Origin of the sequence: Salinivibrio sp. EAGSL (assembly GCF_013366455.1) — a bacterium.
GTDB classification, from domain to species: domain Bacteria; phylum Pseudomonadota; class Gammaproteobacteria; order Enterobacterales; family Vibrionaceae; genus Salinivibrio; species Salinivibrio costicola.
Genome location: NZ_JABWMG010000023.1, coordinates 1 through 55,472, shown reverse-complemented (window position 1 = coordinate 55,472; position 55,472 = coordinate 1). Strand labels below are relative to the sequence as shown.

General features: G+C 50.7%; 48 protein-coding genes, 2 tRNA genes and 3 pseudogenes. 30 read left to right on the top strand and 23 right to left on the bottom strand.

What is annotated here, in order from left to right; all coding sequences use genetic code 11:
* Window positions 1-52 precede the first annotated feature (52 nt).
* The 4 genes from galE to HLG76_RS13260 form a co-directional block, all read right to left on the bottom strand.
* Entirely contained in the window at window positions 53-1,066 is a 1,014-nt protein-coding gene (galE, locus tag HLG76_RS13275; protein WP_175993821.1) for a UDP-glucose 4-epimerase GalE, read from the bottom strand.
* Window positions 1,067-1,829: 763 nt separating this feature from the next.
* Window positions 1,830-3,086 (bottom strand): PTS ascorbate transporter subunit IIC, encoded by a 1,257-nt coding sequence (locus HLG76_RS13270; protein WP_077660267.1) that lies wholly within the window; start codon window positions 3,084-3,086, stop codon window positions 1,830-1,832.
* An 11-nt stretch (window positions 3,087-3,097) separates the two neighbouring features.
* The gene (locus HLG76_RS13265; protein ID WP_175993820.1) at window positions 3,098-3,385 is read right to left on the bottom strand and encodes a PTS sugar transporter subunit IIB; all 288 of its coding nucleotides are present in this window, start codon (window positions 3,383-3,385) and stop codon (window positions 3,098-3,100) included.
* A 58-nt stretch (window positions 3,386-3,443) separates the two neighbouring features.
* On the bottom strand, window positions 3,444-3,887 hold the full coding sequence (locus HLG76_RS13260; protein ID WP_077670206.1) for a PTS sugar transporter subunit IIA: 444 nt from the start codon (window positions 3,885-3,887) through the stop codon (window positions 3,444-3,446).
* A 258-nt stretch (window positions 3,888-4,145) separates the two neighbouring features.
* Between HLG76_RS13260 and HLG76_RS13255 the strand changes: the two genes are divergently transcribed.
* On the top strand, window positions 4,146-5,177 hold the full coding sequence (locus HLG76_RS13255; protein WP_077660265.1) for a LacI family DNA-binding transcriptional regulator: 1,032 nt from the start codon (window positions 4,146-4,148) through the stop codon (window positions 5,175-5,177).
* A 213-nt stretch (window positions 5,178-5,390) separates the two neighbouring features.
* On the opposite strand, the gene HLG76_RS13250 is transcribed toward HLG76_RS13255, so the two are convergent.
* A complete protein-coding gene (locus tag HLG76_RS13250; protein ID WP_158011777.1) occupies window positions 5,391-5,552 on the bottom strand; it encodes a hypothetical protein in 162 nt (53 codons plus the stop codon).
* A gap of 26 nt (window positions 5,553-5,578) precedes the next feature.
* Here HLG76_RS13250 and HLG76_RS13245 point away from each other — a divergent pair, with 26 nt between their 5' ends.
* From HLG76_RS13245 to HLG76_RS13200, 10 genes and pseudogenes are all read left to right on the top strand, one after another.
* Window positions 5,579-5,833 (top strand): type II toxin-antitoxin system ParD family antitoxin, encoded by a 255-nt coding sequence (locus HLG76_RS13245; protein ID WP_077651224.1) that lies wholly within the window; start codon window positions 5,579-5,581, stop codon window positions 5,831-5,833.
* Window positions 5,834-5,882: 49 nt separating this feature from the next.
* Window positions 5,883-6,128: a type II toxin-antitoxin system RelE/ParE family toxin gene (locus HLG76_RS15220; RefSeq protein ID WP_217706587.1), complete on the top strand. Its 246-nt coding sequence runs from the start codon at window positions 5,883-5,885 to the stop codon at window positions 6,126-6,128.
* 242 nt (window positions 6,129-6,370) lie between these two features.
* Window positions 6,371-6,595: a hypothetical protein gene (locus HLG76_RS13235; protein ID WP_077677021.1), complete on the top strand. Its 225-nt coding sequence runs from the start codon at window positions 6,371-6,373 to the stop codon at window positions 6,593-6,595.
* A 959-nt stretch (window positions 6,596-7,554) separates the two neighbouring features.
* Window positions 7,555-7,974, top strand: coding sequence for a D-ribose pyranase (gene rbsD, locus HLG76_RS13230; protein WP_077660262.1), 420 nt, complete (start codon window positions 7,555-7,557; stop codon window positions 7,972-7,974).
* A 23-nt stretch (window positions 7,975-7,997) separates the two neighbouring features.
* Window positions 7,998-9,502: pseudogene (gene rbsA / locus HLG76_RS13225) on the top strand (ribose ABC transporter ATP-binding protein RbsA).
* Complete coding sequence (rbsC, locus tag HLG76_RS13220) at window positions 9,499-10,488, top strand: ribose ABC transporter permease (protein WP_021023174.1); 990 nt, start codon at window positions 9,499-9,501, stop codon at window positions 10,486-10,488. Before rbsA ends, rbsC begins: the two are co-directional and overlap by 4 nt.
* Window positions 10,489-10,887: 399 nt before the next feature.
* The gene (rbsB, locus tag HLG76_RS13215; protein ID WP_077576641.1) at window positions 10,888-11,781 is read left to right on the top strand and encodes a ribose ABC transporter substrate-binding protein RbsB; all 894 of its coding nucleotides are present in this window, start codon (window positions 10,888-10,890) and stop codon (window positions 11,779-11,781) included.
* Window positions 11,782-11,867: 86 nt separating this feature from the next.
* A complete protein-coding gene (gene rbsK, locus HLG76_RS13210; protein ID WP_175993819.1) occupies window positions 11,868-12,797 on the top strand; it encodes a ribokinase in 930 nt (309 codons plus the stop codon).
* A 34-nt stretch (window positions 12,798-12,831) separates the two neighbouring features.
* On the top strand, window positions 12,832-13,836 hold the full coding sequence (locus HLG76_RS13205) for a substrate-binding domain-containing protein (protein WP_175993818.1): 1,005 nt from the start codon (window positions 12,832-12,834) through the stop codon (window positions 13,834-13,836).
* A gap of 225 nt (window positions 13,837-14,061) precedes the next feature.
* Window positions 14,062-14,730 carry a TIGR01621 family pseudouridine synthase gene (locus HLG76_RS13200; RefSeq protein ID WP_175993823.1) on the top strand — a complete coding sequence of 223 codons (669 nt, stop codon included), beginning with the start codon at window positions 14,062-14,064 and terminating at the stop codon, window positions 14,728-14,730.
* On the opposite strand, the gene gspS2 is transcribed toward HLG76_RS13200, so the two are convergent.
* The 14 genes from gspS2 to rne all read right to left on the bottom strand — a co-directional run bounded on the left by gspS2 (window position 14,723) and on the right by rne (window position 35,471).
* Window positions 14,723-15,100 carry a type II secretion system pilot lipoprotein GspS-beta gene (gspS2, locus tag HLG76_RS13195; RefSeq protein ID WP_077646590.1) on the bottom strand — a complete coding sequence of 126 codons (378 nt, stop codon included), beginning with the start codon at window positions 15,098-15,100 and terminating at the stop codon, window positions 14,723-14,725. The two genes, HLG76_RS13200 and gspS2, sit on opposite strands and share 8 nt — an antisense overlap.
* Window positions 15,100-15,411: a YciI family protein gene (locus tag HLG76_RS13190; protein ID WP_021023168.1), complete on the bottom strand. Its 312-nt coding sequence runs from the start codon at window positions 15,409-15,411 to the stop codon at window positions 15,100-15,102. The genes gspS2 and HLG76_RS13190 overlap by 1 nt, the downstream gene beginning before the upstream one ends.
* Window positions 15,412-16,064: 653 nt before the next feature.
* Window positions 16,065-17,015: a transposase gene (locus HLG76_RS13185; RefSeq protein ID WP_175993817.1), complete on the bottom strand. Its 951-nt coding sequence runs from the start codon at window positions 17,013-17,015 to the stop codon at window positions 16,065-16,067.
* Window positions 17,016-17,296: 281 nt separating this feature from the next.
* Window positions 17,297-18,064, bottom strand: coding sequence for a tRNA-(ms[2]io[6]A)-hydroxylase (locus HLG76_RS13180; RefSeq protein WP_175993816.1), 768 nt, complete (start codon window positions 18,062-18,064; stop codon window positions 17,297-17,299).
* Between the two features lie 109 nt (window positions 18,065-18,173).
* Entirely contained in the window at window positions 18,174-20,138 is a 1,965-nt protein-coding gene (locus HLG76_RS13175; protein ID WP_175993815.1) for a beta-N-acetylhexosaminidase, read from the bottom strand.
* Complete coding sequence (locus HLG76_RS13170) at window positions 20,138-22,132, bottom strand: glycoside hydrolase family 9 protein (protein WP_175993814.1); 1,995 nt, start codon at window positions 22,130-22,132, stop codon at window positions 20,138-20,140. Before HLG76_RS13170 ends, HLG76_RS13175 begins: the two co-directional genes overlap by 1 nt.
* 20 nt (window positions 22,133-22,152) lie before the next feature.
* The gene (locus tag HLG76_RS13165; RefSeq protein WP_077461206.1) at window positions 22,153-23,148 is read right to left on the bottom strand and encodes an ABC transporter ATP-binding protein; all 996 of its coding nucleotides are present in this window, start codon (window positions 23,146-23,148) and stop codon (window positions 22,153-22,155) included.
* A gap of 27 nt (window positions 23,149-23,175) precedes the next feature.
* Window positions 23,176-24,165 (bottom strand): ABC transporter ATP-binding protein, encoded by a 990-nt coding sequence (locus HLG76_RS13160; RefSeq protein WP_077461207.1) that lies wholly within the window; start codon window positions 24,163-24,165, stop codon window positions 23,176-23,178.
* Entirely contained in the window at window positions 24,162-25,190 is a 1,029-nt protein-coding gene (locus HLG76_RS13155) for an ABC transporter permease (RefSeq protein ID WP_077646596.1), read from the bottom strand. Before HLG76_RS13155 ends, HLG76_RS13160 begins: the two co-directional genes overlap by 4 nt.
* A complete protein-coding gene (locus tag HLG76_RS13150; RefSeq protein WP_025673154.1) occupies window positions 25,187-26,179 on the bottom strand; it encodes an ABC transporter permease in 993 nt (330 codons plus the stop codon). Before HLG76_RS13150 ends, HLG76_RS13155 begins: the two co-directional genes overlap by 4 nt.
* A gap of 83 nt (window positions 26,180-26,262) precedes the next feature.
* Window positions 26,263-27,951 (bottom strand): ABC transporter substrate-binding protein, encoded by a 1,689-nt coding sequence (locus HLG76_RS13145; protein WP_175993813.1) that lies wholly within the window; start codon window positions 27,949-27,951, stop codon window positions 26,263-26,265.
* Window positions 27,952-28,039: 88 nt separating this feature from the next.
* Complete coding sequence (locus HLG76_RS13140; protein ID WP_077660251.1) at window positions 28,040-28,240, bottom strand: hypothetical protein; 201 nt, start codon at window positions 28,238-28,240, stop codon at window positions 28,040-28,042.
* Window positions 28,241-28,790: 550 nt separating this feature from the next.
* Window positions 28,791-32,198: a response regulator gene (locus HLG76_RS13135; RefSeq protein WP_175993812.1), complete on the bottom strand. Its 3,408-nt coding sequence runs from the start codon at window positions 32,196-32,198 to the stop codon at window positions 28,791-28,793.
* A 264-nt stretch (window positions 32,199-32,462) separates the two neighbouring features.
* Complete coding sequence (gene rne, locus HLG76_RS13130) at window positions 32,463-35,471, bottom strand: ribonuclease E (protein ID WP_175993822.1); 3,009 nt, start codon at window positions 35,469-35,471, stop codon at window positions 32,463-32,465.
* Window positions 35,472-36,177: 706 nt separating this feature from the next.
* On the opposite strand from rne, the gene rluC reads away from it, so the two are divergent.
* Both rluC and HLG76_RS13120 read left to right on the top strand, forming a co-directional pair.
* A complete protein-coding gene (gene rluC / locus HLG76_RS13125; protein WP_175993811.1) occupies window positions 36,178-37,128 on the top strand; it encodes a 23S rRNA pseudouridine(955/2504/2580) synthase RluC in 951 nt (316 codons plus the stop codon).
* Window positions 37,129-37,209: 81 nt separating this feature from the next.
* Window positions 37,210-37,941: an HAD-IA family hydrolase gene (locus HLG76_RS13120; RefSeq protein ID WP_175993810.1), complete on the top strand. Its 732-nt coding sequence runs from the start codon at window positions 37,210-37,212 to the stop codon at window positions 37,939-37,941.
* Here HLG76_RS13120 and HLG76_RS13115 read toward each other — a convergent pair.
* Window positions 37,934-38,527 (bottom strand): nucleoside triphosphate pyrophosphatase, encoded by a 594-nt coding sequence (locus HLG76_RS13115; protein ID WP_175993809.1) that lies wholly within the window; start codon window positions 38,525-38,527, stop codon window positions 37,934-37,936. The two genes, HLG76_RS13120 and HLG76_RS13115, sit on opposite strands and share 8 nt — an antisense overlap.
* Window positions 38,528-38,731: 204 nt before the next feature.
* Between HLG76_RS13115 and yceD the strand changes: the two genes are divergently transcribed.
* The 14 genes and pseudogenes from yceD (at window position 38,732) to ptsG (ending at window position 51,289) form a co-directional block, all read left to right on the top strand.
* Window positions 38,732-39,262: a 23S rRNA accumulation protein YceD gene (gene yceD / locus HLG76_RS13110; RefSeq protein WP_021023156.1), complete on the top strand. Its 531-nt coding sequence runs from the start codon at window positions 38,732-38,734 to the stop codon at window positions 39,260-39,262.
* Window positions 39,263-39,267: 5 nt separating this feature from the next.
* Window positions 39,268-39,438, top strand: a complete 171-nt coding sequence (gene rpmF / locus HLG76_RS13105; RefSeq protein WP_021023155.1) for a 50S ribosomal protein L32 — start codon at window positions 39,268-39,270, stop codon at window positions 39,436-39,438.
* A 9-nt stretch (window positions 39,439-39,447) separates the two neighbouring features.
* Window positions 39,448-40,470, top strand: a complete 1,023-nt coding sequence (plsX, locus tag HLG76_RS13100) for a phosphate acyltransferase PlsX (protein ID WP_175993808.1) — start codon at window positions 39,448-39,450, stop codon at window positions 40,468-40,470.
* 8 nt (window positions 40,471-40,478) lie between these two features.
* A pseudogene (locus HLG76_RS13095) lies at window positions 40,479-41,437 on the top strand (beta-ketoacyl-ACP synthase III).
* A 17-nt stretch (window positions 41,438-41,454) separates the two neighbouring features.
* The gene (fabD, locus tag HLG76_RS13090; RefSeq protein ID WP_175993807.1) at window positions 41,455-42,381 is read left to right on the top strand and encodes an ACP S-malonyltransferase; all 927 of its coding nucleotides are present in this window, start codon (window positions 41,455-41,457) and stop codon (window positions 42,379-42,381) included.
* A 71-nt stretch (window positions 42,382-42,452) separates the two neighbouring features.
* On the top strand, window positions 42,453-43,187 hold the full coding sequence (fabG, locus tag HLG76_RS13085) for a 3-oxoacyl-ACP reductase FabG (RefSeq protein WP_021023151.1): 735 nt from the start codon (window positions 42,453-42,455) through the stop codon (window positions 43,185-43,187).
* Window positions 43,188-43,344: 157 nt separating this feature from the next.
* Complete coding sequence (gene acpP, locus HLG76_RS13080; RefSeq protein WP_025673161.1) at window positions 43,345-43,581, top strand: acyl carrier protein; 237 nt, start codon at window positions 43,345-43,347, stop codon at window positions 43,579-43,581.
* Window positions 43,582-43,674: 93 nt separating this feature from the next.
* Window positions 43,675-44,912, top strand: a pseudogene (gene fabF, locus HLG76_RS13075) (beta-ketoacyl-ACP synthase II).
* Between the two features lie 108 nt (window positions 44,913-45,020).
* On the top strand, window positions 45,021-45,830 hold the full coding sequence (pabC, locus tag HLG76_RS13070; RefSeq protein WP_175993806.1) for an aminodeoxychorismate lyase: 810 nt from the start codon (window positions 45,021-45,023) through the stop codon (window positions 45,828-45,830).
* Complete coding sequence (gene mltG / locus HLG76_RS13065; RefSeq protein WP_021023148.1) at window positions 45,824-46,840, top strand: endolytic transglycosylase MltG; 1,017 nt, start codon at window positions 45,824-45,826, stop codon at window positions 46,838-46,840. The genes pabC and mltG overlap by 7 nt, the downstream gene beginning before the upstream one ends.
* On the top strand, window positions 46,837-47,475 hold the full coding sequence (gene tmk / locus HLG76_RS13060) for a dTMP kinase (protein WP_077679228.1): 639 nt from the start codon (window positions 46,837-46,839) through the stop codon (window positions 47,473-47,475). Before mltG ends, tmk begins: the two co-directional genes overlap by 4 nt.
* Window positions 47,472-48,464 (top strand): DNA polymerase III subunit delta', encoded by a 993-nt coding sequence (gene holB, locus HLG76_RS13055; protein ID WP_077461220.1) that lies wholly within the window; start codon window positions 47,472-47,474, stop codon window positions 48,462-48,464. The genes tmk and holB overlap by 4 nt, the downstream gene beginning before the upstream one ends.
* Window position 48,465: 1 nt before the next feature.
* Window positions 48,466-49,245, top strand: coding sequence for a TatD family hydrolase (locus HLG76_RS13050; protein WP_021023145.1), 780 nt, complete (start codon window positions 48,466-48,468; stop codon window positions 49,243-49,245).
* Window positions 49,246-49,858: 613 nt separating this feature from the next.
* Window positions 49,859-51,289: a PTS glucose transporter subunit IIBC gene (gene ptsG, locus HLG76_RS13045; RefSeq protein ID WP_077461222.1), complete on the top strand. Its 1,431-nt coding sequence runs from the start codon at window positions 49,859-49,861 to the stop codon at window positions 51,287-51,289.
* Window positions 51,290-51,361: 72 nt separating this feature from the next.
* Here the strand turns inward: ptsG and HLG76_RS13040 are convergent, their stop codons facing one another.
* The 3 genes from HLG76_RS13040 to HLG76_RS13030 form a co-directional block, all read right to left on the bottom strand.
* Window positions 51,362-52,267 carry a lysine exporter LysO family protein gene (locus tag HLG76_RS13040; protein WP_175993805.1) on the bottom strand — a complete coding sequence of 302 codons (906 nt, stop codon included), beginning with the start codon at window positions 52,265-52,267 and terminating at the stop codon, window positions 51,362-51,364.
* A 181-nt stretch (window positions 52,268-52,448) separates the two neighbouring features.
* Window positions 52,449-53,372, bottom strand: coding sequence for an HDOD domain-containing protein (locus HLG76_RS13035; protein ID WP_077461223.1), 924 nt, complete (start codon window positions 53,370-53,372; stop codon window positions 52,449-52,451).
* 125 nt (window positions 53,373-53,497) lie between these two features.
* Window positions 53,498-54,103 carry an LON peptidase substrate-binding domain-containing protein gene (locus tag HLG76_RS13030; RefSeq protein ID WP_077461224.1) on the bottom strand — a complete coding sequence of 202 codons (606 nt, stop codon included), beginning with the start codon at window positions 54,101-54,103 and terminating at the stop codon, window positions 53,498-53,500.
* Between the two features lie 288 nt (window positions 54,104-54,391).
* Here HLG76_RS13030 and HLG76_RS13025 point away from each other — a divergent pair, with 288 nt between their 5' ends.
* From HLG76_RS13025 to HLG76_RS13015, 3 genes are all read left to right on the top strand, one after another.
* Window positions 54,392-54,979, top strand: coding sequence for a TfoX/Sxy family DNA transformation protein (locus tag HLG76_RS13025; RefSeq protein WP_077461225.1), 588 nt, complete (start codon window positions 54,392-54,394; stop codon window positions 54,977-54,979).
* Between the two features lie 228 nt (window positions 54,980-55,207).
* Window positions 55,208-55,281 (top strand) — tRNA-Cys (locus tag HLG76_RS13020).
* 26 nt (window positions 55,282-55,307) lie between these two features.
* Window positions 55,308-55,384: transfer RNA gene (locus HLG76_RS13015), tRNA-Met, on the top strand.
* Window positions 55,385-55,472 lie beyond the last annotated feature (88 nt).

Here is a 55,472-nt window from a genome sequence, read left to right as displayed (position 1 = left end):
TCTCTAGTCTCTAGTCTCTAGTCTCTAGTCTCTAGTCTCTAGTCTCTAGTCTCTAATCCTCATACCCATTCGGGTTTTTCGACTGCCAGCGCCAGGTGTCTTCGACCATGGTTTGCAGATTGCGTGTGGCGGTCCAGCCTAACGTTGCTTTAGCATAAGCAGGATCGGCGTAGCATTCGGCAATGTCGCCGGCGCGGCGGGGCTTAATCTCGTAAGGGATCGGGCGATCTGCAGCAGCTTCAAATGCATGCACCATTTCTAACACACTGTTGCCTTGGCCGGTGCCGAGGTTAAAAATATGGGTGCCAGGTTGATGAGCCATTTTATCCAGCGCGGCTAAATGCCCATCGGCTAGATCGACCACGTGAATATAATCACGGACGCCGGTGCCGTCGGGGGTGGGGTAATCATTACCAAACACGCCCAGTTTTTCGCGTCGGCCCACCGCTACTTGTGCCACAAAAGGCAGCAAGTTATTGGGTGTGCCTTGTGGATCTTCACCCAGTAATCCCGATTCATGCGCACCGACCGGGTTAAAGTAACGCAGCAGGGTGATGCTCCAATCTGGATTGGCATGGTGAAAATCCTGCAAGCATTCTTCCACCATTAACTTGCTTCGGCCATAGGGATTAGTCGCCGAGGTGGGGAAGTCTTCTTTAATAGGCACCGATGCGGGATCGCCATAAACGGTGGCAGATGAGCTGAAAATGAGCGATTTGACGTTAGCCGCTTGCATTTCACGCACCAGGTTTAGGGTGCCGGAGACATTGTTGTCGTAGTATTTCAGTGGTTTTTCAACTGACTCACCCACGGCTTTTAATCCGGCAAAGTGGATCACACTGTCAATGCTGTATTCAGCAAACACACGCTTTAAGAACGTACTGTCGCGAATATCACCTTGCATAAAAGCTGGGCGTACTTGCGTGACTTGCTCAATGCGATCGAGCACCATTTCTTTGCTATTACATAGGTTATCGATAACGACAGGCGTATGGCCTTGTTTGATCAGTTGAATGCAAGTGTGGCTGCCAATATACCCCGTGCCACCGGTGACGAGTACCTTCATGGTCGAACTGCCTAGTTTGTTATCAAGATTGGTAAATAAGAACGACAGAATACTGAATACGGGGGAAGATGGGAAGAGCCGGGAAAGAGACAAGACGCTTCGCTTCTAGAGGCTAGAAACTCGAATACAGAATACAGAATACGGAATACGGAGCGCTGCGCTTACGGAGTACGGGAAAGAGACGAGACGCTTCGCTTCTAGAAACTAGAGACTAAATAGAGTAGATCGTGCTTGCGTTGGGGCTCTTGCTCTTTCTGTACTCTGTATTCAGTCATCGGTATTCGGGAATGGGAAGACAGAGCGCTTCGCTTACAGAATACGGGGAAGAGCGAAAAGCAGTGCCTAGGTCCTAGGCCCTTTATCTACAGTGCCTGTCACGATCAGTGCCAATTTTAACACTGGCGCCAACTTTGGCTTTGATGTCCGATGGCGCCGTGCAACGGGCGCGCGGCGTAAATCACACCAAGCTGGTGCGATCGAGAAGGCGCTTATGCCGACCTACGCCAATGGTGCCATTGGTGTTTGTCCGACCTTGATTCGAGATCTTGAATACGGGAAAGAGCGGAAAGCAGTTCCTAGGACCTAGGATCCTAGGCCCCAGGAACTTTATTTACAGCACCTGTTACGATCGGTGGCAAATTTAACACCGGCGCCAACTTTGGCTTTAATGTCGGAGGCGCGCGTTTTACATTGAATCAATATTTTCACATCGCACTGGCGCTTGTCCGACCTACGCCTGGTTTTTATTTCGTCTTCTGCTTGTTTATCGCACAATCAGGCCGAGTAGGATGCCGACGACGCCGAAATCTGCATCGCTAAAGGTGGTGTTGGCAAAGCCCAGATCGCCGAGTACCGGGAGCAGGAATACCGGTAGGAAGGTGATCAGTAAGCCTTGCGCAAAGGCGCCTAAAATTGCGCCGCGTCGTCCGCCGGTGGCATTACCGAATACACCTGCTGCCGCGCCGACGAAAAAGTGGGGCACAACACCTGGGATGATCACGGTGAGCCCTAAGATATAAAGCAAGAACATACCCACTAACCCGGCGACAAAGCTGGATAAAAAGCCTACTAACACCGCATTGGGCGCGTAGGGGAAGACCACGGGGCAGTCGAGTGCTGGCTTGGCATTAGGCACCAGTTTGTCGGAGATGCCTTTAAACGCTGGCACAATCTCGGCAATCACCATTCTTACCCCTTGCAAAATCACATACACCCCACCCGCAAAGGTGATGGACTGCATTAATGCAAACATAAACCAGTGTTTACCGTCACTGACCTCGCGCACAAAGTCCCCGCCGGCAAACAGACACGTCACCATAAAAATAATGCCCATGGTAAACGAGATGGCGACTGGAGTATCACGCAAGAACAAGAGGCTTTTGGGCACGTCCATGTCTTCGGTGGAATGGGCTTTGTTGCCAAATTTGCTGCCAATAAAGCCGGCTAGCACGTAAGAAAGGGTAGAGAAGTGACCAATGGCGACTTCATCTGAGCCAGTGACTTGTTGCATGTATCGATGCGCGATGGCAGGGAAAAACACCATTACCGAACCGACAACCACAGAGCCTAATGCCACCAATGGGATTCCTTCCATGCCGCTGGTGGAAAGAATCGCTGCTACCATCATCGACATAAAGAGGGTGTGGTGGCCGGTTAAAAAGATGAATTTCCATGGGGTTAGGCGTGCGATAAGAATGTTCACCAGCATGCCGAAGAACATGATCATCGCCATTTCTTTGCCAAAGGCTTCTTGCGCAATGGACACAATGGCTTCGTTGTTTGGTACGACACCACTGATGCCAAAGGCGTGCTGAAAAATGGTGGCAAAATCACCGAGTGAGCTGACCACCAATGAGGCACCGGCTCCTAGGATCACAAAACCAAGAATGGTTTTTACCGTGCCTTTGATACATTCAGTCACCGGTTTTTTCTGGGCGATTAAGCCAATCAGTGCAATTAAGCCCACTAATACCGCAGGCTCAGAGAGCACGTCTTTCATCAGGAAGTTAAAAAAGGGCATAACGTGACTCCTTATAGGGCACCGAGTGCTTGTAGGGCTTCAGATAAGCGAGATTTCATTGCCTCTTTATCCACCATGTTGTCGAGTGCGACAATGCGCGGTGACACATTCATCGCTTGCAACTGCTGGGCAATGTCGTTGGTTCCAACAAAGATATCAGCATCTGTCCCAGACACTGAGCCCAGATCGATATGATCGACACTGGCCTCGACGCCGAGATCCTTGATGATTTGTTTGATGCTCATTTCCATCATTAGGCTGGTGCCAAGACCATGACCGCATACAACTGTGATTTTCATAATTCAGACCTTCTATTTTTGTGTAGGTATTTGCGTTTTATTGGTATCGGGGTTTGGATTAGTACTCGGCGATGATCGCTAAGATCTCATCCGCGGTGGTTGCGCGGCTGATCTGCGCGATGTGCGCCTCGTTCATAAATAGGTTCGCGAGTTGAGAAATGGCCTCGACATGGCTATTGCTGTCAGTAGCCGCAAGAGTAACCAGCACCTTGACCGGGTCGTTTTCCGCGCTATCAAAATTGACGCCGTTTTGAATCACGGTAATAGCAAGGGCTAAGCGGTTCACGCCATCTTCTGGGCGCGCGTGGGGCATGGCAATGCCTGGACCAATAACATAGTAGGGGCCGATTTCTTGATGCGAGCGATAAATGGCGTCGACATAGCTTGGCTCGATAGCTCCGTTAGTCAAAAGTGCTGCGCAGGCTTTATCGATAGCGTCTTGCCAATCGTTTGCATCGGTATGAATACGGATAACGTCAGGAGTAATGAGTTCACGTAACATGGTACCGTCCGTTTTGTGGGAGTAATGGGTTTGTTGGCGAATTGTTGATAACTTTATCGCTGAAATGCGGGTAATAAATAGACAAGGGTCACAAATGATAGCGCTACCTGATAGCGCTATCATAATGTGTGATAGCGCTATCATTTTTTCTGGTTGGCGGTGAGCCATGCTATAAAGCGGTCATACTAGGCAAGGATTATTGGCTGATGGCTGTGATAGGATACGGTTGAATAAAATGATGAGTAATCAATAAATAAGATGAGTGAACCGCGAAAACGACGTAACACGGGTAAAGTCACGCTCGCTGATGTCGCCAAACGAGCAGGAGTAGGCACTATGACAGTGTCTAGGGTGTTGCGCACGCCGGATGCTGTCTCTGATAAATTGCGCGATAAGGTTCAACGCGCTGTTGAGCAGCTTGGCTATATACCGAATAAAGCCGCAGGCGCCTTGGCCTCGGCGCAAAGCTATGCCATTGCGTTGATTATTCCTTCTCTGCTGGAAAAGGCTTGTGGCTTGTTTTTGCCTAGTTTTCAACAGCGGCTGAATAAAGCTGGCTATCAACTGTTGCTGGGTTACAGTGATTATTCTGTCCAGCAAGAAGAGGATTTGCTTGCCAGCTTTTTAGAAAGTCGCCCGGCAGCCGTGGTGCTGTTTGGCAGTGAACATACCCAGCGCACTCATCAACTGCTCGCGATGGCCAATGCGCCTGTCCTCGAAATTGCTGAATCGCCATCAATGATAGGTTATGCCAGCATGGGTGCAGATCACCACGAGATAGGTAAGGTTGGTACGTCGCACCTTTTAAGCCAAGGATTTAATAATATTGGCTTTATTGGCGCGCGAGGGAATCATGCGACCTTACAGCGCAAACTGCAAGGCTGGCAGGGTGCGATGATTGAGCACTATTTAACTCCAGACCATTTTTTAACCACCCACGAGGCGCCATCGGCACAATTGGGGGCAGAGGGCCTAGCGAAATTGTTGCTTCGCGATGCCACGTTGGACGCGCTAGTCTGTAGCCATGAAGAGGTAGCGATCGGCGCGTTGTTTGAGTGTCACCGACGGGTGTTAAAAGTGCCGACTGATATCGCGATTATCAGTTTGGAGGGCTCATCGATGAGTGAACATGCGTTTCCTAGCCTGACAAGCGCTGAAATTGACTATCAATCCCTCGGCGCCCAGGCAGCGTCGCATATTTTACGAGCCATTGAAGGCCAACCGTTTATAGGCTCTGAAATTATTCCCTTTAAATTGGCACACCGCGCCAGCACCGCAACAAAGGTTTAGTTTTTGTGAGTTTTGTGGGGACAGGCACTTTTGTGGGGACAGGCACTTTAGGCCCGGTGATGTCATTGGCATAGGTGAAATAAGCTCCGGTGCCATGCTAACAATCATGCGTTATGCCAACGGGCGCCTGTCACGATCAGTGCCAATTTTAACACCGGCGCCAACTTTGGCTTTGATGTCCGATGGCGCCGTGCAACGGGCGCGCGGCGTAAATCACACCAAGCTGGTGCGATCGAGAAGGCGCTTATGCCGACCTACGCCAATGGTGCCATTGGTAGTTAACGGGACAGGCATTTTTGGTGCTTGTGTCTCATGACGCGCGTCGATAAGAAGCAGTAATTGATTCGGCACAGTCGGATGGTATGATATTGTCATACCGTGATATCTTAGGATGGCCAGATATGAGCATGCATCGGAAAACCATTACGCTGACTGAACAACAAGACTGTTGGGTGAAAAGCCAGATTGAAAGCGGTCAGTTTGGCAATGACAGTGAGTATATCCGTTACCTCATCCGTCGAGATCAGCAGGCTCAAGAACGTATTGCCGTGCTGAGGCAGGCTCTCGCTGAGGGTGAGTCAAGCGGAAAACCTAAGGCACTCGATGTATCGGCTATCAAGGCAACTGGCCGTCAACGGATGAAGGCGGCTGATTAGTGCTTAAGCTGAGCGTCACGCCGAAGGCCGAATCCGATCTCATTGGAATTTGGGTATATACCTGCGAAAATGGGGTGCTGATCAGGCAGATCAATGTCTGGATCAGCTTGAAGAAGGGATGAAACAGCTGATTAATCATCCATCACTCGGCGCGAACTACGCCTATATTTTTTCTGGGTATCGAAGATTGCAGGTCGAGCATCACGTTGTTTTCTATCAAGTACTTGAATCGGAGGTACTCGTTGTTCGTGTGCTGCACGAGGACATGGACGCACCTGAAAGACGTCTGGATTAGCTAGTTAGTCATTTATTGGGACTTTTGGTGGTGCCATTGGCGTAGGTGACACAAGCCCCGGCACCATGTCAACAATAATGCACCATGCCAACGGGCGCCTGTCACTATTAGTGCCAATTTTAATCATCAATGTCGGAGCGCGCCAGTTATATCGAGGAACGAGGCTTACATCGTGCTGGGGCTTATGCCGACCTAGGCTTGATTTTAACGAAGCGGTTCCCGGTATTTTAAGGAGACAACCCATGGCTAATCATGACACAGAAAAGACGATACCTGAGCGTGAGCAACGGCGGTTTGCCGTATCTGCGAATCGGGACAAAGGCAGTCACCGGATTCGTTATGTGGAGGCAGGCGGTGCCTCGGTGGATAATGAAGAGTGCACATTTTGCCAAGCGGTACCGGGTTTGAGTGATCAGCCGGAGAAGGAAGAGAACCGAGACGCTTCGCTTCTAGAGACGAGAGACTAGATCGAGCCGCCTCGTGCTCGCATTGGGGCTATTGCTTTTTCTGTACTCTGTATTCCGTCATCGGTATTCGGGATCGTGAATATGGAGAAGAACGAGAAGCAGTACCTAGGTCCTAGGATCCTAGGCCCTAGGAACTTTATCTACATTGAGACTTTATGATCCCATTGGCGTAGGTGACACAAGCCCCAGCATAATGTCAACAATAATGCACCATGCCAATGGGCGCCAGTTGCACTGCGCCTGTTACGATCAGTGCCAATTTTAATCATCAATGTCGGAGCGCGCCAGTTATATCGAGGAACGAGGCTTACATCGTGCTGGCGCTTTTCCGACCTACGCCAATGGTGCCATTGATGCTTGTCTAGTCTACGTATGATTTGGAAAAGGGAGTACGGAGAAGAGCGAGAAGCAGTGCCTAGGCCCTTTATCTACAGCACCTGTCACGATCGGTGGTAAATTTAACACCGGCGCCAACTTTGGCTTTAATGTCGGAGGCGCGCGGTTTACATTGAATTAATATTTTCACATCGCACTGGCGCTTGTCCGACCTACGCCTGGTTTTTATTTCGGTGGTGCCATTGGTGCTTGTCCGACCTAGGCTTGATTCGGGATCTTGAAAAAGGAGCGCTTCGCTTACAGGATACGCAGAAGAGCGGGGACAGGCACTATACGTTTTTTCCGTATTCCGTATTCCGTCCCCTAGGCTCTAGTCTTTATCTCTCCCAACCCCCTAGTGTGATCTTCCCCTCTCTTTGCTAGTGACTGCGATATCAATAGTCGATCTGCTTCACATCTGTGTATCTTGCTTATGGTGAATTTTATATCGCCGTTTATTATTTATTTAATATCGAAACGTTTCATGGCGTGTTTTCTGCGAGAAAGCGCGATAAAAGAAGGCGTATCCGCGTTGAGTGGGGTGTAAGCGCTGAATGATCCAATCGAGAGTGAGAAGGTGATGAATGAATAAGCATGGTTTGCTCCATCCAAAGCTCGCACAGCTGGTTACGCAAGTGGGACATACCGATGAGTTTACGGTGTGTGATGCGGGGCTGCCGATACCGAACTCGGTGTCGCGCATTGATTTGGCGCTGACTGATGGCGTGCCGAGCTTTATGCAGACGGTCGAGGCGGTGTTAACGCACGCTTGCATTGAATCTGTGGTGATTGCGGAAGAGCTCGCAGTGGTGAGCCCAGCGCTGCACCAGGCATTGCTTGGGCGATTAGAACAAGAAAATGCTGCACGCCAACAGCCGATAGGGGTGACCACTATCAGCCACGAGGCATTTAAAGCACGTACGGCGCAGAGCCAAGCGGTGGTTCGCACCGGTGAATGTACGCCTTATGCCAATGTGATTTTTCAAGCCGGTGTCACCTTTTAGGTGGGCCTAAGCGAGTAACCACGATGACGCAACCTATCTTACAGCTCAGCCAAGTCGTAAAAACCTTTCCCGGGGTGCGCGCCCTCGATGAGGCAAGCTTGAATGTGTATCCCGGCCAAGTGATGGCGTTATTGGGCGAGAACGGCGCGGGAAAATCCACCTTGATGAAGGTGTTAACCGGGATTTATCACGCCGATAGCGGTGAGGTGAATTACCAAGGCACACCTGTCTCGTTTAAAGGGCCACGCGATTCGCAGCAAGCGGGGATCAGTATTATTCACCAAGAGCTGAATTTGATCCCAGAGCTGACCATTGCCGAAAACATTTTTCTGGGTCGTGAATTTACTAATCGTTTTGGCAAGATTGACTGGGTCAAAATGGTTGAAGAGGCGGATAAGCTGCTGGCGCGGTTAAATGTCAATGCGCGCGGTTCGACGCCTCTGGGGAGCATTAGCCTGGGCGAGCAGCAGATGGTGGAAATTGCTAAAGCACTGTCGTTTGAGTCGCAGGTGATCATTATGGATGAGCCGACCGATGCGCTGACCGACACCGAGACGGCTTCGCTGTTTGCGGTGATCAATGAGTTACGTGCGCAGGGCTGCGGCATTGTGTATATCTCACACCGTTTAAAAGAAATTTTTGAGATTTGCGATCGGATCACCGTGTTACGCGACGGCAAGTTTATTGGCGAATGTGCCGTCAGTGATACCGATGAAGACGGTCTGATTGAAATGATGGTGGGCCGCAAACTCGCGGAGCAATACCCGCGTAGCGATGTAAGCCCTGACGGGATAAGCCTTGAGGTGGAAAATGTCAGCGGCCACGGAGTGGAAGAGGTGAGTTTCCAGCTGCACCGCAGTGAAATTTTAGGCGTGTCGGGTCTGATGGGGGCTGGGCGTACGGAGTTAATGAAAATTATCTATGGCGCCATGCCGCGCGAGGCAGGCACGATTCGGCTTGATGGCAAGATGATTAATCCGGTCAGCCCGCAAGATGCACTGGCTAACGGCATAGCCTATATCTCCGAAGATCGCAAAGGCGAGGGCTTGGTGCTGGGGTTATCGGTGAAAGACAACATGTCACTCAGCGCGCTCGATAAACTGACGCACTGGGGCAAAATTCAGCCGCGCGATGAAGTGATGGCGGTGGATGATTTTATTCGCCTTTTTAATATTAAACGCCGCATCGTGGCCAAATTATTGGCAACTTGTCGGGCGGTAACCAGCAAAAAGTGGCGATCGCCAAAGGGCTGATGACCAAGCCGAAAGTGCTGATTTTGGATGAGCCGACGCGTGGTGTCGATGTAGGCGCCAAAAAAGAAATTTACCAGTTAATTAATCAATTTAAAGCCGAGGGCATGAGCATCATCTTGGTGTCGTCAGAAATGCCCGAAGTGCTTGGCATGAGTGATCGCATCTTAGTGATGCACGAAGGCCGCGTGTGCGGTGAATTTGATGCCAAGGACGCTAACCAAGAAACTCTGCTTGCCTGTGCGGTAGGCAAAGATGCCAATGAGGATGCAGCATGAGCTCAAATGCAGTCAATAAGTCCCAGCCGTCAGAGGATGGACGCAAACCTATGTTCAGCAAAGCCTGGTTAATTGAGCAAAAATCACTGATCGCCTTGTTGGCGCTGATCGTGGTGATGTCATTTTTAAACAGCAACTTTTTCATGGTCGATAACCTGCTCAATATCCTGCGCCAAACCTCGGTGAACGCGATTATCGCGGTGGGGATGACGCTGGTGATTTTAACCGCGGGTATCGATTTGAGCGTCGGCTCGGTGCTGGCATTGTGCGGTGCCTTTGCCGCGAGTCTGATAGCAGTCGAAGTGCCGGTGTTGATCGCAGTGCCCACCGCTTTGTTTGCCGGCGCAGCAATTGGTGCCATGACTGGTGTGGTGGTGGCTAAAGGCAAGGTGCAGGCGTTTATTGCCACCTTGGTCGCAATGACGCTCTATCGTGGCGTGACCATGGTGTATACCGATGGTCGCCCCATTTCCGCGGGCTTTACTGAAACGGCGGACGCCTTTGCATGGTTTGGGACCGGTTATTTATTGGGTATTCCCGTGCCCGTGTGGCTGATGGCCATCGTCTTTATCGGTGCCTGGTACTTGCTTAATCATACCCGCTTTGGCCGTTATATCTACGCACTCGGTGGCAACGAGTCAGCGGCGCGTCTGTCTGGCATCAATGTCGATCGGATTAAAATCGGTGTTTACAGCCTTTGCGGCATGCTTGCCGCGCTGGCGGGGATCATCGTTACTTCACGTCTGTCCTCTGGCCAACCGACTGCTGGCACTGGCTATGAGCTTGACGCGATTGCGGCGGTGGTACTGGGCGGCACCAGCCTCATGGGCGGTAAAGGCAAGATCATGGGCACGCTGATTGGTGCGCTGATTATCGGCTTTTTGAACAACGCCCTTAACCTGCTGGACGTGTCGTCTTACTACCAAATGATTGCCAAAGCCGTGGTGATTTTACTCGCCGTGCTGGTGGATAACAAAAACAAATAGCTTGTTGGTAGCTTGTTGGGACAGGCACTCTAGCTTGTCGGCACGAACTTGTCGGGACAGGCACTTTAAGTTGGCATTCGGGAATGGGAATACGGAGCGCTTCGCTTACGGAATACAGGAAAGAGCCGAGACGCTTCTCTTCTAGAAACTAGAAACTAGAGACTAGAGACTAGATAGAGCAGATTGTGCTTGCATTGGGGCTCTTGCTCTCTCTGTACTCTGTATTCCGTCATCTGTATTCGGGATCCTGAATACAGAGCGCTTCGCTTACGGAGTACGGGGAAGAGCAGAAAGCACTGCCTAGGCCCTAGGAACTTTAAGTTACCGGGACAGGCACTTTTAATTCTCTTTAATGATTAAACAAAAACAATACCCTACAAACACAAAAGGACTGAAAGCATGAAAAAACTGACTACTTTGATTACCACCGCGCTTTTGTCGTCAACGCTTAGCATCAGTGCGCAGGCGGAAGATAGAATGGCGATCGTGGTCTCAACCTTAAACAACCCATTTTTTGTCACCATGAAAGAAGGCGCAGAGCAGAAAGCGCAAGATCTTGGCTATGAGCTATTGGTGCTCGATTCGCAAAACGACGCCAGTAAAGAGCTGTCGAATGTGGAGGATTTAACCATTCGTGGTGTGAAAGCCATCTTGATTAATCCCACTGATTCGGATGCAGTCTCGAATGCAATTCGTATTGCTAATCGCGCTGACATTCCGGTGATTACGCTAGACCGTGGCGCCAGCCGTGGGGAGGTGGTGAGCCATATCGCCTCTGATAACGCGCAAGGCAGTAAAATGGCGGCGGAATTTATCATGGGTAAAGTCGGTGAGCGTGCCAAAGTGATCCAGCTTGAGGGCATTGCCGGTACGTCGGCAGCGCGTGAGCGGGGTGAAGGCTTCATGGATGCGATTGAAGGTACGGATGTAGAGTTACTGGCCAGTCAGCCAGCGGATTTTGACCGCACCAAAGGTCTGAATGTGATGGAGAACTTGCTTGCTGCGTATCCAGAGGTGCAGGCGGTGTTTGCACAAAACGATGAAATGGCGTTTGGCGCGTTGCGTGCGGTGCAGGCATCAGGCAAAGATGTCACTATTGTGGGCTTTGATGGCACTAAAGATGGCATTGCTGCAGTAGAACGTGGCCACTTGGCAGCGACTATCGCTCAGCAGCCGGGTATGATTGGTGAGCTCGGTGTTGAAACGGCGGATAAAGTGCTGAAAGGCGAGTCAGTCGACAGCTATATTCCGGTACCGCTTAAGGTGATCAGTCAAGAAACGATCGCTGAATAAGGGTCGCACGGGAAGATACAATAATAAGCACCGTCTGGCCGAGTGTGTTGGACGGTGCGCGATTGATTGAACGGTAAGGAAGGGTAATGAGTCCATTAGTTGTGCTCGGCAGTGTTAATGCCGATCATGTTTTACGCGTCTCCAGTTTTCCGCGTCCTGGAGAGACATTACACGGTCGAGATTATGCGGTGATTGCGGGTGGCAAAGGCGCAAATCAAGCGGTGGCGGCGGTGCGTTGCGGTGCGGATGTTGCCTTTATTGCCAGTGTGGGTGACGATGCCTTTGGTCAGCAGATTCGTCAGTGTTATGCGCAAGAGGGGATGGATGTCAGTGCGATGAAGGTGCAGGCGAATGCGCCGACCGGGATTGCGATGATTCAAGTCACTGATCAAGGTGAGAACAGTATCGCGTTATCGGCGGAGGCCAATGCGGCGCTGACATCGGAGGCCATTACCGCCGATCTCGATACGATAGCCCAAGCCGATTACTTGTTGATGCAGTTAGAAACGCCGATGTGCGGGATTGAAAAAGCGGCTTTTCATGCCAAAGCGTCAAATACCCAAGTGGTGCTGAATCCGGCCCCTGCGGCTTCTTTGAGCGATGCGCTTTTGGCGGCGGTTGACATTATCACGCCGAATGAAACAGAAGCACAAAGCCTGACTGGCATTGCGGTGACAGATTCCGAGAGTGCGCAAGCTGCATCAAATGTGCTGCACCAAAAAGGGATTGAGACGGTGCTGATCACTATGGGTAAACAGGGCGTGTGGCTGAGTGACAAAGCGCGAAAGGAAGGGAGATTAATCCCGGGTTTTGTTGTCGATGCTATGGATACCACCGCCGCTGGCGATACCTTTAATGGCGCACTCGTCACTGGATTGATAGAGGGACAGACACTTGATCAGGCGATTCGGTTTGCGCATGCCGCGGCCGCTTTATCCGTCACTCAGCGTGGCGCACAAACGTCGATTCCCTCGCGCGTGGATATCGATGCGTTTTTAGCCCATCAAGATGCCTAATCTTCATTTCAACCTTGGTAGCGGAGCGCGATAAATGGCGACCATGAAAGATATAGCCAAACGGGCGGGCGTGTCGACGTCGACGGTCAGTCATGTGATTAACAACACCCGCTATGTCAGTGAGACGATTGCTGAGAAGGTTAACCAAGCTGCGAAAGAGCTCAACTACTATGCTCCCTCGGCATTGGCGCGCAGTTTAAAAGTCAATCGTACTAAAACGTTTGGCATGCTGGTGACAACCTCTACCAACCCGTTTTTTGGTGAAGTGGTAAAAGGCGTCGAGCGCAGTTGTTACCACAATGGCTACAGTTTGATTCTGTGTAACACGGAAGGTGATGCTGAACGCATGCGTGCCTCGATTGATACGCTGCTGCAAAAGCGAGTCGATGGCTTGATTTTGATGTGCTCGACCATGGAAGGGGAGCGGATTGAAGGCTTTGATCGTTATCCGGATATTCCTGTGGTGGTGATGGATTGGGGGCCGATTGATTTTGCCTGCGATAAAATCCAAGACAATTCCTATCAAGGCGGCTATTTAGCGACCCAGCACTTGATTGATTGTGGTCACCGCCAGATTGGCTGCATCAGTGGGCCTCTTGTTAGGTATCAAGCGCAAATGCGTTTTCAAGGCTTTAAAGATGCACTGCGCGATGCTGGACTTGCTGAAAATCCACATTGGATGGTGGAAGCGGACTTTGAGTGTGAAGGCGGCTATCAAGGTTTGCAGGCGATTGCTGAGTGTGGATCCTTACCCACCGCCATTTTTGCAGGCAATGACATGATGGCGATGGGCGCGATCAATGCTGCTAACGCGCTAGGGATTTGCGTACCCGATGAGCTCTCTATTATTGGATATGATGATATTCACTTGGCTAAATTTATCTCGCCCTCCCTGACTACCATTCACCAGCCCAAATATCGTCTCGGTCAAGCAGCGGTCGAAACGCTTCTTAGTAAACTTGATGCCCCTAATAGTGAAAGCCAAACGGTGCAGCTAGAGCCAACGCTGGTGGTGCGCGAGAGCGTGAAGCGGGTTTAGCTACCGGGGACAGGCACTTTTATGATTGCTCTCGGGAGCTACCAGGGACAGGCACTTTTAGCCAGGGAGGCGGCTATCGGGGACAGAGGCTATCGGGGACAGACACTTTACGAGCTACCGGGTACGAGCTACCGGGGACAGGCACTTTTATGATTGCTCTAGCGGGCTGAGGGGGAAGCCGTTATGATGCCTGTCCTCAATGGCCAACCGGTAAATCCCTTCGTTATGTTTTCAATTGTCGACCAAAACCAACACTTTGTGGTGATCAACAAGCACCATGGCGTTAGCGTGCAAAAAGAGACCGATGAAGCGGCACTGTTGCCTGTGGTCGCGGCGTATATTGGGGTTGAGAAGGTCTACCTTGTACATCGTTTAGATAAGATGACGTCGGGCTTGCTGCTGCTGGCAACGTCCTCTCATGCGGCGTCTGTCCTCTCAGGATTGTTCGCGTCACGCGAGATAGAAAAGTTCTATTTGGCATTAAGTGCGAAAAAGCCGCGTAAGAAACAGGGATTGATTGTCGGCGATATGGGTAAAGGTCGGCGAGGCAGTTGGAAGTTGCTTGCCAGCAAAGATAACCCTGCGAGGACGCGTTTTATCTCTATTGCAGGCGGTGAGGGGCGGCGATTTTTTCTCTGTCGGCCTTACACGGGTAAAACCCATCAAATTCGCGTGGCGATGAAAAGTATTGGCTCACCGCTTATCGGTGATGATTACTATGGCGGCGAGCCTGCCGATCGTGGCTACTTACACGCTTATGGGCTGCAATTTACGTGTCGTTTTGCCGATGATCAGCCAGCCAAGCTCTACAGCTATGTGCTGCCCCCGAGCCAAGGCGAGTTGTGGCCAGCCTTACCGGTAGAGTGGGAGCAGCCTTGGTGCTTAATTAGCTAGCACAGCTGGGTGCATTGATAGCGTTATTGAGGATTTGTCGGCCGCGGGTATCGCGAACCAAAATGGTATAGCTGATACCACTGTCTAACATACTTCGTATGTCGCTATCTTGGCAATAACGACGTTTTAAGCCGGAAAAGAGCTCTCCTGGTGCTTTTTTGGCATTCTTCTCCAGAAGCGTCAGCTCGATGACGGCATCTTGCGCACGTGCTCGAACCAGTGAGTAGCCTTCAATATCCATCGGCAGTAGCTGTGCAATCATGTCTGCTCGTTGGATTGCGGCTTCTGCGGCTTGGTCATGCTGGGGGCTGCTACATGCACTGAGTACTAGCCCCAGGCAGGCCATCATCAGTATTTTTACATATCGCATTAGGCTGGATCCTGCGGAAGCACTTTTTTGAACGGTTTTACGGTCACTTCAGCATAAACGCCGGCGGCTACATAAGGGTCTTTGTCGGCCCATGCCTTTGCGGCTGATAGTGACTCAAACCAGGCAATAACGGTCGAGCCCGTAAACCCAGCTTCGCCTGGCTCCTCACTATCAACAGCAGGGTTTGGCCCGGCAATCATCAAGCGGTTTTCTTTTTCCAGTTGGTGTAAGCGTTCAAGGTGTGCGTCACGCGCTTGCTTGCGTAGCGGTAGGCTGTTCTCGACGTCTTGCGAATAAATGAGATACCACATCGTTGTTGTCCTTGATAGATGTTTATAGCCACTAGGATACAGAGTCCAGATTTCTGAGTACAGCGTATTAGAAAACATTGGCGGGACAACATTGGTGGGACAGGGACAACATTGGTGGGACAGGCGCTTTTGATTAGCTGTCTTTTGTTGGGACAGACGCATTACGTCTGACACTTTATGTCTTGTCTGCGATTGTTCCATCTAGCGTGCTATATGGGACAATTATCAGCATTGCTAATGTGCCTGTCCCAACAAGATCACCAACAAGATCCCCTTTTCGCTTTATCCGCTTTATCCGGGACCGCTTTATCCGGGACAGTCACCACTAGTAACCAGCAAGCCGTTGTTAAGATGCCTGTCCTAGTAAAATCTCTGTCCTAGTAAAATCTCTAATGAAATATTACCTCTTTAAAATCCGAACATGCCTTTACCTTCCTGTAACTGGAGGGTTTATCCTGGGGAAATAACGATGAGGAGGTAATATGGGATGTTGTAATCAGTCCCCAGAAGGTGGGTCCAAAGGGCTAAAGCCGCTCTTAAAAGCGGTAGGTATTTTGTTCGTGTTTATAATGGTGCTGGCTTATTGGGTAGGGTAGATCTTCGGGCTAGTATGACGATTCCTTTACGCATTGATGCGTGTTTTAGTGCTTGCCTCAACGATTTGGGATCATGACGCCTGTCATGCGTTTTAGGCCCAGTGTCGGTAATACGGCTTGGATACTCGACAGTGAGCCTACAACATTTCCGCACTCTAAATGAGCGCATGTGGTCAGCCAGGTTTCACTCGACATATTCAGTCGTGTGAGTAGGGGAGGCCGCTGATTTGAGCCCCTTTCTTGTCCCTTGTGGCAAGTCCATTCAACAAGTGCTAAATAGTCCATTAGCCGGAACGGAATGCCGTCGGGCATAGATTTCCTCGGATTTCCTGCAAAGGCGAATAAGCCTGCTGGTGTTGCTTTATTTTGCTTGAGTGATTCAACGCGCTTTTTAATCGATGTGTAATTGGCTTGTTTAGGCTGTTTGGTGATACCTGCTCGCACTGGGTTCAAATCGACATAGGCCATCGCCGCAGCGAGTGCTTTTTCATCTAATAAGGCTTGGCTTTTAAAGCGTCCCTCCCAAAAATGCCCTGAACATTGATCCTCTCGGTTCGCTTGCGTCGAAATATATTGATTAAGCAGCTTCATAAACCAGCTGACAGACATCAAACGCTCGCGCCAGCTCTCAATGATCCGACAGCACGCTTTGTACTCCGATTTGGAGAGAGATTCTCCCTGACGAAAACGTTGGATGAGTACCGGAGCCTGGTGAAAGGCTAGCCAGCGGTCAATTACGTCGATATTTGTCAGGGATTGGGCGGCTTTTGCATTGATATGTAGGACAACGTGATAATGATTGCTCATAATGGCGTAAGCGCAGATATCGATGCAAAAAGCTTTGGCTAGTGTAAGTAAACGCGTTTCTATCCATGCGCGACGATGCTCATAGCTTTTTTGCGATTGAGCGTCATAGCCACACAGGAAAGAGCGGCGCACGCAGCGTGAGACGCAATGATAATAGGGTGTGGCTGATAGGTTCACTAAAGATGCGCGAGCTTTGGTCATCGTCAGTCCCTTTTGGTAGATGGGTGTATGTAAAAGGTACTGTATAAATGAACAGTCATCATCTTTTCTGGCCTGATTTTTCGTGACAGTACAAGAAATACTGTAACTGTGAGATTGGTTAGTTACTAAAGGCGTCTGTCCCGATTAGTAAACAGCGGGGACAGGCGCAAACTACTAGGACCGCAAACTACCAGGACAGTCACCAAGAGGTGTTTGTATCCGGCGAAAACTAAAAGTGCCTGTCCCCATAAGAAGAAAGTGCCTGTCCCTATAAGAAGAAGCTAGGCAGGGGCGCCGCTGTGAAAGCGGAATTGGCTGTCGGGCGCTTGGATCAACTCTGCTTCGCGCTCGCCGATGGTTTGGATACGGTCGCGAATGTCTTCGCCGGCGATGGTTTCTGCGAGCGTCAGGTAATCTTGATAATGGCGTGCTTCCGAGCGCAGTAGCGAGATGTAGAACTTTTGTAGTTCATCATCGAGGTGTGGGGCGACTTTGGCAAAGCGCTCGCAGGAACGTGCTTCAATGTAGGCGCCAATAATCAGTTTATCGACCAAGGTTGCCGGCTCGTGAGTGCGTGCCGCGCGCATTAATCCTTTGGCGTAGCGACCTGCTTCTAACGGTTGATAAGGAATACCGCGTGCGTCCATGATTTCAATCACTTGCTCAAAATGATGAAACTCTTCTTTGATTAACCGGACCATTTTATCAATCAAGGTTTGGCCGTGGGCAAAGCCGGCTTTAGGGGTTAAAGGCGCGCTGAGGCCGTTTTTGCGCGCGTGGAAGATCCCATCGCGAATGCGGCGATAAACAAAGTCTTCATAGGGTTTGGCCCATGCCAGCAGTTGCTCGCCACTCGCCGCGTCGACTGCATATTTACGGATCAGCCACATCGCGGTTTGGCTGGCTTTTAATTCGCAGTTTGCGTGATCGCGCAAAAGAATCGATTGATTGTCAGGCTGAATGGCCGCGTCAATCCAACTGTCGGGGGTTTGACAGTGCAGAAAACCATGAATAGGGGTGAGTAGGGTATTAATTTCTTGGCGTAGCATGCCGAAAACACTCTCAGACTGACAACAATGGCTGGGCATTATAAACAGATGGGATGCGAGCGCAAAGAGCTGGCAGCGCAGGAGGCACTGCCAGGTGGGCGAATTCGGCCTACTTGTTCGATGCCCAAGGGGAACGGTATTGAATACCGAACTTGTCTAAACGCGGTAACTGCGCTTTGAGTCTGGCCAGATAATCGAGCCAGTCACGGCGCTCACTGTGGCTCCAGGCCGCTTCTGCAATGGCGGTAAGCCTTGGAAACACCATATAATCGAGCCTGTCCTGATTAGTGATCAGTTCACTCCAGAGTGCACATTGTACGCCTAGCATATGCTCACGAGCTGGGTCATCACTGGCGAGGCTTGCTAGCGGCTCATATTGGTAGGCTTTTTCTAATGGTGTGACGCCCGCCCAGTCGAGCCCGGGCTCGGTGGCAGCATAATCTTGCACCATATCGAGATAGGTCGCTTGACCCGGGGTTAAAATCACATCAAACCCATGCTGCGCACAATGCAATGCGGCGTCTTCGCTTTGCCATGAATAGATCACGGTGTTTTTGCTGACTTTATCGCCGTGCTGCACTTCTTCCCAGCCAACCATGCGTTTGCCCAAGGCGCGAAGCTTTTGCTCAGCATAGGTCAGTATCTGTCCCTGTAGCGAAGCGGTCGTTTCTCCGTTCATGCGTCTGTCCCGATAAATTGGGCTATCCGTCCATACCCCGTCAGGGACTTCATCGGCGCCAATATGGACCCATGAGGCGGGGAAAAGCTCGGCGACTTCACTTAATACCGTATCTAAAAACCGGTAGGTGCCATCAAGGACTGGCGATAATACGTTATCGGTGTAGTGCTGCACGCTGCGATAAGTCGAGCGGTCGTCGTCATCGTGTAGCCAATCAGGCAGCGCTTTGATGGCTGCGCGACAGTGGCCGGGAATATCAATTTCAGGAATGACGGTAATACCACGGGCTGCGGCGTATTCAATCACGTCACGTACTTCTTCTTGGCGATAATAGCCTTCGTGACGTTCTGCAATGTGACTGAACTGCGGAGCAAGGCGGGTATTGGGGCCGCGTTGACTCCCATAGCGCGTCAATTCAGGCAGGGCTTTAATCTCCAGTCGCCAGCCTTCATCGTCGGTTAAATGCCAGTGAAAGGTATTGAACTTAAAATAGGCCAATTGGTTAATCAGTCGCTTTACCGTGTCGACTGAATGAAAATGGCGTGCACAATCGAGCATCATTCCTCGGTAAGCAAAGCGTGGTGCATCGCTGATTTTGATTGCTGGTATTCTAAGCTGTGTGTCTTGCTCTTGGCAAAGTTGCAACAGCGACGCGCAGCCGTGAATAAACCCGCGCTCAGCACAGGCTTGGATAACCACGCCTTGGTCGGTGACGGTGAGCTGATAGGCCTCATCACGGTGTGTAATATCTCGAAGTGCAGAGTCGGGTAGCGGCCGTAAAAGAATGGCATGATCGCCAGTGACCGCATCTTGATGACGTGGGTCGAGTGCAATATCAGCTTGCGGGTACATGCGAACCCATTCGTTACTTAACCACTGCGCGGCGGGAAGGGCCTGTGGATCCACTGCGATTAACGGTGTTGTGGGTGAAAGCGTAAAGTATCCTGGCTGGTGGCGCACCGATTTAGGTACCGGAATAATGGCGTGCTCGGCGGGATGAACATCTGGAATCGATGAGCGTGTGGTGTGAGTATGCGCCAAGTTAATGGGGGTGAGCATCACTGAATATTGCTCGCCATTGGCATAGAGCAGCGCATCTTTAAAGCCCGCACAAAGGAACCGTAATGGTGGCGTGTGGGCATCAAACTCGATGTATAAGCTTTGATTGGCATCGAGAGTTTGATGCGCCGGTGTAATGACGCAATAGCTGCCAACTTGCTCGATGCTGCCTTGTGACAGGGTATTGGGGTTGATGAAGCGATCAAACAGTACCGCAATAGACAGCTGATTTAAGAGACAGTCGGTGAGATTATGCAAGGTTAACCCCATTCGGCTGCGCGGTGGAGTGTCATTGGGATACTCGTTGATCACACTAAGATCGAGGCGGTAAGTCATCACGTGTTCTCCTTGTTCGAGTGGCCGTTGCCAGTCAGCGTTTGCGCACTGATGGCGAGCATAAACCAGCTTGTATGTGGCAACCACTGCTCGCCCCATCGCCAGTTTTGCGCCATATCATCGCAATATGGCGCGGGGTTGAATGCAATCTGTGTTTCATCCTCCATCCCTGCGGTAATGCCATTGCAGATCCCCCCTTTGGCATTAAAAAAGCCCAAGTGCGGTAGGTAATCTGGGTTGTTGAGGCCATGTCCATCGAGCATACAGATGTCAAATGGGTTTAAACCGAGGATCCAATTAAGCGCCCGTTGGCTAAAGGTGTGGAGAGCAGCATTTAGCGCATCGTCTTGAATATGGCGCGTGGCATGACACGCAAAGGTCGCCAGTGACCCCAAGCGTGCATTCTCGCCTTGCCACCAATAGCCGGTTTCATTGTGGTGAGGAATAAAGTGACGCACCTGTTTAACGCCATCGACGGGTTTGACGTACTGACGCGGATACGCGAATGGATTATCGGCGGTTTGTGTTAGGCTCAGCTCAAACTGGCAGGCGCGTTCCAGTGCTGTTTGCGCGATAGCCTGGTGACTGGGTTCGGTTTCTACATCGAGGTAGCGAACTAACGCCAACCCGGGCAGACCTGCATCAGCGGCATGGTAAAACGGACGACTCCCATCGGCATTGGCCGACCAATAATATTGGCAAGTTTCATCACTGCGTTGCCGTGCGACCAGCTTTTGCATCCAACCTCGTGCCTCGCTCAAAAAGGGACAGTCACCGTTCGCACTAATGTGTCTGTCCCCAGAACCTAAAGGTGCCTGTCCCGTTAAATAAGCGTGACTGTCCCCTGTAGATTGCCCAGTAGATTGCCGAGTGGCGTGATGTAACTCGCATGCGGCGAGAAGGGCGCAGGTTTCGTCAATAATGTTGGGCTCACCGTCATCAAGGTAGTGATGGTTATGTTCAACCAAATGCCAGTAGCCACGAATGGCAGCGTCTAAATAGCGTGCTTGTTGGTCAGGCTCTGAGCAAAGTGAGGCTCTGCTTGCGGCGGCAAGGGCTGCAATCGCCATGCCGCCGCCTTGACGAAAGCCGGCTTGGTAAGCTTCACTCATCATCCCATCTTGCGTTGCGTAAGCGCAAAGGGTGCGGCGCTCCGGATCTTTCGACCATTGATCAAACACCGTCATGTAAAAAAAGCCACTGGGGTGTTGCATACGGAGAAGAAAATCGGCGCCGTGTTTCGCTTCATCAGCTAAGCGTGTACGCATAAATGCAGGCAGCGTTTCCGAGCTAAACTGGTTGGCAAGATCGGCCAGCCCCCAAGCCAACAGCGGGATTTGTTGCGGATTAAAGTAATTTGCATAGGAAAGGTGGCTCAGGTATTTGCTCACATCGCCAGAGGCATCGTACCAACCGCCGGACACATCCACACGTTCATCAGAGCCAAATACCTTGGCGCGCTGATCCGCGTGTTCATAGATACCGCTACACCGCTGCGATTTAAAGTAATGCAGCAGGTCGGAAAACGTGGTGTGAAACAGGCAATCATCTCGGATCTCAAACGGATGCGAATATACCGGTGTGTCTGTTAACAGCACGAGTTGATAGCGTCCGCGATGCGCAAAGGCAGAAAAATCGATGGTATAAGCCGTACCTATCTGCCAGTTGTTTAACTGTGTGCCTTGCTGTAATTCAAACTGCGCGACCACTTTATCGAGTGATACTGTGTCTGTCCCACGAACAAAAGTGCCTGTCCCGGTAAAATTGTTTGCACTTTCTGCGGCCTCGTTAAAGTGTCTGTCCCCAGAAGAAAAGTGCCTGTCCCCGGAAGAGGAGGCAGCTTTATCGGCAGTGCTAAATGTGCCTGTCCCCTTAAGAGGAGGCAGGGCAATCAGTACCACGGGTGTGCCGGTGAGGGATTCGCTGTCACTGACGATCACCGCGTATTTGTCACCGTGTAACGAGTAGCCGATGTGATTGGTCAGCACTTGCATGATGGTATCCTTATTGGTCGCTATTGCTCGTACAAATAGCAGCGCACATAGTGGTTGTCGGCGAGCTTGGTCACGCCGGGTAGCTGTTCGGTGCATTTAGCGGTGGCATGTGGGCAGCGGCCGGAAAAAGGGCAGCCGACGGAATCTGGTGTCCACAGTGGGATCTCACCCTTGTTGCCCTTTAGTTCCTCGTGAATGGATTTGCTGGGGTCGGGCACCGCTGAGACCAACAGCTGGGTGTAAGGATGCTGAGGGCGATGAATAATCTCTTCAGTGTCCCCCCATTCGACCATATGGCCGACGTACATCACTGCCAAGTCTTCGGCAATGTAACGCGCGGTGGCGATATCATGGGTGATGTAGAGCAGCGACATTTGCTTCTCCACTTTCATCTCTTCCATGAGGTTAAGCACGCCGGCACGAATCGATACATCCAGCATCGAGGTGGGTTCGTCGGCGAGTACTACTTCGGCGCCCACGGCGATGTTACGCGCTAGGTTTATCCTCTGACGCTGGCCGCCCGACAGCTGGTGGGGGAATTTCTCCGCCGTTTCTTTGGCCGGAGTGAGGCCCACTTGCTCGAGCAGCTCGAACACCCGTTCTTTCAATTGGGCTTTGTCGCGCTTGGCGACTTTTTTGTGGATCAATAACGGACGCGCAATATGGTGAAACACATTATGGGTGGGGTTGAGCGAGCCAAAGGGATCTTGCCAGACCATTTGCAGGCCTTCGCGATAGCGCATCAGCTCATCACGTTTTTTAATGGTGGTGATATCGCGTCCCCGGTATTCAATGCAGCCGTCGGTCGGGGCGTACATTTTTGCGATCATTTTCGCGGTGGTTGATTTGCCCGAGCCTGATTCACCCACCACGGCAAGCCCACGGCCTTTGTACATTTTGAACGAGACATCATTGATCGCTCGCATCATGGGTTGTTTAAGGGCATGGCTGTTAATAGGGAAATCTTTCACCACGTTTTTACCTTCAACCAGCAGTTCTCCAAGACCTGTACTCATCACTGACTTCCTCACATTGGCACGATATTAGACTTTTTGTTGGGCGATCGGCTCGCCGTCGTATAGGTGGCAGTTGGAATAACGGCCTGGTTCGATTTGGCGCAGCACGGTTTGGGTGGTTCGACACTGTTCATGCACTTGCGCGCAACGTGCTTGAAAGCGGCAGCCGGTCGGGATTTCGAGTAAGTTGAGCGGATTACCTGGGATACCCACCAGTTGGCGCTTGGGCCCGGTGAGTGAGGGGAATGAGCTGCCCAGCCCTTCGGTGTAGGGGTGATAGGGATTGGTAAGTACTTGTTTGGACGGCGCGACTTCAATCAGCTCACCGGAATACATGATCCCTATCCGGTCGGAAAACTCGACCATGAGCGATAAGTCATGGGTGATAAACAGAATCGAAAAGCCAAACTCTTCTTTTAACGCGTAGATTTTTTGTAAGATCTCGCGCTGCACCACCACATCTAATGCGGTGGTGGGCTCATCCATGATGATCATTTTCGGGTTGAGGGCCAGTGCAATGGCAATCACCAAGCGCTGACGCATCCCGCCCGAAAACTGGTGCGGATAATCGGTCAGCCGGCTGGGGTGAATATCGACAATTTCCAGCAAGCCTTGCGCCCGATTGACCGCTTGTTTACGGGTCATATTGGTGTGACGCATTAATACATCGCAAAATTGATCTTCAAGCGTCAGCACGGGATTGAGGGCATTCATGGCGCTTTGAAACACCATCGACATCTCGCGCCAACGAAAATCACGCATGCGGGCATCGCTATAGTTGAGGATATTCTCGCCGTTAAATAGCACTTCGCCGCCGGTGATAAATGCGGGTGGCTTATGCAGACGCATCAGCGAAAAGGCAACGGTGGATTTACCGCATCCCGATTCGCCAGCCAGGCCAAATACTTCACCGGGGGCAATGTCAAAACTGACGTGATCGCAGGCTCGTACATCACCGGCATCGGTAATGTAGTCCACGCACAGATCACGGATTGAGATAAGTGGGGTGCGACTCATGATTTATCTCCACTGATCAGCATGTGTTCGGCAACGGGATTCTCGTCTCGGGCTTTCTTCTCTTGCTGGTTAAGTTTTTTCCAGCGCTTCATCCCTTTTTGCGCACGTAATTGTGGGTTGGCTATTTCATCCACTGCGAAGTTAAGCAACGCAAGGCCTGTCACCAGTAAGGTCAGCGCAATACAAGGTGCGAGCAGCTCCCACCACGCGCCAATCAGCATGGACGAAGAGGTTTGTACGTTGTAGAGCATGATCCCCCAGCTGATGGTGTTGGGATCGCCAAGGCCTAAGAAGGAAATAATTGACTCCATGGCAATGGCATACATCACTGAGCCAATAAAGCTGGCGCCGACAATGGGCACGAGGTTAGGCAAGATCTCGACAAAGGTGATGCGAAAGCGCGACTCGCCCAGCACTTCAGCGGCTTTCACGAACTCTTTTTCGCGCAGGGCAAGAGTTTGTGAGCGAACCACCCGTGCCCCCCACGCCCAGGAGGTACAGCCAATAATAATGGCGATCGTCAGTGGTCCGGCTTCGCCGATAAACGCGGCGAGCACGAACAAGAGTGGGTATTGCGGGATCACCAACATGATGTTCATCGCGGCGGTAAGCACATCGTCAACCCAACCGCCTAAATAGCCGGCGGTAATGCCAATTAAGGTGGCGAGCACACACACGGTGATCCCGGCGCCAAAGCCGACTGCCAGTGAAACGCGTGCACCATGGAGTAACTGGGACCAGACATCGCGGCCCATACGGGTAGTGCCGAGGGCATGTTCCGCGTCTTTTGACATTAACAAGGTACGAGGATGGTCTGCTAAGTGGGTGGCGATCCAGCCATCTGGGTTGGCTTGTGCGGCTTTAACCACAAAGCTTGGGTATTCATGCGGGTTACCGGTGCGTTTATCCGGTGCATGCTGGCTTAGCAGTGGGGCGAATATCGCCATTAAGATAAATAAGCCGACAATGATGGAGCCCGCGCGCGCGATTTTGTTGCGCACAATAAGCGTGAGGAGATCTTTCATGATTCTTTTCCTCCGGTTCGCAGGCGTGGGTCAAGCACCACGTACAGCATGTCAGCAATTAAGTTAAACGAGAGCATAAATAAGGTCATAATCAGCAGCTGGCCTTGCAGGACTTGGTAATCTCGCGCGTTAATCGCATTCAAAAGCACCGAGCCAAGACCGGGATAGTTAAAAATAATTTCCACAATCAGCTGGCCACCGATGGCGATACCCAGCGACATCGACAGCGCAGTGACACTGGGCAAGAGCGCGTTACGGGCCGCGTAGTTAAAGACCACGCGGTTTTCGCTTAACCCTTTGCCGCGCGCCATGGTGATGTAGTCTTCCGCCAGCAGATTAATCATGTTGTTGCGCATGTTGACCAAAAAGCCGCCCACTTGAATGATGGAAGCACAAAAAAGCGGGAGTACGGCGTGATAGGCCACATCTTTAATAAAGGTCCAACTGGTCCAGTCGGGCGTGACGCCTGGCGTGTAGGCGTATCCGGTCGGAAACCATTTCAACCCAATCGCGAAAATAAACAGCGCGAGCATCGCAATGACCACTTGCGGTACCGCTTGGATAATCAGCATGCCTGGGGTGATCATGGCATCGTATTTCCCGCCGCGTTTCCAGGCGGCAAAAATGCCCAAAATCGAGCCCAGAGAAAAAGAGAGCAGCACGGCACTGCCGGCGAGAAAGAGCGACCAGCCAAACGCTTTGCCCAGCAACTCGTTAACTGATAATGGATAAAATTGGATGGAGGTCCCTAAATCCCAGCTCAGCACGTTTTTCATGTAAGTGAAATACTGCATATAGAGGGGGCCATCGACAAAGCCCAGCAGTTGTTTCATTGCCTCAATCCGCTCTGGGGTGACTTGCACCGAGGCGTTGGCAAACATCATGGTGACAGGATCACCGGGCATGGCTCGAGGAATAATAAAATTGAGTGTTGCTGCCACTAAAAGGGCAATCATGTAAAAAGTTAGCCGTCGGAAAAAATAACCCATAACCCACACCTTACACAGCGAAGTGGTGATGTTCGTGGCGTGAACACCGTGGAAAAGCGGGCGCACAATGCGCCCGATAGTGGTTACTGAACGGGTTTAAGGTCCAGCACGTGGAGAAGACGTTCGGGAATGCCGGCCCAGATAGAGGGGCGACCTTTCGGATTGTCTTCGTTCCACCAACCGGTAAAGCGGGTTGTGTTGTATTGATACATTTGCGCGCCAGAAAGAACCGGAATGGTGACTTGATCCTTGGCGATAATCGCTTGAATTTGGTGAGCAATTTCCAGCTGCTCATCTTTATCCGCGGTTTTGTAGAAGCTGTCTAACAACTTGTCGAGCTCGGCATTTTGGTAGTAATGCATCGCGAACCGCGGCATACCATCCCCTTCCTGTAGGTTGGAGTTATACGCGCTATTCCAATAGGTATAGGGGTCAGCACCGTGGAAGTAGTTGGTGTAGGCCACATCGTAATCGGCTTCGAGCATGGCTTGGTTATACACCGAGAAATCCGGGGTACGTGCTTTTGTTTTGATACCGGCATCGGCAAGTTGCTCAACCGCCAGTTGTACGGTGTTATTAAAGTCAGTCCAGCCATTGGGCGACTGAATTTCTAACTCAAACGATTTGCCCGATGGTGTTTCAACAAAGCCATCGCCGTCTTGGTCTTTAAAGCCAGCTTCAGCGAGCAGGGCTTTGGCGCCGTCTAGATCGTAAGTATTGTATTGACGATATTTCTCATGCACTGCGTCGTCTGACCAGGCTTCAAAGGCATACCCAAGGCCGGATGCAAAGTCATTCACTGTGCCACCGCCATAAAAAGCGATATCAATGATGGTTTGACGATCAATCGCCATCGAGAAAGCACGGCGAAAATCGACATTGGTCAGCGCTTCGCGCTTGGCAGGATCGGGGTCATTAAAGTTGACCATAAAGGCCTGAGTGCCGGCAGCCGGATACCAATAGTGATGGTTTGGATTGGCCGCGGCATAGGTGCGATCAATGTCAGGAATAAACGAGGATGTCCAGTCCATTTCGCTGTTGATCACCTTACTCAAAAACTGGTCGTTATTGGCAATCTGTGGCACACGCAGGCAATCGACGTCGAGATTATCATTATCCCAATAATGCGGGTTGCGGCACTGAATATAGAGTTGCGAGGTAAAGGTATCGACAGTGGTGAAGGGGCCTGACCCGACAGGATTCTCGTTGGTATATGAGGCGGGGTTGTCGATGTTTTTCCACACATGCTCAGGCACCACGGGGACTTTGACAATCTCATAAGGGACGTTCGAATTAGCTTCAGTGAGCTCAAAGCGGATGGTGTAATCATCGACTTTCTTCACATCGTCGATCCACTGGTTAATCCCCGATTGGTCGAGTTCTGGGTTCGCTTTGACCAAATCAAACGAATACACCACATCATCGGCGGTGTAGGCTTCACCGTCTGACCACTTCACCCCTTTACGCAGGGTAAAGGTGACACTTTTTAAATCGTCTGCCATGTCGAAACCCGTCGCAATACGATAAACGGGCTCGTTGCCTTGTAGTTCATTAAAGACGACCAAAGGTTCATAGACAAAGTCGGTCGTCGTGTGAAGATAGGTCGATCCTAAATAGGGGTTAAAGTTACGGACGAAGGTATTGAATTCTTTGGGATGAATGGTGAGCTCACTGCGCTCAGCAGCACTTGCGCCAGCACTCATGCTTAACGCACCAATTATTGCAGAGGCAAGTAGGGTCTTGCTGGCAATTCTACTGTTACTCGAAAACATAGCCATTCCTTACTGTTGCTTTCAGTTCACGTGATGGATAGTGGTGAGCTCTTTAATGGACCGCCTGTGAGCTCAATGTTACCGGTTGCTAACGTTCCGCTGTGGTTGTCGTCATGGTGTTATTGCAAGAGGTCGGCCAGCAACTCCCTTCAATAAGCCCCAGTTGCCCCTTTGCTGCAACGGTCGAAATCGTTAAAACCGTAAAAACACCTTTAATCGCCGTTATTTTCGTTAAAATGAAGGGCTTGAGAAGACGATTGTCCATGCAGTTAATCTCAAAATCGTTCATTTCATCCTCAATAAGCTAAACTTTAAATTATTAATTATCAATTGTTTACAGTGTTATTATTGATAGATCGACCCATGTCACACACCTTCCCTCTCTTATTTCTCGTCGAAAAATTTATCTTTATTTTTGTTGTGATAAAGCGCGCACTTTCACTTTTAATCTTGGTTTATATGGCTTTTAGCCATGCTGAATAGGCAGATTCATAATGTTGTTTTGTGTCGATTATTAATTTAATAGGAGGGTGATAGTGAGTAATGATAGTGAGGACAGGCACTTTGTTCTGACACTTCGTTCTGATCGATAATAGTGAGGACAGGCACTGCGATGATAGTGAGTGATAGTGAGGACAGGCACTGTATTGGTGATAGGGAGTGAGAGAGATATCGGGGACAGACACTTCGTTCTGATAGTGAGGACAGGCACCTTATGACTAAGGTGCCTGTCCTCGAAAGGAGCTAAAACGGCATGGACTTAACGTGTCTGTCCTCCTAAAGGGAAACATGCCTGTCCCCGGAAGGGGAGGCACTTTATTGCGGTGCTGGGTGTGTTGTTAATCGTCTAACAGTAGTTGGCGCAGTTGTTGGTAGTAAGATTCTAGCTGAGTGCGGGTGGTGCTGCGTTTGTCGCAATGATCGAGGATAAAGCGAATGGAATTCAGCACAGTGCGCCACCTTGGCGTTTTGGGAAGGGTTTCTAGCAAGAGGTACTTGTCTAAAGTGCGCGTTTGTAAGCTGCTACGATCAAGGTATACGCGCCATAAGCCGCTTTGTTCGGCAAAGTCGAACTTGGTTTTGCCGGTGGCTTCTTCCCAGTAATCTAACCCTGCAATCATGGCTTCGACAATGAGCTGCCTACGGGTGTTGATTTTACTTTCTTGTTGATGTTCAGCTTTTTCTGCCAGCGCCTCAAACTCACCGCCCATGGCTTTTAATGCGTCCAGTTGGCGAATGTCGCCGCCTAATGCATACCCAGAGAGGGCTTCAATCGCACTTTCAAGGCTTTGTATACGGGTTTGAGAAACGGGGGCATCGTTGTTGATCACGTAGAGGCTGTCGATATCAGATTCTGCAGGAAAGCGTAACAACATGCCATCAAGGTGCTCAGGCGTTCCGTCAATAAAGGCGGTAAGTGGCCCTTGATAGCGTTCGCACTGTTGGGCGTGGTCGGGGGCGGTAACGAGTGCGTGGCCGTGCATGCGTTTTACGTCTTCTTTATCGCGCTTAAACAAGCGTGCTGCCGCTTCGTTGACGAACCTAACTTGGCCATCACGACTCATGCCGAGCATGGCTTCGGGCGCAAGAGACAGCTGTGAGATCAGCCAAGATTGTGTTTCGAGCAGGCTGGCTTGTTGTTGTGCGCTTTGCTCTAGTGCCTGTTCAAGGCGTTGATTTTCTTGGCGTCGCTGCTCAGCTTGACTTGCGGTTAGGTGGGTGGCAATCCGTGCGGCCAGCTCTCGTTTATCAAAGGGTTTACTGAGGTAATCATTCGCACCCACGCTAAAGCCATAGACCCTGTCATCCGGCTGGTTGAGTGCAGTGAGCATAATGATGGGAAGTGCGGCATGATCGAAGTGTGTCCTGAGTTGCTCGCAGACGTCAAAGCCACTCATTCCCGGCATCAGTACATCCAAAAGTACCAGATCTGGCGGTGTAGCGATTACGTTATCTATCGCAGTGCGGCCATCGCTGGCGGTTGAAACACGGTAGCCTTCCATGTGAAGAAAGCTGGTTAGGATTTGTTGATTGGTCGGCTCATCATCGACAACCATAATATGCAGCGCGTCTACGGCTGGAGCGGGGACGCTGGCTTCAGCTGGCTCGGGGAAGTGTTGATCCGCGTCTAAGGGGTGGATATGCTCGGACATCGAGATATGCTGATCAGTCTCATCCGTCAGTGCGGGCATTTCATGTGCTCTGGCAAGCGTGAAACTGAACGTGGTTCCGACCTGTGGTTGACTACTGACATAGAGTTGACCGCCCATCAGTTCAATCAGTTGTCGGCTAATCGATAGCCCTAGACCCGCACCGTGTTGATAGTGATAGTGGCCGCTTACTGCTTGGGCAAGCGGCTCAAAGACTCGGCTGAGTTGTTCGGCGGGGATCCCTTTGCCGGTATCAACCACTTGAACGCGAATACGGTCATCAATGGTATCGGCACTGATCACTATTTTGCCTGCTTCGGTGAACTTGATCGCATTGCCAAGCAGATTGTACATAACTTGCTCGAGCCGTTGCGGATCGGCGTATACCCATACTGGCGAATCGCTCAGCTGGTTGATGATCTCCAAGGGTTTATCTTTTTTAAGGTGCTTGGCGAGTGAAAGGACCAATTGTGTCATTGCGTTAACATCGACAGGGCATTGTTCGAGATCTAGTTGGCCATAACGCATTTTGTGATAATCGAGAAGATCATCAACCAGTTTTGCCAGCCGTTGACCACTGTTCACGATGATCGACAATTGGTATTGGTGATCGCGACTAATTGGGCCGTTCGCACCATCAATCATTGCTTCTGCAATACCTATCATACCGTGTAGCGGCGTGCGTAGTTCATGTGACGTGGTGGCGAGGAACTCATCTTTTAGCGTGTTGGCCAACTGCAGCTCTTGGTTCTGAGCTTTGATGATGGTGAGGTTGGCTTCTAAGGTTTGATTTTGCTGTTGAATTAACTGGATTTTCTCGCGAATAGCATGACGCATGCGCGCAAAACTCACTGCTAGCCGGCCCACTTCATCAGGCCGGCGTGTGTGATGGATTTGGGTGTCGAGATCACCGGCACTGACTTTTTCGGCGGCCCACGTAAGCTGAAGGAGTGGTCGAGTAATAAAGTTAGACACATAATGCGATGCAACGACCACGGCGAGGGTCGCGAGCAGCATCGCGACCATAAATAGTTGCTCAAGCTGGTGGACCCGTGCAAACGCGACGTTCGTGGGTACCTCAGCGACAAGCCCCCATGTTAAACCGTGGGTGTGTATCGGGGTATAGGCGGCCAGTAATGTGTTGCCTGAGGGGCTTTGATAACGAGTGACATCGGATTGTCCCGCCAGTGCCTTATTCACGACCGGTGTGCTGTTGGTGATGGCAGTAGCGGTTGCTGACTGCGCACGGACTTGGCCGTCCTCGCCGACTAATACGGTTTGGATACCGTTGGACTCTCTCGGTGCCATTAATGCGGCAAGAGCCTGATTAGGCAGCCTAAATAGGGCGTAGCTGTGCAGGTAGCCTTGTTGGATAATCGGCGCACCTAACCAAGCAACAGAGGGGCCGTCTTGTTCGGCTGAGAAATCTGAAATGACAACGTGTGGGGTTGGGTCAAGCTTGCCTTGTATCTTTTGGCTGCGCTGTGTCAGCGTTGAAAAGGTGTGCCCCAGCGCGGTATCTCGGAACGGGCCTGTAATTAAATTGGTGCCGTAGTTGGCGTGTTTTTTCACAGAGTAGGTGACGTTGCCTTGCTTATCGACCAGTAAAACATCATCGAAATCAGCGCGCGCGAGTAAGGCTTGGTACGCACGATGGTAGCGTTGGTGGAGCAGCCGGTAACGCTCCGTGGCTGAATAATTGGGATCGTCTTTATCCACTGGCGTTTTCATTTTGTTGCCAGACTCAGGAAGATAGCGACGTTGGGCGTATTGACGTGCTTGTTCAATGTCAGGGCGCAAGCGACGAAACGCATCAATCAAACCATAAAAATGGCCGCCGCTGGCATAGGCAAGCTCAGACGCGACAAAGCCCAGCACTTCGGCCTCTTGGGCATCTAAGTAGTCATTGATTTGTTGTTGCTTGCTATCGCGAACCGATAACAGGTGCGCGGTACTTTGCTTTTGCAGATCCTGGCTGTAGCTATTTAAAAAAAACAAAGCCACCAAGGTGAGAGGAAGAAGGCTTAGTAACAAGAACGCCAGCATCAGCGTGTGATGAAGGCGTTTAAATGGATATATAGCGAAAAACTTCTTCATGATAAACAGCATTTTCCCTACAGCACTTTTATAAAAATAGTGAGTTCACTCGTCGAGTTTTGGGAACTCATCCTATTACGACGTTACTGCGTTTTTTCGCTTTGACAAGGAAGTATCAGTAGAAGCGTGTGGATTGACGCACTTTTCTATGTATCACTGCAAGTTAGGGAAGAAGATGGGCGGGTATTGCGTCGGTGGGATGGGGGATAAAGAAAGGCCTCAGCATATGCCGAGGCCTTTAAAGAATGCCGTTAAGCGTCGCGATTAGTGTTGGGGTTTAGTCGCAGGCGCATACGCGGATGCACGCGCGCTGGCGCTACCCGCCGCTTTGGCGTCAGTGTTTGGCGCGTTAAACGCGGCAATGGCCACAGGACGGTGTTCGATGGTCTCATTCGGTGCCGGCGCCTTCATCATTGGCGATGTTGCACGGCGGTATTGAATGGTCGCGGTCGGTGCATTGATTGCCACCTCACGCTCAATCACTTTCTCAGTCACTAAATCGACGTTCGGATCATGCTCCGGTGTGGTGGCCGGTGCGGGTGACACGGCCACTTGCGGTGTGGCTTCCACCTCAGGCGTTTGCATCGGTTGTACTGGCTTCTGTTCAGGCGCCGGTGTGCTCACAGGTGCCGTAGGTTGAGCAGAGACAGGTGTGACATCCGCTGGTTTGCTTCGCATGACAATGACTTTACCCATCGCCATTTCAGGACGTGCAACACCACTCACAATCGGTTGGTCGGTTTGACGCTTGTCTTGGCGACGACGATCTTGCCTCACCTTGACCGGTTGCTCGGCTGACCACACTTTACCCATTGCCATTTCTGGTGAGGCCATGCCGGTAGTAAGCGGCATTGGGCTTTTCACCATTGGACGGCGACGGCGACGCTGACCACTGGCACGAAGGTGGCGTGGTGAGCGACGATTACGACGCTTATCTTGCTGGCCTTCTTTTTTGCCATTTTCCGGTTGCTGTTTCGCTTGTTGTGCCACTTCGGCGCCAACTTGTTGCAAGTCTTTGCCTTGCTCGGATGGAGTCTCTACTGGTGCGTTTGTCTCGGCAACGTCTTTGTTAATCCGCACACTACGGTTGAGCTTACGACGCTGGCGGCGCTGTTTAACCTGTTCGGTTTTCTCCGCTTTCTGATCGTTTTGCTTTTGACCTTTGTTATCCGCTTTCTCAGCTTGCGGTTTAGCCGTTTTGCTGTCGTCTTTTGGTTCAACCGAAGAGGCTTGCTCTGCCGGCTTTTTCGCGGAGTCGTTACGGTTGTCGTTGCGAGGCTTCTTGCCTTTACGATTGTTATCGCGACGCTCGTCTTGCGATTTATTCTGACGACGTTGCTTATTGTTACGACCGCGATCGTTGCCGTTGTCGCTCTGTTCGTCTTGCGCTTCTGGCTTACTGTGACCGCGAGATTGGCTACCACGAGACTGGTTTCCACGCGAGTGATTGCGGCGGTTTTGTTGGTCGCGTGATGATTTCTGACCTTGTTCCTGACTGGATGCTTCAGGTTGTGCCGCTTTTTGTGTGGTTTGGCCAGCCGTATCGTCACTGGCAGGTGCACTGAATAGCCCAGCAATAAACTGACCCACTTTTGCGAATAAGCCTGGAGTTGGCGCTTTGGCGGATGCCTCCGCTGACGCGGCTTTAGTCGGCGCGCTTGGTGCCGGTGTCGCCGGTGCGGCAAAGCCTTGGAGGACAGGCTCTTCACGTTTTTTCGCTGGACGTGCCTGTTGCGGTTCTTCGCGCGCTTCTGCTTCTTTCAATGCGTCGATTTGGCTCGGTAATTGATAAGACAAATCAGTCATTTCTTCGCCGCCGCGCACACGGACCACATCAAAGTGTGGGGTCTGCATCTCGTCGTTAGGCACCACCACCACTTTCACATTGTGGTATTTCTCAATGTGTTGGACCGAACGGCGTTTTTCGTTGAGCAGATAAGAGGCGACAGGGACAGGAACAATGCCGAGTACTTGTGCGGTGTTTTCTTTCATGGCCTCTTCTTCCATCAAGCGAAGGATGGAGAGAGACAGTGATTCGTTATCACGAATGACACCGGTGCCCTTACAGCGTGGGCAAATATGGTGACTGGCTTCCGCCAATGAAGGACTTAAGCGCTGACGCGACATTTCTAACAAGCCAAAGCGTGAGATGCGCCCGATTTGTACCCGTGCACGGTCCATACGTACCGAATCGCGCAGCATGTTTTCGACTTCGCGTTGATGGCGTACTGGGGTCATGTCGATAAAGTCGATCACTACCAGGCCACCCAAGTCACGCAGGCGCAATTGACGGGCAATTTCTTCTGCTGCTTCAATGTTAGTCTGGCGCGCCGTTTCTTCGATATCACTGCCTTTGGTTGCACGGGCTGAGTTGATATCGATGGAGGTGAGTGCTTCGGTCGGATCAATGACAATTGAGCCACCGGAAGGCAACCGAACTTCACGTTGGAAGGCCGATTCGATCTGGCTTTCGATTTGATAATGGCTAAAGAGTGGGACTTCGCCATCATAAAACTTAATCCGGCTAACAAAGTCGGGGCGAACCAGTTTGATGTGCTCTTGTGCCCGTTTGAAGACTTTTTCGCTGTCGATCAAGATCTCGCCAATGTCACGGCGTAAGTAGTCACGGATCGCTCGTGCAATCACGTTGCTTTCTTGATGGATAAGGAAAGGTGCCGGATTGGCTGCTGCCGCTTCTTTTACAGCTTGCCAATGGTTGAGAAGGACCTTTAAATCCCACTCAAGCTCTTCCGCCGACTTGCCAACCCCTGCAGTACGGACAATCAGCCCCATGCCTTGTGGCAATTCGAGACCGGACATGGCTTCTTTTAGCTGGCTGCGTTCTTCGCCTTCAATGCGGCGAGAGATACCACCTGCACGTGGGTTGTTCGGCATTAGAACCAGATAACTGCCGGCTAAAGACACAAAAGTGGTCAGTGCCGCGCCTTTATTACCGCGTTCTTCTTTGTCCACTTGGACAATCACTTCCTGGCCTTCTTTCAGCACATCTTTGATGTTGGGACGGCCTTGATAGCTGTAGCCGGAAGGGAAGTATTCGCGGGCGATCTCTTTGAGCGGGAGGAAACCGTGTCTGTCTGCGCCGTAATCAACAAATGCCGCTTCCAGGCTAGGTTCAATACGGGTGATGCGTCCTTTATAAATGTTAGCTTTTTTCGATTCATGGCCAGGGCTTTCGATATCGAGATCGTACAACCGTTGACCGTCAACCAATGCGACGCGCAACTCTTCTTTCTGAGTTGCGTTAATCAACATTCTTTTCATCTGATTTTTCTCATTTATTTATCGTTGTTATTAGCGGTTGATGACGAGAGCAGTCGTCAATGCTGCCTGACCCCAAGTCTGATATGATGCAGCCTCCCGGCTGGAGAAAATCAGGGGTGCGCTCGGGCAAGTTTTAATCGGCCAGCTGCAACGGTTTTTATGGCTCACCGGATTACACAGTTGGCGTCCGCCGTTTTTACCGATGGCGGAGAGCTCTGACACTGACTCACAGCCTCGTGTCAACACACTAACGGGTGCTTTGGGTTTACGTCTTACGCCATTTGCTGCGTAATGCCTTAAAAGCATTCGGAATTATGGTGCTATTGCGGAATGAACCGCGTAACGGTTATCGACTGTTCGATTCGCAACGGTACCACGCTTGTTTTTACACTACGCGCGTTACACGTTTGCTAACCAAGATACCTCGGTAACAGGCGATAAACCGTGTGTCAGCTAAGCGTTTGCTTTTCTGACTAACGTCGCAACTATAGCAGGGAGACTAAAGTCCAGCAATCGGCTTTATTGGCTTATGTTGCCTTGATAGAAAAACCCAGTGAATATGGCGTTTTTTTGCACAGTTATCCGGGTGGGGAGGCGGGGTCTACGAGGAGACCGCCTTGTGAATCAGTGGTCACTCGGCGGCTTTAGCACGCTCAGCAGGTGCATATCAGCGCACTTAGAGGTAGAATCATAGGTTATGACAGAACAAAAATCCCAAGTGCGATTTATCGACATCGATGATGATATCGCCGGCCAGCGTATTGACAATTTTTTGCGAAATCAGCTGAAAAATGTCCCGAAAAGTATGATTTATCGCGTACTTCGTAAAGGCGAAGTGCGAGTGAATAAAAAACGGATAAAACCAGAGTATAAACTCCAGCCGGGAGATGTGGTGCGTGTGCCGCCTATTCGTCTTCCCGACAAAGAAGAAAAAGCAGCACCCAGCACCAAGTTAGATAAAGTGGCGGCGCTTGAACATTGTATTTTGCATGAAGACGATCATTTGTTGGTCCTCAATAAGCCCTCAGGAACGGCGGTGCATGGAGGCAGTGGATTACAATTCGGTGCCATCGAGGCGATGCGCGCATTGCGGCCTAAGGCGCGTTTTTTAGAGCTGGTTCATCGAATCGACCGTGACACCTCAGGGATTTTATTGATTGCGAAAAAACGCTCGGCACTGCGACACTTACAAGCACAGTTCCGGGAAAAAACCGTGCGAAAAGATTATTACGCATTGGTAATGGGAAAGTGGCCAACGAAACAGCGCAAAGTGACTGCACCGCTATTAAAAAATGAGGTGAACAGCATCGTGCGCGTAAACCCGAAAGGAAAACCGTCTGAAACGCGGTTTAAGGTCATTGAGAGCTTTGCTGAAGCCACGCTGGTGCAAGCCAGTCCTGTGACGGGGAGAACGCATCAAATACGAGTACATGCGCAGTACACCGGGCACCCTTTAGCATGGGATGACCGCTATGGTGACCCACGCTTTGATGCTTATACCAAGTCAGTTGGGCTGGATCGCTTGTTTCTTCACGCGGCGACTATCCGGTTTGTGCACCCGGGTAGTGACGAGACCATGACGCTGAGTGCGCCGATGGAGCCCAAGCTCGAGCGCGCCCTTGAGGGGCTGAGAGCCAAAACCGCCTAATTTTTCCATATTCCTAGATTGTAAATACGCAGTGTTTTGTCGCTGCGTCTTGCAACAGTGAGTGTTCAGAACGAGGTAGAGATGACGATTGAACCAACACGCGCCGCTGAGAGTGAGTTGGCCCTAACCTCAGCCAACAGCCGGCCGCATCCTGCCATTGCCTCTTATTCGTTACTGATTTTTGATTGGGACGGTACGGTGATGGATTCCATTGGGCGGATTGTGTCTAGCCTTGATAGGGCAGCACGTTTAACCGGCCAGTTGCCGGTGTTACCGCCTGAACGCTTGCAAGCCATGATCGGTTTAAGTTTGGAAAAGGGCTATCAATTGCTCTATCCCGACGCTGATCCGGCTTGGTATCCGAGCTGGATTGCGCATTATCGTCAGCAATTTGTCCACGACAATCCGACACCGTGCCAGCTTTTTCCTGGCGTCAAAGACACATTAGTGGCATTAAAAGCACAAGGCTTTCAATTAGCGGTTGCTACCGGAAAATCACGAGCAGGCTTAGATCGGGCTATGGCAGAGACAGGCACGCAGGATTTATTTGTTGCGACGCGTTGCGCGGATGAAACGGCATCTAAACCTGACCCACAAATGCTAGACGAAGTGTTAGCGCAAACAGGTATCGCGCGCGAGAAAGCGATTATGATCGGTGATACGGGCCATGACATGCAGTTAGCCGTCAATGCGGATATGGCACGGTTGGCTGTTACCTGGGGCGTTGAAGATCACGCTAGCCTAACGACCTTTGGTCCCGTTGCTGTATTGGACAGCCTCACCGCATTGATAGATCACGCGCCGGTTAGATAACCCTGATCCCTTCTTTCTCTAACATCTCGCGTAGCCGAATCAGTGGCAGCCCCACTAATGTATTGGGATCGCGGCCATGCATGGCGTTAAAGAGAGCAATCCCTAAGCCTTCGCATTTAAAGCTCCCCGCGCAATCTAGCGGTTGCTCGATATCGATGTAGCGGACAATCTCCTGCTCGGTGAGCTCACGGAAATCGACATGAAAAGGTTCAACGTCCGATTGATGCTCACCGGTTTCACTATTAATCACCGCCAGCCCCGTGTAAAAGGTCACTTTCTTGCCGCTGGCGCGCTTTAACTGCTCAATAGCAACGTCTCGCTCATGCGGCTTGCCTAAGACTTCCTCGTCAATCACACACACTTGGTCAGAGCCTATAATGATGGCGTTATCGAACAGCGGCATCCCGGCCATCGCTTTTTCGAATGCGAGCCGTTCCACTAAGTCAGTGGCGCGTTCGTTCTCGAGTCGACTTTCGTCAATGGCAGGTGAAAAAGTCGAAAAGGGGAGGGCGAACTTTTTTAAGAGGGCCTGGCGGTAGGGGGAGCTTGATGCCAGCACAATTTTTGGCGGTTGTGTGGTATGCATGACCGTTCCTTTTTTAAGCGCGCCAGTGTGTCTAAACGACTCGCGCGTGATCGATTTTTGTTAATTGTTCGCACTCAGTCTAACCTGAAAAGATAACTTGCGCGATGTCGGCAAACCGGCCGAGTGGCTATCGAGCCTAAACAGCGACGCGTAGGTAACATTTTCTTTGACTCCAGCGCATTTGGAGGCTAATATTCGCGCCCTATGCAGAAGGTAAAGCTACCGCTGACGGTTGATCCGTTCCGTTGCGCCCAAAAGCAACTCGACTACGATGGTATTGTAGACAAGTCGCGATTGTTGCGCCTCGGTGAGGCAACCCAAAGCATCGATAGTGATGCAGAGGTCATGCTTTCATTCGACATTGATGCCCAAGGCTTGAAAATTGTAACGGGTCGAGCAGCCGTTTCAGTGAGTCTTGAGTGCCAACGTTGTTGGGGGCCGTTCTCGTATCGCTATGAAACTGAATTCGTTTATAGCCCGGTTTTCAATGAAGACCAGGTGGGCAATTTACCGGATGCTTATGAGCCGGCATTAGTCGACGAAAACGGTGAGATTGATCTGATTCAATTGGTCGAAGACGAGTTGATTGTGGCCTTGCCACAAGTCGCCATGCACGAAGATACAGACTGCAAAGTCAGTACGGACAACATGGTGTTCGGGGAAATCCCACTTGCTGATGAGCGTCCAAATCCGTTTGCCGCACTAAAAAACTTAAAGCAAAGTAACGAGGAGTAGGGTCAATGGCCGTACAAAAGAACCGTAAAACCCGTTCTAAGCGTGGTATGCGTCGTTCACACGATGCACTGGGTACTCAAGCTGTATCTGTAGACAAAACCAGCGGTGAAACTCACCTGCGTCACAATGTGACTGCAGACGGTTTCTACCGTGGCCGCAAGGTTATCAACAAGTAAGGTTGACCCTTGACTAGGCTAACCATTGCACTCGATGCGATGGGCGGGGATTTTGGTCCCCAAGTCACAGTGCCTGCCTCCGTGCAGGCATTGTCGCGTTTTGCGGACCTAAAAGTGATGCTAGTGGGCGATGAATCTCGCATCCAAGCGTCGCTTCGTCAACTTAATGCCCAGCATCATCCCCGACTATCGATCGTCCATGCCCCGGACGTAATCCCTAATGATATGCGCCCGTCTACCGCATTGCGACGTAGCGCCGAGACCTCCATGCGTGTCGCGCTTGAATGCGTCGCCAGTGGTGATGCGGATGCGTGTGTCAGTGCCGGCAATACCGGCGCTTTGATGGCGTTGTCCAAATACCTTCTGAAATTATTACCCGGTATCGACCGACCGGCGCTAGTCACTGCGCTGCCCGGTGCCAATTATCAACGTAAATGGTTACTTGATTTAGGGGCGAATGTGGCCTGTGACGCGGATACGCTCTTCCAGTTTGCGGTGATGGGGGCGGTGTTAGCTGAAGCAGAGCTTGGCCGTACGCCAAGGGTTGGCTTATTAAATATCGGTGAAGAGGCGATCAAAGGGAATGACTGGGTGCGTCGTTGTGCTGACTTGCTTTTGCATAGCCCATCGGTGCATTACACGGGTTATGTCGAAGGCGACCAGATTTACACCGGTGAAACGGATGTGATTGTCTGTGATGGTTTTGTTGGCAATGTCGCATTAAAAACCAGCGAAGGCGTCGCCCGTTTGATCACTGATAAGGTTAAAGCGCACCTTAATCCTCATCCTATCAAGCGCTGGATCGCGAAATGGCTATTTTCTGAGCTTTTAAATCAACTCCAACAGCTGAAACCCGACCAGTACAACGGCGCAAGTTTGCTAGGATTGCGCAGCATCGTTGTAAAAAGCCACGGACGCGCAGATATCGCCGCTTACGAAAACGCTATTTTTGAAGCGGTGCACGAGGTCGAACGGCAAATCCCAACTAAGATAAGTGACCGTTTAGAGGCAGTTCTTCTCGAGAGGCATTAGTAGTCTTCATGTATAGTAAGATTTTGGGCACAGGCAGCTATTTGCCTGAACAGGTTCGCACCAATGCTGACCTTGAACAGATGGTAGACACCAGCGACGAGTGGATTGTGACTCGTACGGGGATCAAAGAACGTCGCATTGCTGCACCGACAGACACCGTTGCCTCAATGGCTTATCAAGCCGGCGTACAGGCGATTGAAATGGCCGCCATCGACAAACATGATATCGATCTCATTATTGTTGCCACGACCAGTGGTGAACGTGCGTTTCCAGCCGCGGCCTGTGATGTGCAAGCGATGTTGGGGATACAAGGTTGTCCAGCGTTTGATATTGCCGCTGCATGCTCTGGTTTTGTGTATGCGTTGAGTGTGGCCGATCAGTACGTTAAAAATGGGCTGGCAAAACATGCCCTCGTGATTGGTGCCGATCGCCTCTCGCACACCTGCGATCCCGCGGATCGGTCTACCGTTATTTTGTTTGGCGATGGTGCGGGAGCCGTCGTGCTTTCGGCCGATGAGCAAGATGGTATTTTGTCCACCCATTTAAAAGCGGATGGAAAATTTGGTGAGCTTTTGAAACTGAAGTATCCCGATCGGGCCAATCCCATGTATCGGATGAAGCCTGGCTCTATATGGCCGGCAATGAAGTGTTCAAAGTGGCGGTAACGCAGCTGGCGAATATTGTCACGGAAACCCTTCAGGCGAACCAAATCGAAAAATCAGACATTGATTGGTTAGTTCCTCATCAGGCGAACTACCGAATTATTAAAGCGACCGCGAAAAAACTCGCGATGTCGATGGATCAAGTGGTGTTGACCCTAGACCGTCATGGCAACACATCAGCGGCTTCTGTACCGACTGCGTTTGATGAAGCGGTGCGTGATGGACGCATTCAACGTGGTCAAACGGTATTGCTCGAAGCATTTGGTGGCGGTTTTGCATGGGGTTCTGCACTGGTCAGGTTCTAAACTAATAGGAAACGAATATGACTCAAACAGCGATCGTATTTCCGGGCCAAGGCTCGCAAGCCGTGGGTATGCTCGGTGAGTTAGCTGAACAATATGGTGTGGTTCAGCAGACGTTTGCAGAGGCCTCTGAGGTGCTTGGCTATGATCTGTGGGCGTTGGTTCAACAAGGTCCTGAGGCAGATTTGAATGAAACCCATCGCACTCAGCCTGCTTTGTTGGCGGCGTCAGTGTCGATTTGGCGGGTCTGGCAATCGCAAGGTGGTGTAACGCCTTCGGTACTCGCGGGTCATAGCTTGGGTGAGTACTCAGCTTTGGTCTGTGCAGGGGTATTGGACTTTAAAGAAGCCATCAAGCTTGTCGAGTTACGTGGCCAATTGATGCAAGAAGCCGTCCCTGCAGGCGTCGGTGCGATGTCAGCGATTATTGGTCTCGACAATGACGCTATCGCAACGGCGTGCGAACAAGCCGCTCAAGATCAGGTTGTTTCGCCGGTTAACTTCAACTCGCCCGGTCAAGTCGTGATTGCTGGGAATAAAGACGCTGTTGAACGCGCCAATACACTGTGCAAAGAAGCGGGCGCTAAGCGGGCGCTACCATTGCCGGTATCCGTGCCGTCACACTGTGCATTGATGAAACCTGCTGCTGAAAAGTTAGCGCAAGCACTTGAATCTGTCACGTTTAATGTGCCTGTCATTCCTGTGATCAATAATGCCGACGTGGCGACACCAACGGACCCAGCCGCCATTAAAGAAGCACTGGTGCGCCAGTTGCATAGTCCAGTGCGCTGGACGGAAACCGTTGAGCGTATGGCGACTGAAGACGTCGAGCAGCTGCTCGAGTTTGGGCCAGGTAAAGTCCTAACGGGATTGACCAAACGCATCAACAAATCATTGAGCAGTGCGGCTGTTAACGATAGCGCCAGCTTGGCGGCAGCAACAGCCTAAGTGTGACTGTGCGGTCATAGTATTCTGTGACTGCCGGCCGATGTCGGCAGAATCAATTAAAGGGTAACCGAATGAAACTAGATGGAAAAGTAGCACTGGTGACAGGTGCGAGCCGAGGTATTGGCCGAGCAACGGCAGAGCTTTTGGCTGAGCGCGGTGCAACAGTGATCGGGACGGCAACCAGTGAAAACGGTGCCGCAGCGATCAGCGACTACCTCGGTGAAAACGGTAAAGGGTTGGCCCTGAATGTCACATCATCGGATTCAGTGGCGGACGTTTTAGCCACGATCAAAAAAGAATTTGGTGATGTTGATATTCTGGTTAACAACGCGGGTATCACTCGTGATAACCTATTGATGCGTATGAAAGACGACGAGTGGCAAGATATCATCGATACCAACTTGACGTCGATTTTCCGTTTATCAAAGGCAGTCTTGCGTGCGATGATGAAAAAACGCTGCGGCCGAATCATCAATATCGGCTCTGTCGTCGGTGTGATGGGGAATGCGGGACAAGCCAACTATGCTGCGGCAAAAGCAGGTGTCATTGGTTTTACCAAATCCATGGCACGTGAAGTGGCTGCGCGTGGCATTACCGTTAACACCGTTGCGCCTGGGTTTATCGAAACCGATATGACGAAGGCCCTCAGTGACGATCAGCGTGCAGCAACCTTGGCACAAGTGCCCGCGGGACGTTTAGGCGATCCTAAAGAGATTGCTGCGACGGTCGCTTTTTTAGCATCAGACGATGCCGCATACATGACAGGCGAAACCTTGCACGTTAACGGCGGCATGTACATGATTTGATCGAGACCGTTGCAATCTGGAATGACACACGTCAAACTCCGATTGATTTGTCCCCAAATCGTGGTTTGACCAGCCGTGGAGGTCTTGCAACTTCCACATTAATGAATAAACTACAGCACATATCGCATCTGCGAATCTTGTAAGGACTAGTATTAATATGAGCAACATCGAAGAACGCGTAAAGAAAATCATCATTGAGCAACTAGGTGTCGACGAAGCAGAAGTGAAAAACGAAGCTTCATTTGTAGACGACTTGGGCGCGGACTCTCTGGATACCGTTGAGCTGGTAATGGCTCTTGAAGAGGAATTCGATACAGAGATTCCAGATGAAGAAGCAGAAAAGATCACGACTGTACAAGCCGCTATCGACTACGTAGTCGGCGCTTCAGCGTAATCTCAGAATCCTACCAGGCGGTCTCCTTGACCGCCTGTGTTTTTTTTTACTCTACTCTACAATCCAAATTAATATTCTCCGGAGAATATCATCGTGTCTAAGCGTCGTGTTGTTGTGACTGGCATGGGTATGTTATCACCCGTCGGTAACTCAGTTGAGTCCTCATGGAAAGCTCTGCTAGCCGGGCAAAGCGGTATCTCCGCCATTGAGCATTTTGATGCCAGCGCCTTTGCTACTCAATTTGCCGGCATGGTTAAAGACTTCAACTGTGAAGACTACATGTCGAAAAAAGATGCACGAAAAATGGACTTGTTCATTCAATACGGCATCGCGGCCAGTGTTCAAGCCATTCAAGACTCCGGACTGCAAGTTGACGACCACAATGCGCACCGTATTGGTGTTGCGATCGGATCGGGCATTGGTGGCCTTGGTTTAATTGAACAGAACCACCGTGCATTTGTGGAGAAGGGTCCACGTAAAATTAGCCCTTTCTTTGTGCCATCAACCATCGTCAATATGATTGCCGGTCACGTGTCGATTAACTATGGCATGCGCGGTCCAAATATCTCGATTTCAACCGCGTGTACCACCGGCCTACACAATATTGGCCATGCGGCGCGTATGATTGCGTTTGGTGATGCCGATGCCATGGTGGCAGGCGGCGCCGAAAAAGCCTCGACAGAGCTGGGTATCGGTGGTTTTGCTGCAGCGAAAGCACTGTCGACCCGCAACGATGATCCTCAAGCGGCCTCGCGTCCTTGGGATAAAGATCGTGATGGTTTTGTCCTTGGCGACGGTGCCGGTGTGATGGTGCTTGAAGAATATGAACACGCTAAAGCTCGCGGGGCGACGATTTATTGTGAGCTCGTCGGCTTTGGTATGAGTGGTGATGCGTATCATATGACATCACCCAGTGAAGACGGCTCTGGCGCTGCACTTGCGATGGAAGCTGCCATTCGTGATGCAGGCATCACGCCTGAGCAAATTGGCTACATCAATGCCCATGGCACCTCAACCCCGGCGGGTGATGTCGCCGAGAGTAAGGCCGTGCGCCGTGCGATGGGGGCAGCCGCGGATAGCGTTTTGGTGTCTTCGACCAAATCAATGACAGGACACCTTCTTGGCGCGGCAGGCTCGGTGGAGTCGATCATTACCGCGATGTCATTGATTGACCAAATTGTACCGCCGACGATTAACCTTGATAATGCTGATGAAGGGTGCGATCTCGATTATGTGCCACATCATGCGCGTGATGTAAAATGGATTATGCGCTGTGTAACTCATTCGGCTTTGGTGGCACCAACGGCTCTTTGATCTTCAAAAAAATCTAATGACACGCGCAGTGAGCGCTACGTGATGAGAGATTTTGATTGAGAGATTTTGATATAATAACGGTCCGATTTGTCGGGCCGTTTTTATTGGTGAGGTGGCAAGGAATCATGCACTGGGTTAATGGACAGTTTAGCACTGAGATAGCGGTGTCCGATCGGGGCTTACAATTTGGCGATGGTTGTTTTACCACAGGTCATGTGTATTCCAAGGTGTTGCTCGATCGCGATGCACATCTTCTTCGCCTCCAGGATACCTGTCAGCGTTTAGCCATTGCAGACGTTGACTGGCCCCTATTAGCGCACACCCTTGATTTGGCCTGTCAACAGGCTCAAGGTGAGCAGGTTCTGAAAGTGATCATCACCCGTGGTCAAGGTGGGCGTGGCTATAGCCCCCAAGGGTGCACGGCACCGACGGTTATCGTTAGTCTGCATCCTTTTCCCTCCCATTACCACCAATGGCAGCAACAGGGGATCTCGCTGGCAACCACGTCCATTCAATTGGGCGCCTCACCGTTGGCGGGGTTAAAGCACTTAAATCGGCTCGAGCAAGTGTTACTCAAACAGGCACTCGCCGACACCACAGCCGATGACCTGGTGGTAAGCGATATGTTTGGCCATGTAGTGGAAACCTCAGCTGCCAATATTTTTTGGCGCAGTGGCCCAGTGGTTTATACGCCGGCGTTACAGTATGCCGGTGTGGCTGGTTTGATGCGCGATAAAGTGATGGCTGTGCTAGAGGGCGTCGGGGATGTTCAATGCCATACGGTGAGCACCGATGAGACGGCGCTTTACCAGGCCGATGAAGTCTTTATCTGCAACACCTTAATGAAAGTGGTGCCGGTCACGGCAATCAACGACACACCATTTAACACACATACCCTGACTCGGGTGTTACAACAGAGGTTAAACGCGTGCTAAAAAAGCGACTTTTAGGGGGGATCAGCGCGATAATGGCGTTGGTTGTGCTGGCCGCCGCAGTGGTAATATGGCAGACGAAAGCATTCGTTGCGACGCCCTTATCGATTCAATCTCCTCAATTATTCACTGTGCCGGCTGGTGCGCACTATCAACGCGTTATAAGGCAATTTGAAGCCAAAGGTTGGGTGGCATCAAGTCTCTGGGCCAAGTTTGCTCCTCATCTGTATCCTGAGTTAACCCGCGTTCAAGCGGGGACATTTCAATTTCAACCTGGGCAAACGCTCGCGCAAGCGTTCACCACCCTCCGATCGGGACAGCAGTATCAGGCATCAATCACTTTTGTCGAAGGGAGCACGTTCGCACAGTGGCGTGCGCAGCTGCAATCAGCACCGCACTTAGATCATACATTAGAGGGTGTCAGTGAAGCGGTCATTGCCGAACAGCTCGGGGTATCACGTGATCAGTTAGAAGGACTGTTACTGCCTGAAACCTATACGTACGACGTGAATGATACGGATATTGACCTGTTACAGCGTGCCGTGCGCGCCATGGAGGCCACACTCGAGAAAGCATGGCAACACCGTGCCGACGACTTGCCTATTAAAACGCCCTATGAGTTGTTGATCTTAGCCTCTATCATCGAAAAAGAGACAGCCGTTGCCAGTGAGCGTGAAAACGTGGCCTCTGTATTTGTTAACCGGTTGCGCAAAGGCATGCGCTTGCAAACGGACCCCACGGTCATTTACGGCATGGGAGAGCAATATGATGGCAATATCCGTAAGCGCGATTTGCGTACGCCGACACCCTATAATACCTATGTGATTAATGGATTGCCGCCCACGCCCATTGCGATGCCAGGTAAAGCGTCGATCATGGCTGCTGCGCAACCGGCACATACTGACTATTACTACTTTGTCGCGACAGGCAAAGGGGGCCATCAATTTTCCACGACATTGGCCGAACACAATCGAGCCGTGCGTGATTACCTAAAAGTGTTGAGAAATCAATGAACAATCATTTTATCGTCGTAGAAGGCCTTGAAGGGGCGGGTAAGAGTACCGCCATTAGTCAAGTAAAGCAGGTACTCCACGATGCCGGCATTCATGATGTGGTCACTACGCGTGAGCCAGGTGGGACGCCACTTGCGGAGCAGTTACGAACCTTGGTAAAACAAGGGCATCCTGAGGAGCCTTTAACAGATAAAGCCGAGTTATTAATGTTATACGCGGCTCGTGTTCAACTGGTTGAAAACGTGATCAAACCAGCGTTAGCAAAAGGGCAGTGGGTGATTGGTGATCGTCATGATATGTCTTCTCAAGCGTATCAAGGCGGTGGACGCGGGATGGATACTGCACTAATGGAAAGCTTAAAAGCGACTGTCCTCGGTGACTTTGCTCCCGCCTTGACGCTATATATGGATATTGATCCTGAAATGGGGTTGGCGCGTGCCCGTGGACGCGGTGAGCTCGATCGGATTGAGCAAATGCAGATCGACTTTTTTGAGCGCACTCGCGCGCGTTATTTGGCGTTAGCGCACCAGGATCCGAGTGTGGTGATTATCGATGCCAGTCAACCGCTTGAGGTGGTGACCGCCAGCATTAAAACGGCGTTATCGACGTGGCTTAAGCAACTTAAAACGTTATGAGTGAGTCAGTCGTCGCGCACCATCCCGCCCCGCACGTGTTTCCTTGGTTTAATACGGTATGGACGCACTGGCAGCAACTGTTAGTGACCGCACGCTTTCCGCATGCCGTATTACTGGCTGCCCCTCCGGGAAGCGGTCGGCGCGCAATGGCCAGTCATTTGGCCAAGGTGCGTTTGTGCAAGCAGCAGGCCGACCAAGCATGTGGGTGTTGTCATAGTTGCCAGTTATTTGATGCCGGTAATCACCCTGATATGCACTGGTTGATGCCTGAAAAACCTGGTAAGCAGATAGGTATTGATGCGGTGCGTAAGGTGCAACGTCAAGCGATGGAAACGTCACAGCTAGGCGGTGCCCGTTTTATCGTGATTGAGCGCGTTGAAAACCTCGGTGAGGCCGCGGCTAACGCACTATTAAAATCATTAGAGGAGCCGCCAGAAGGATGTTACTTCGTGTTGCTAACCGCGTCACTTGATAGCTTGTTAGCGACGATTATCAGTCGATGCAGCGTCTGGAAAGCGCCACAGCCGGATAACGAAACCGCGAAGCATTGGATTGAGCAAGCGTTGAAGCGCACGGTTCCTGATCATGCGGTCACGCTTTACCGCGGTGCGCCATTGGCAGCACGTGATTTTGTTGAATCTGGAGGACTCGAACATCATCATGCGGTGATCAATGGCTTCGCGACCTACGTAAAAAGCCGTACTGGCTTATTTGACACGTCAGAGGTGTTGGTCGCACACTATCCCGCCTCACTGGACTGGCTGAGCCACTTTCTACTTGATGTGCTCAAATGGCGACAAGGCGCAAAACACGCTATTTTGCATCGCCATCATCACGCCTTGGTGGCTGAGGTGGCGAATGTGATGGCGACTCAGCACGTCCATACGCAATTGCGACAATTACATCAACTGCAGCGTCAGCTGCAAACGCATACTGGGCTAAATACCGAATTGGTACTTAGCCAATGGCTATTATCGATTGGAGAATAACGTGTTAATAGACTCTCACTGCCATCTCGACAAACTGGACTATGATTCGCTGCACCAGAATGTGGAAGATGTTCTGGATAAAGCACAGGCAAGGGGTGTCGATTATTTTCTCTCTGTTGGCGTTACATTGGATAGTTTCCCGGCGATGCTAGACATGATCCGCCCTTATCCTCATGTTTTTGCCTCGTGTGGTGTTCACCCCTTAGATATAGAAAATGGGTTTGACTATCAGCAACTGAAAGCCCTGGCCGCGGATGAGCGCGTGGTCGCGATCGGGGAAACTGGGTTGGATTATCACTACCAACCGGAACTGGCCGAGCAGCAACAAGCGATTTTCCGTCAGCATGTCCGTCTCGCCGTCGAGCTAAATAAGCCCCTGATTATTCATACCCGTGCCGCGCGAGAGGATACCTTGACGATTTTGCGCGAGGAAGGCGCTGAGCGTGTAGGCGGTGTGCTACACTGCTTTACAGAGAGCTATGAAATGGCAGAAGCGGCGATTGAGCTAGGCTTCTACATTTCGATTTCTGGCATCGTTACTTTTAATAAAGCGACGGAGCTAAAGGATGTGGTGCGGCGTTTGCCGCTTGAACGATTGCTGGTCGAAACGGATTCGCCTTATTTGGCTCCGGTGCCGCATCGTGGCAAGCAAAACCAACCGGCTTACGTGAAAGAGGTCGCCGAATACGTGGCGATGTTAAAAGGTGAGTCTGTTGAAACGGTGTGTGATATCACTAGCCGGAACTTTTTTGCGCTTTTTTCGAGTGCGAATCCGCAATAATCCACGTCGCCCGATTGTTCAATCGGGCTTTTTTCCTACCTGAATGTACCCATGAATGATAACGACAAAAAGCGCGGCTTTTTATCGCTATAAAGCGCGTCGTTTTGATGATGATCTGGCTATACTGTCGTCAATAATCGGTTGTTTTTTCCTCAGGTTGTTGCTTTACACTGAATGCGGCTCGAAATTTGATCTGGCGCAATTTAATCATAACTACATGGAAAATAGAGAAAAAATGGCCATTGTAACGTTTATCGTGTGCATGAGATTTTTCGTTACATGAAATAACTTTTGAGGTTTTTAAGTCGCTGTTTTTTTATGCGGTCTTTTTATCCGTCGTCAGTGTAAAAAGTTATTTTTAATCATTATCTTACGTTTATTTTTGTTGTTTTTGTCACCCGTTCGGTTTGTGATCTATATTTACTTTTTAATCAGTAAAGTCGTTACGGATAGGCAAGGTACTGATTCCCCCCTTATAGTTTGGGTGAGTTCAATAATCACAAATCGTTTGTTCTCTGGGCACCTGTTGTATCGTGTGACCTCTTGCGGGGGGAATCGAAAGGTCTGTCTTTAGAGACACAATTGTTAAACGTCCTTGTTAGGAGCAAGAACTATGTCAAAAAACCTCTTTGCTAATCTGCAAAAAGTCGGTAAGGCGCTGATGCTTCCAGTATCTGTGCTACCGGTTGCAGGTATACTATTAGGTGTTGGTGCGGCCAACTTTAGCTGGATGCCAGACATCATTTCTCACATGATGGAACAAGCGGGTGGCTCGGTGTTTGGTCAAATGGCCTTGCTGTTCGCGGTAGGTGTGGCACTTGGCTTCACCAATAACGACGGTGTATCGGGCCTATCTGCGATTGTCGGTTACGGCATTATGGTGGCTACGCTAGATGTGATGGCACCCGTTATGGGTGTAGATACGATCAAGACAGGTGTGCTTGGTGGTATTCTCGCGGGTGGTGTTGCAGCGTGGACGTTTAATCGCTTCTACACGATTCAGCTGCCAGACTATCTCGGCTTCTTTGCCGGCAAACGCTCTGTGCCTATTATCACCGGCTTTATTTCGATTGCTCTGGGTGTGATCCTGTCTGTGATCTGGCCGCCAATCGGTGGTGCGATCGCTACCTTCTCTCACTGGGCCGCAGAGCAAAACCCTGTTACCGCCTTTGGTATCTACGGTGTGGTAGAGCGTGCATTGATCCCATTTGGTCTGCACCACATCTGGAACGTGCCTTTCTTCTATGAAGCAGGTAGCTGTGTTAACAACGCCGGTGAGCAAGTCAACGGTATCATGACGTGTTTCTTGACCGCTAACGATGTAACGCGTGAAGCAGGTAACGGCTTTGGTCAGCTAGCCGGTGGTTACTTGTTCAAAATGTTCGGTCTACCCGCCGCCGCGTTTGCTATCGCTCACTCAGCGAAGCCAGAGAACCGTGCCAAAATCATGGGTATTATGGCATCGGCCGCTCTGACGTCGTTCCTGACCGGTATCACTGAACCCATTGAGTTCTCGTTCCTGTTCATCGCACCGGTACTTTACGGTATTCACGCCATCATGGCGGGTGCTGCTTATGTGCTGACGAACGCACTGGGTGTGGTTCACGGTCATACCTTCTCGAACGGTTTCATTGACTTTATCGTACAGATGCCACGTGCTGAAAACGTGACTACTCTGGTACTACTTGGTCTTGGTTATGGTGTGCTGTATTACATTGTCTTCCGCGTGGTGATTCGCGCCCTTGACCTGAAAACCCCAGGTCGTGAAGACGAAGCCGTGGCGGATGTATCGACAGCGACAGGCTCTGAACTAGCGGGTGACTTGGTCGCAGCTTTCGGTGGTAAAGACAACATTACTGCTTTAGACGCATGTATCACACGTCTGCGCGTCTCTGTGGCGGATACTGACATTGTTGACGAAGCGAAGTTGAAGCAGCTTGGCGCAGCGGGTGTTGTAAAAGTATCAGGTGGTGTACAAGCTATCTTTGGTACTAAGTCAGACAACCTACGAACTGAAATGGACAACTGGATGCGCGCGCAATAAGCGCTACCATTATCCATTTTGCAAAAGGGGTAGCCGGGTGCTACCCCTTTTTTGATCCAACTGGCTGGGTGATTAACCGCCTAAAGAAAGAAAAAAGAGCATAAGGACGGGAACCAGGAGGCTGAGAATAAACCCGCTGACAATGGCAGTCGGCACACAGCGGATACCCCCGGTGCTTTGAATGATTGGCAGAGTAAAGTCCATCGCGGTTGCGCCGCCGTAGCCAATGGCGGTAAGTGGATAGCGACGAATCAATATTGGAATCATCATAATCGCTACAAGCTCGCGTCCCAACTCGAGAATAAACGAGGCGCCACCATAGACAGGGCCTAAGCCATCGCCCATTAAAATGCCGGCTAAAGAATACCAGCCAAACCCAGAGGCCATCGCTAAACCATGGTGATAAGGAATACCCAACCACCAAGCTGCCAGTAACCCCCCAGGTAAAGACGTTGCCACCACCAGTGCGGCAATCATCAAACCACGCTTATTGAGGATGATTTGTTTTAGCGTCATGCCGCTATTGCGTAGCTGGATGCCAATCAGTAATAGCAACAATAACAAAATACCTTCACTGGCGGCGTCGACCCAAGAGAGATCTTGTTGCCACAGTAGACCAACGATTAAACCTGTGGCGACCGCGCCGATCAGTTTTCCAGATTCAGACATCATGCCACGTAACGTCAGCTTATATTGGTGACCTTGCGTTTGTGTCGGCATCCATTTATCGAGAATTGGCAGCGCTAAAAGGTTAGCGGCGCCAATACAAATGAAGAAAGTGGCGGCAAAATGCAAAATGGTGGAGATATGTTGGCCAAGGTTGTCTAAGCCCGCGAGGCTAAGCCCCATTAACACCAGGATAACCATGACCAATCGCATCGTCAGCGTATTCACGGTATGAATATGGCGGGGCTGCTTGAGTGGGATCAAGTAGCCAACGATAAGTGGCGCGAAGATAAATAACATCCCTGAAAACATTAGATGATGCTCGGTGTTAAGAAAGGGACTTCGAGGTTATCAATCAGTTAATAGGCAGGTCAATAAAATCAGACCAGAGTGACTTGCGCCTTCAACATCAGAGCCACTCTAGTTACTTGCTAGCGGAGGGAGTATGCAGCGGGTTTAGTATGAGACGTTTGCATCAAACGTTTGCATCCTACTAGATGCTCGTGGCGTCGATAACACGGTTGAGTTGACGTGAAAACTCGCGATCATCCAGATTGGAGAGTTCGTATAACGCCTCGGCGCCTGGCGCGGTCATTTCTACTTCATGCTCTTCAATCGCGTCATCGTGGTTGCGAAACATCAATAAGTGGTTCGCCATTCTTGCCACATCAAGATAGGTGATATCAGGACGCGGTTTGGTGTAAAGCTTGTTATTGATAGCCACTTCAATAAAATCGCGATCGAATGCCCATTGCTTCAGGACTAACCGGCTACAATCGCCGGCGAGCGCAAAAAAGACTTGCTCGGCAATATCAAATTGAAGGTAGTGACCTTCATGAATAAAGCGCTGGAATTCACCAATCACACTGTATAAACCGATGTCGGCCAGTAAACCGACAATCAGTGCTTTTTCTGGTTCGACCGATAGCGGCTCATCACAATAATGTCTGATAGTTTGGGTCACTAACGCCATTGCCGCGGCAAATTCACGCGACTTCTGTGCACTTTGCTTCAAAAGCGCGTTGCAGTCGCGAGAAAACGTCGCATCGCTTTTCAATTGGTGAATGGCCGCTGCGGTAATAATACCTAAAACACGGTCGACCCCTAGACGTGAAACGGCGGTTTGAACATCTTTGCATTGTCCAGTTGCCCTAGGCGCAAAAAGGGCGGAATTTGCCGCTTTGAGTACCGCGCCGCACAAGCTAGGATCTTCCATCAACAAGTTAGCAATATCTCGCATCGTGGTTTCAGGCTGCTTGCTGGCGTGCTGTATGGACAGAATGGCGTCCGGTAAAGGGGGAAGAGAGAGGCGGTTAACGCGAACGGTTTCGACAGCGCGTTTATAAAATTCGGTCTCGAGGGAGCGCAAATATTTATCGCGATCCGGTGAGACCCAGAAAAATGACAGATGATCCATAAGTCCCGATAGTGTTTGTCACCAGACGGCATGGTAATGCGGCCAAAAGCAAAATAGAACCGCCTTTGATCGAATCAGTGCGCCTGATGGCGTCTTTGGTGATGGTTTAAACAGCAAACTCGCGCCTATTCAGGGTCGGTAAGCGGATAACGCAATAGTTTATCAATAAATTCGGCAACGAATAAAGCGTTAGGCTGTGAAAGTAACAATTGTTTTTGCTTAACTTCAATGGGAAGCAGCTCTAACCAGCGTAAACAGACCCAACCTATGTCGTCATATTGGGTCAGCTGAAAATGGTCATGCAACCCAGGATTGGAACGGTAGTATTGTTTTAGCTTGTCACTCAGATAGTGATAGGGCTCAGGAACGGTTTGACGTCGCCATATCGGCAACGGAGTATGCCGTGCCAAGTCAATATCCCTTTCTCCTCGTTCGATAGCCTCCACCTTGACACTTTCAATGCCCTGTAATGTCAGTGCGATCTGCTGGGGATCATGGCGATTAAAATCAGCCACTTGGCAAAGTGTCACAATCGGGGAAATCGTGGAAGGACGCGGAGTCGACGGAGCCTGGGGGCTGATTTCGTCCATATCTATCATGGCCACAAGTAATCGCGGTGGCTCGCCTGCTTGTGGGAGTGCGTCTAAGTAGAAAGCCTCAGACACAATATACGTGTTTACGCCACCTGGTAATAAATGATTGGTTTCAATCAGCAAAGGGTGTATCGACATACCGGCTCCCTACTCATGACTGGCTTACTTCTAATTTAGCGCACTGTAGTGCAATGGATAAAGCTTTCTTAATTGAAGACTTTTTTAAGCTGATGAAAATACCTGTCATAAATGCGACATATTCCACAATATGAAAGTGGTCTTTATGGGGATGAGTGATCAAATGCATAGTATTTCATATCAATTTGATGCACTCTTCTTTGCGCAAATAAACATGCAAAATAATTAATTTATCAGTCAAAAATGCTATTGCCATTATTAATCACTTGCTAATAGGAGGAGCCCTTGATGAAAAAGCAATTAAAAACCCAAGTGACATGTTTTTTAAACACTTTCGGCGAGATGGAGCAGCGCTCAATGTTTGGTGGTACTGGGTTTTTCCATCAGGATGCGATGTTTGCGCTACTCACCGATAAGCGATTTTATCTGCGTGGTGGCGGCATAGTAACTGATGCGTTGGTTGATAAAGGGTGCAAAAAGTTTGTTCACGTGAAGAAAAGCTCGTCTGCGGTTGTGAATTATTATGATGTGACCGCACTCTTTATTGAGGACGATGTTGAACTGGCGGTGTTGGTTAAGGCGTCGCGCGATCATGCGCTGAATGATAGAGCATATAAAGCTGGGGGACATCACCGTCGTTTGCGCGATCTCCCTAACCTGCGTTTGACGATAGAGCGGATGTTGAAAAAGTCGGGGGTAGAAGATATTTCCACATTTTACAGCATGGCGCCGGAAGAGATTTTTCGTCGTTTGCAAGTGACGCATGGTAACGATCTTGATTTATGTTTGCTTTGGAAATTGGCAGGGGCGCAACAAGGCCGGCATTGGAAACTGATTGAAGAAGATGAACGTGAGCGCCTGTTATCTGCTGTTTGATCTCCTTTTTAAGGCGCGCGTGCCGATCTGCGGATCGGCGACTTTTTTATTGCGGTACTTTCATCGTGTTTATCTTCATGTTTCGGACGAATTGTGATCAATAAAAGGGTGTTAATGCGATGTTTGGATAAATAATCGACGGTTAAACCTAAAAACGATAATTTGTACGTGACAGCCAGAAAAACTTATGTAGAATTCAAACCACTTAGCCGAGAGGTGAAGCGCGAAGGCGCGTTGGCAGAGTGGCTATGCAGCGGATTGCAAATCCGTGGACCTCGGTTCGACTCCGGGACGCGCCTCCATAGAACTCTGGCTAGTACAAAACGGACGCGGGATGGAGCAGTTTGGTAGCTCGTCGGGCTCATAACCCGAAGGTCGGTGGTTCAAATCCGCCTCCCGCAACCAATTTTCTAAGCGCTTTTAAGCGCTTGATTGAATAAGCGACATTAGCTCAGCTGGTAGAGCGCGACCTTGCCAAGGTCGAGGTCACGAG

Coding starts and splice junctions, on each gene's coding strand:
- galE (WP_175993821.1), bottom strand. CDS start 1,066: ATGAAGGTACTCGTCACCGGTGGCACGGGGTATATTGGCAGCCACACT.
- HLG76_RS13270 (WP_077660267.1), bottom strand. CDS start 3,086: ATGCCCTTTTTTAACTTCCTGATGAAAGACGTGCTCTCTGAGCCTGCG.
- HLG76_RS13265 (WP_175993820.1), bottom strand. CDS start 3,385: ATGAAAATCACAGTTGTATGCGGTCATGGTCTTGGCACCAGCCTAATG.
- HLG76_RS13260 (WP_077670206.1), bottom strand. CDS start 3,887: ATGTTACGTGAACTCATTACTCCTGACGTTATCCGTATTCATACCGAT.
- HLG76_RS13255 (WP_077660265.1), top strand. CDS start 4,146: ATGAGTGAACCGCGAAAACGACGTAACACGGGTAAAGTCACGCTCGCT.
- HLG76_RS13250 (WP_158011777.1), bottom strand. CDS start 5,552: ATGACAATATCATACCATCCGACTGTGCCGAATCAATTACTGCTTCTT.
- HLG76_RS13245 (WP_077651224.1), top strand. CDS start 5,579: ATGAGCATGCATCGGAAAACCATTACGCTGACTGAACAACAAGACTGT.
- HLG76_RS13235 (WP_077677021.1), top strand. CDS start 6,371: ATGGCTAATCATGACACAGAAAAGACGATACCTGAGCGTGAGCAACGG.
- rbsD (WP_077660262.1), top strand. CDS start 7,555: ATGAATAAGCATGGTTTGCTCCATCCAAAGCTCGCACAGCTGGTTACG.
- rbsC (WP_021023174.1), top strand. CDS start 9,499: ATGAGCTCAAATGCAGTCAATAAGTCCCAGCCGTCAGAGGATGGACGC.
- rbsB (WP_077576641.1), top strand. CDS start 10,888: ATGAAAAAACTGACTACTTTGATTACCACCGCGCTTTTGTCGTCAACG.
- rbsK (WP_175993819.1), top strand. CDS start 11,868: ATGAGTCCATTAGTTGTGCTCGGCAGTGTTAATGCCGATCATGTTTTA.
- HLG76_RS13205 (WP_175993818.1), top strand. CDS start 12,832: ATGGCGACCATGAAAGATATAGCCAAACGGGCGGGCGTGTCGACGTCG.
- HLG76_RS13200 (WP_175993823.1), top strand. CDS start 14,062: ATGTTTTCAATTGTCGACCAAAACCAACACTTTGTGGTGATCAACAAG.
- gspS2 (WP_077646590.1), bottom strand. CDS start 15,100: ATGCGATATGTAAAAATACTGATGATGGCCTGCCTGGGGCTAGTACTC.
- HLG76_RS13190 (WP_021023168.1), bottom strand. CDS start 15,411: ATGTGGTATCTCATTTATTCGCAAGACGTCGAGAACAGCCTACCGCTA.
- HLG76_RS13185 (WP_175993817.1), bottom strand. CDS start 17,015: ATGACCAAAGCTCGCGCATCTTTAGTGAACCTATCAGCCACACCCTAT.
- HLG76_RS13180 (WP_175993816.1), bottom strand. CDS start 18,064: ATGCTACGCCAAGAAATTAATACCCTACTCACCCCTATTCATGGTTTT.
- HLG76_RS13175 (WP_175993815.1), bottom strand. CDS start 20,138: ATGACTTACCGCCTCGATCTTAGTGTGATCAACGAGTATCCCAATGAC.
- HLG76_RS13170 (WP_175993814.1), bottom strand. CDS start 22,132: ATGCAAGTGCTGACCAATCACATCGGCTACTCGTTACACGGTGACAAA.
- HLG76_RS13165 (WP_077461206.1), bottom strand. CDS start 23,148: ATGAGTACAGGTCTTGGAGAACTGCTGGTTGAAGGTAAAAACGTGGTG.
- HLG76_RS13160 (WP_077461207.1), bottom strand. CDS start 24,165: ATGAGTCGCACCCCACTTATCTCAATCCGTGATCTGTGCGTGGACTAC.
- HLG76_RS13155 (WP_077646596.1), bottom strand. CDS start 25,190: ATGAAAGATCTCCTCACGCTTATTGTGCGCAACAAAATCGCGCGCGCG.
- HLG76_RS13150 (WP_025673154.1), bottom strand. CDS start 26,179: ATGGGTTATTTTTTCCGACGGCTAACTTTTTACATGATTGCCCTTTTA.
- HLG76_RS13145 (WP_175993813.1), bottom strand. CDS start 27,951: ATGTTTTCGAGTAACAGTAGAATTGCCAGCAAGACCCTACTTGCCTCT.
- HLG76_RS13140 (WP_077660251.1), bottom strand. CDS start 28,240: ATGAACGATTTTGAGATTAACTGCATGGACAATCGTCTTCTCAAGCCC.
- HLG76_RS13135 (WP_175993812.1), bottom strand. CDS start 32,198: ATGAAGAAGTTTTTCGCTATATATCCATTTAAACGCCTTCATCACACG.
- rne (WP_175993822.1), bottom strand. CDS start 35,471: ATGTTGATTAACGCAACTCAGAAAGAAGAGTTGCGCGTCGCATTGGTT.
- rluC (WP_175993811.1), top strand. CDS start 36,178: ATGACAGAACAAAAATCCCAAGTGCGATTTATCGACATCGATGATGAT.
- HLG76_RS13120 (WP_175993810.1), top strand. CDS start 37,210: ATGACGATTGAACCAACACGCGCCGCTGAGAGTGAGTTGGCCCTAACC.
- HLG76_RS13115 (WP_175993809.1), bottom strand. CDS start 38,527: ATGCATACCACACAACCGCCAAAAATTGTGCTGGCATCAAGCTCCCCC.
- yceD (WP_021023156.1), top strand. CDS start 38,732: ATGCAGAAGGTAAAGCTACCGCTGACGGTTGATCCGTTCCGTTGCGCC.
- rpmF (WP_021023155.1), top strand. CDS start 39,268: ATGGCCGTACAAAAGAACCGTAAAACCCGTTCTAAGCGTGGTATGCGT.
- fabD (WP_175993807.1), top strand. CDS start 41,455: ATGACTCAAACAGCGATCGTATTTCCGGGCCAAGGCTCGCAAGCCGTG.
- fabG (WP_021023151.1), top strand. CDS start 42,453: ATGAAACTAGATGGAAAAGTAGCACTGGTGACAGGTGCGAGCCGAGGT.
- acpP (WP_025673161.1), top strand. CDS start 43,345: ATGAGCAACATCGAAGAACGCGTAAAGAAAATCATCATTGAGCAACTA.
- pabC (WP_175993806.1), top strand. CDS start 45,021: ATGCACTGGGTTAATGGACAGTTTAGCACTGAGATAGCGGTGTCCGAT.
- tmk (WP_077679228.1), top strand. CDS start 46,837: ATGAACAATCATTTTATCGTCGTAGAAGGCCTTGAAGGGGCGGGTAAG.
- holB (WP_077461220.1), top strand. CDS start 47,472: ATGAGTGAGTCAGTCGTCGCGCACCATCCCGCCCCGCACGTGTTTCCT.
- ptsG (WP_077461222.1), top strand. CDS start 49,859: ATGTCAAAAAACCTCTTTGCTAATCTGCAAAAAGTCGGTAAGGCGCTG.
- HLG76_RS13040 (WP_175993805.1), bottom strand. CDS start 52,267: ATGTTTTCAGGGATGTTATTTATCTTCGCGCCACTTATCGTTGGCTAC.
- HLG76_RS13035 (WP_077461223.1), bottom strand. CDS start 53,372: ATGGATCATCTGTCATTTTTCTGGGTCTCACCGGATCGCGATAAATAT.
- HLG76_RS13030 (WP_077461224.1), bottom strand. CDS start 54,103: ATGTCGATACACCCTTTGCTGATTGAAACCAATCATTTATTACCAGGT.
- HLG76_RS13025 (WP_077461225.1), top strand. CDS start 54,392: ATGAAAAAGCAATTAAAAACCCAAGTGACATGTTTTTTAAACACTTTC.